Raw genomic sequence first — 53,570 nt, 5'->3', positions numbered from 1 at the left:
AGACGTGGGAGAGTAGGTCACCGCCAAACCTAACGAACAACCCATACCTCTCTGAACAAAACAAACACACAAAACCCCCCGACGATTCAACCGTCGGGGGGTTTGTCGTCCGGAAGAACGGCAGGAAATCCTGACCGACCGGCGCAACTTCCTCCATGTCACGCCGGTCGCAAGGCCCTCCTCACAATCTCCTCTCCGGGCGCGGCGCAAGATCCGCGAGGATCGGGCAGTCGGGCCGGTCGTCGCCCGCGCAGGCGTCGACGAGGTGGGCGAGGGTGCCGCGCATGGTTTCCAGCGCGGCGATCTTTGCCTCCACCTCGGACAGGTGCTCGCGGGCGATCCGTTTCACGTCGCCCGAGGCGCGGTCCTTGTCCTCCCACAGCGCCAGCAGGGTGCGGCAGTCCTCGATGCTGAAGCCGAGCGCGCGGGCGCGGCCGAGGAAGGTCAGCTTGTGCAGGTCCGCCGCGCTGAAGCTGCGATAGCCGTTGTCGCCCCGCGCGGGGCGGATCAGGCCGATGTCCTCGTAGTAGCGGATCGTCTTCGGCGGCAGGCCGGAGCGGTCGGCGGCGTCCTTGATGTTCATGCGGGTTGCCTTTCGTTGATCGTTGCCGCGGACCCCGTGCCGCCGTCGCCCGGCCTGGCCCCCGCCCAGCGGAGGCGCAGGGCGTTGGACAGGACGAAGACGCTCGACAGCGCCATGGCGCCCGCGGCCAGCATCGGCGACAGCAGCGTGCCGGTGACGGGCCAGAGCACGCCGGCGGCCACGGGTATCAGCGCCGTGTTGTAGGCGAAGGCCCAGAACAGGTTCTGGCGGATGTTCCTCAGCGTCGCCCGGCTGATCCCGATGGCGCGCGTGACCCCGGAGAGGTCGCCCGACATCAGCACCACGTCCGCCGTCTCGATCGCGACATCGGTGCCGGTGCCGACCGCGATGCCGATGTCCGCCGCGGCCAGGGCAGGGGCGTCGTTGATGCCGTCGCCGACGAAGACCAGCGTCTCGCCGTCGCGCCGCAGCGCGTCGAGCGCCGCGACCTTGCCGCCGGGCAGCACGTCGGCCACCACGTCGTCGATCCCGAGGTCTGCAGCGATGGCGCGGGCGGTGGCGGCCGTGTCGCCGGTCACCATCGCCACCCTGAGGCCCATGGCGTGCAACGCCGCGACGGTGGCGGCCGAGGTCGCCTTGGGCCGGTCGGCGATGCCCAGAACGGCGACGGCGGCCCCGTCCAGACCGACGAAGACCGGTGTGCGTCCCCGGCGCGACAGCACGGCGGCCCGGTCCTTCAGCGCCGCGGTGTCGATCCCTTCGCCCTCCAGCAGTGCCGCGTTGCCGACCAGCACCTGCGCCCCGGCGACGCGGCCCTTCACGCCGCGGCCCACCAGAACCTCGACGTCCTCCGCCGTCAGCGGTGCGATGCCCCGCGCGCCGGTCGCGCGCAGGAGCGCGGCGGCCAGAGGGTGTTCGGAATCGGCCTCGACGGCAGCGATCCGGGCCAGCACCTGCGCCTCGTCCTGCCCCTCGGCAAGGATCACGTCGGTCAGCTCGGGGCGGCCCTCGGTCAGGGTGCCGGTCTTGTCGAAGGCAATGACGTCGGCGCCCGAGAGGCTTTGCAGCGCGTCGCCCTTGCGGAACAGCACGCCGAGCTCGGCGGCGCGGCCGGTGCCGACCATGACGCTGACCGGCGTGGCGAGCCCCATGGCGCAGGGGCAGGCGACGATCAGGACCGAGACGCCGGCCACCAGGGCGAAGGTCAGCGCCGGGGCGGGCCCGAAGACCAGCCAGGCGAGCACGGTGAGGACCGCCAGCGCCAGGACGCCGGGCACGAACCATCGCACCACCCGGTCGGCCAGCGCCTGGATCGGCAGCTTCGCGCCCTGCGCCTCCTGCACCATCCGCACGATCCCCGACAGCACGGTGTCGGCGCCGACCGCCGTCGCGAGGAGGCGCAGCGCCCCGGTGCCGTTGACCGTGCCGCCGACGACGCGCGCGCCTTCCTCCTTCGCCACCGGGACGGGTTCGCCGGTGATCATGCTCTCGTCCACGAAGGAGCGGCCGGACAGCACCACGCCATCCACCGCCACCCGCTCGCCCGGGCGCAGCATCACGGTATCGCCGCGCCGGATCTCGGCCGTGGGAATCTCGACGGTCGCGCCGTCCCGTTCGACCCGCGCCGTCTTCGGCGCAAGCGAGACCAGCGCGCGGATCGCGGCGCCGGTCTGGCCCTTGGCGCGGGCCTCCAGCCAGCGGCCGAGCAGGATCAGCGTGACGATCACCGCCGCCGCCTCGAAATAGACGGTGCGGGTGCCCTCGGGCAGCAGCGTCGGCAGGAACAGGGCGACGGTGGAATATCCCCAGGCGGCGAGGGTGCCGAGGGCCACCAGCGCGTTCATCTCCGGCGCGCCCTTCAGGAGCGCGGGGATGCCGATGGCATAGAACTGTCGGCCGGGCCAGGCGAGGACCAGCGTCGTCAGCACGAACTGGATCGCCCAGGCGGTCTGCCGGCCGATGCCGGCGTCGATGGCATGGGCGACGCCGGGGATGAAATGGCCGCCCATCTCCATCAGGAAGACCGGCAGGGTCAGCGCCGCGGCGATGGCGGTCTGGCGGGCGAGGTGGCGCGCCTCTTCCGCCTTGCGGTTCTCCATCGGCGGCGCATCGGGGGTTTCGGGCGAGGTGGGATAACCCGCCTCGGTCACGGCGGCGGCGAGGGCTTCGGGGGTGACGGTGCCGGGCAGGTAGATGACGGTGGCCTCCTCGCTGGCGAGGTTCACCGTGGCCGACAGCACGCCGTCCTGCGCGGCAAGCACCCGCTCGACCCGCCCCGAGCAGGAGGCGCAGGACATCTCCCCCACCTTAAGCCGCGCACGGCGCGACTCCGCCGGATAACCCGCCGTCTCGAGCGCGGCGGCGATCTGCGCAGCGGTGGCGCCTTCGACCACCACCCGCGCGCTTTCCTGCGCGAGGTTCACCGATGCCTCCCGCACCCCCGGCACGGCGGCGATGGCGCGTTCGGCCCGTCCGGCGCAGGAGGCGCAGGACATGCCCGTGATTCCGACAGTCAGGGTGCGGCTCATCTCGTCCTCCGGTTCTGCTTCGGACAGGATATGGGGTCTCCAGTCACTGGAAGGTCAAGGCCGGGAAAGATGTTATCTGCGGCCTTGACGTTCCAGCGCTGGAACCGACCATGTGCACGAGGCAAGCCCGAAAGGAGCCGACATGATCCGCCTGACCGTCCCCGACATGACCTGCAACCACTGCAAGGCCTCCATCGAAGCCGCCGTGGAGAAGGTCGACCCCGGCGCCGAAGTGACCGTCGACCTGACATCGAAGGACGTGACGGTGGAGGGCACGGCCTCGGCCGATGACATCCTGTCCGCCATCCGCGCCAAGGGATTCGACGCACGGCCCGCGGCCTGAACGGCGGCGCCTCCCCCTCCGAACAGCAGAGTTGCAAGCGCCGGGATTTCCGGGCCTGATGCCGTCGCGGTGTGAAAGGACGCACCCGCCACCGGAGCGTCGGCCATGGAAAAGAGCCTGTTCGGATTCATCTGGAAGTATTCCAGGCGCAACCAGCTGATCCTGCTCGCGGTCACGCTGCTGACCTTCCCGGTCCTCTACATCTCGCTGGAACTGCCCAAGCGGATCATCAACGACGCGATCGGCGGCACCGGAGAACCGGTGACGCTGCTCGGAGTGAGCTTCAGCCAGACGCAGTACCTGATGCTGCTCTGCTTCGGCTTCCTGCTGGCGGTGCTCGGCAGCGGGCTTCTGAAGATGCGCATCAACACGATGAAGGGCATCCTCGCCGAACGCCTGCTGCGCCGCTTCCGCTATCAGCTCCTGACCCGCATGGCACGCTTCCCGCGGCCCTTCTTCCGCACGGCAAGCCAGGGAGAGCTGACGGCGATGATCACGTCCGAGGCCGAGCCGATGGGCGGGCTGATGGGCGACATGCTGTCCCAGCCCGTGTTCCAGGCGGGGCAGATGGCGACGATCCTCGTCTTCCTCTTCGCGCAGAGCTTCTGGTTCGGCCTCGCCTCGGTCGCGCTGATCCCGCTCCAGGCCTGGCTGATCCCGCGGCTTCAACGCCAGATCAACCAGCTGAACAAGGCCCGGATCCAGGAGACCCGGAAGCTGGCCGCGGACATCGGCGAGACGGCGCAGGGCGTCAGCGACATCCGCACCAACGGCGGCTCGCGCTATCGGCTGGCGCTGTTCTCGGCCCGGCTCGGGACGCTGTTCGGGATCCGGTTCGAGATCTACCAGAAGAAGTTCTTCATGAAGTTCCTGAACAACTTCATCAACCAACTGACCCCCTTCTTCTTCTACCTCGTCGGCGGCTACCTCGCCATCCGCGGCCAGATCACCGTCGGCGCCCTCGTCGCCGCGCTGGCCGCCTACAAGGATCTCTCGGCGCCGTGGAAGGAGCTTCTGGACTACTACAACCAGACCCAGGACATGTCGCTCAGGTGGGAGATCGTGACCGAGCGCTTCGCCCCCCGCACGCTGGTGGACGACGCCCTGTTCGAGGGGATGCCGGAGACGCTGCCGCGGCTCGACGGCGACATCGAGCTGTCGAACGTCACGGTGCGGGACGAGGACGGGCACGTGGTGCTGGACGACATCAGCCTGACGATCCCGAAGGGCGCCCATGTCGCGGTGCAGGCGGCGCACGAGACGGCGGCGCTGGCCTTCGCCGACGTGCTGACGCGCGAGGTGATCCCGCAGCACGGCACGGTCAGGATCGCGGGCCATGCGCTGAACGAGCTGCACCAGGCGGTGGTGGCGAACCGCATCGGCTATGCCCATTCCAAGCCGCACATTTTCAGCGGCACGCTCGGCAACAACCTGCTGCTGCCCTTCATGCACGGCCCCGTCCTCGGGCCCGAGACCCCGCCCGAGGTGCTGCGCTGGCGCGACGAGGCCTGGCGCACCGGCAACAGCACCGATCCGCTGGAGATCGACTGGATCGACCCGGCCCCGGCGGGCTTCGGTTCGGCCGACGAGATCCACGACTGGTGGTTCCAGCTGATCGAGGCCATCGGCATCGACGACGCCATCGTCCGCATGGCCCTGCGCGGCCGGCTGGTGCCCGGAACCCACCCCGGCCTCGAGGCCGAGATCGTGCGCCTGCGCCCGGTGATCGCCGAGCGGCTGAAGGAACGCGGGCTCGACGATATCGTGTTCCGCTATCATCCCGACCGCTACAACCCGGTCTCGCCGCTTGGCAGCAACCTGCTCTATGCCCTGCCGGGCGCGCCCCTGACCCAGCTGAGCCTCGCGGCCGAGCAGAACTTCCTCAAGGTGCTGCGCGACGCGGGCATGACCGCCCCGCTGGCCGAGATGTCGGCCGGCCTGATCGAAGGGCTGGTCTCGACCTTCGGCAAGGACGGCACCGGCCATCCCCTGTTCCGGCGGCTGAACATCGACGAGGACCTGTACCTGCGCCTCGCCGACATCGCCGCGCGCTGGCGGGAGGCCGGGGAGGCGGGGGTGCCGGGCGAGGATTTCGCGCTGATGCTGACGGTGCCCTTCGCCTTCTCGTCCGAACAGTTCGGCCCCGCCTTCACCGACGCCCTGAAGGCGCGGGTGCTGGAGCTGCGACGGTCGAGCGCGGCGCAGATCCTCGACCAGCTCGGCGGGCTCTTCGTGCCGATTGACGAGAGCCGCTATTTCGCGGTGAAGAGCGTGCTCGGAAACGCGATCTTCGGGCGCATCTCGAACTTCGCGGGCGCGCAGGAGAAGCGGGTGGAAGATGTCGTCGTCGAGGTGCTGGGCGAAAACGGCCTGCGCCGCGCCCTCGCGCACACGGTCTACGACGTCACCACGGCGCCGGGGGGCGTGAACCTGACCGCGGACCTGCGCGAGCGCATCGCGTTCAGCCGTGCCGGGATCAAGAAGCCCGACATCCTGATCCTCGCCAACGCGCTGGCCAGCCACGACCGGGTCGAGCGCCGCGCGATGCGCGAGCGGATCGGGGCGATCATGCCGGACACCACGCTGATCTTCATCGAATCCCGGATCGAGACCCCCGAAAGCTACGACCAGTTCATCGAGATCGTCGACGGCCGGATCGGCGGCGGCGAAACCGAGGACGCGGAAGCCGACGAAACGGCGCGCAAGGACCTGAACCGCAAGCTCGGCATCATCGCGCAGACCGACCTGTTCGGCGGGCTCGACACGCGCCAGCAGCGGCTGCTGGCCTTCTCCGCCAGCTGGTACAGGGCCCGGGCGGGGCAGGTGATCTTCCGCACCGGCGACGAACCCGACGCGGCCTACCTCTGCGTCAAGGGTCTGGCCGCGCTCTACTGGCCCGCGGCCTCGGGCGATCCGCTGAAGATCACCGACGTGATCCCGGGGCGGCTGATCGGCGACCTCGGGGTGATCCAGAACCAGGGGCGGCTCCTGGACATGATCGCCACCGAGGACTGCCTGTTCCTGCGGATCGGCGCGACCGAGCTTCTGTCGGTGATCGAGCACGACGCGCAGGTGGCGACGCTGCTGCTGCGCACGGTTGCGACCCACCTGACCACCACGACCGAGGCGATGCGGGCGATGCGGGCCCACGCGACGGCGCGGGGCGTGGACTTCGCCGAGTTCGACGCCGCCCGACGTCCCGCGGAGCGGGCGGAAACCTGACGCCGTCCGACGCGTTGGCCCCCCTGCGGCACCGGCAGGGACGGGGGCCGTCGCGAGAATCCCCGCCCCGGTCGGCCGAGCCGTATGGCCGACCCACCCGGTGCAGGCTAAGGTCCGGGCGGAGGATAATGCACTGATGTTCCTTTTCGAAACCCATATCGCCGTCGTCATCGGCGTGGCGATCACCCTGATGGCGGCCGTCATGGTGCTGCAACAGCGCCGCACGCCGCAGTCGACGGCGGCCTGGCTGATGTTCATCCTGCTGGCGCCCTACCTCGCCATTCCGGTCTTCCTCGCCCTCGGCTTCCGCAAGCGCGGCTCGGGCTTCGTGCCCATCGCCTTCCGCGACGCCGGGGCCGAGGCCGAGGTGCCGGAAGAGGCGACGGGGCGCACGGATCTCGAGAACCTCTTCATCGGCTACGGCATGCCCCCGGCGACCGGCGGAAACGCCCTGCGCCTCTGCGAGGACGGGCAGGACTGCTGGCGCGAGGTGCTGGAGATCGTCGGCAGCGCGACCAAGACGCTGGACGTCACCTTCTACCTCATCGCCGACGATGCCGTGGGCCGCGCCTTCGTCGAGGCGCTGACCGAGAAGGCGCGGGCGGGCGTCCGGGTCCGCCTCATCATCGACCGGCTGGGCGGCTTCCTGCGCCCCGCGCGGCAGCTCTCGGCCCTGCGCGCCGCGGGCGGCGAGGTGCGCGATTTCTCTCCATTGGTGCAGCGGCCGAACCGCGGCCACCTGAACCTGCGCAACCACCGCAAGATGATCCTCGCCGACGGCATGCGGGTGCTGTCGGGCGGGCGCAACATCGGGGCGGAATACCTTGGCCCCGACGCCGAGGGCGGACGGTGGAGCGACCTGTCCTTCGTCCTCGAGGGTCCCGCGGTGCAGGGCTTTGCCGATGTGTTCCGCTCGGACTGGGCCACGACCGGCGGAAAGGAGGCGGAGCCGACGGTGGTCGGAACGGCGCGCGCGGGCGACAGCAAGGTGCAGCTTGTCCCCTCTGGGCCCGACCTGAAGGACGACCCGCTGCACGACGGCCTGGCCTCGGCGATCTACTCGGCGCGGCGGCGGATCTGGATCGTCACACCCTATTTCCTCCCCACCGAGCACCTGGAACACGCCCTGTCCACGGCGGCCCGCGGCGGCGTCGACGTCAGGATCCTGGTGCCCGCCAGGTCGAACCAGCGGATCGCCGACCTGGCCCGGGGCGGATACCTCCGCGGCCTCGGGGCGGTCGGCTGCACGATCCTGCGCTACGAGGGCGGAATGATCCACGCCAAGGCCTGCGTGATCGACGACATGGCCTGCGTCGGCTCGGCGAACTTCGACGTCCGCAGCATGCTGCTGAATTTCGAGATGATGCTGTTCCTCTACGGCGCCGCCGACGTGGCCTGGGTCGCCGACTGGTTCGGGCGGTTCGAATCCCGCTGCCGCACCGGCACCGTGCCCTCGCGGCTCTGGCGGCGCCTGGTCGAGGGAGTGTTCCGGCTCGGGGCGCCGATCCTGTGAGCGCCCCGGCCACCTTCCGTCTCGTCAGCTACAACGTCCGCAAGGCCGTCGGGACCGACCGGCGCCGCGACCCCGAGCGGATCGCGCTCGTCCTCGCCTCGCTCGCCCCGGATGTCGCCATCGTGCAGGAGGCGGACCTCAGGCTGGGTCAGCGCGTCTCGGCATTGCCGCAGGCGCTGGTACACCGCCACACCGGCCTCGTGCCCGTCGACCTGGCGCGCAGCCCGGTCAGCCTCGGCTGGCACGGCATCGCCGTCTTCATCCACCCCGGCACCGAGGTCGAGGGGATCGAGCGGCTGGACCTGCCGGGGCTCGAACCGCGGGGCGCGGTGATCGTCGACCTCGCGCTCCCCGCGGGGAGGGTCCGCGTGGTCGGGGTCCACATGGGGCTTCTGCGCAGTTCGCGCCGCAAGCAGCTGAGCCGGATCCTCGACCATCTCGCGACGCTGCCGCCGCGCCCCACCGTCATCGGCGGCGATTTCAACGAAATATCGACGACGGTCGGCCTCGGGCGCCTCGCGGCGAAGTTCCGGATCGAGTCGCCCGGCCCCTCCTTCCACGCCCGCCGCCCCTTCGCCGCGCTCGACCGCTTCGCCCACGACGCGGGCCTGCGGCTGCTGAACACCGGCGTCCTGCGCGACGACCTCAGCCGCAGGGCGTCGGACCACCTGCCGGTCTGGGCCGAATGCGCGCTGGAGGCGGGGCCGGGCGCCAAAGAACGCCCGGAGGCAGGCCGGGCCGACTGATCCGGTCCCCGGAACCAGAGGCGAAGGCCAGGCGCCGACGGATGGCAGGGCTACCGCGTCGACCGAATGCGCGGGCCGCTTCCGGGGCGTGCGGTTCCCGTCGCCTCAGACGGCGCGCGACGGATCGGCCTCGATATGGGCGGCGATCGCGGCGGGTGTGGTCAGCCACACGTCCTCGTGCCCCGCGGCGACGTGGCGGAGGGCGCGGGTCAGGGCGGCCAGCCGGAAGGGCTGGCCGGAGATGAAGGAGTGGACGACGATCGACATGACGAGCGGCCGCTCCCGCGCCGCAAGCCGCAGCTCGTCGAACTCGTCGCGGATCATCCGCGCGAAGGCGTCCGCGGTGGTCTGGCGCCCGATGAGGGTGGTGGAATCGTTCAGCTCCAGCGCATAGGGCAGCGCCAGCAGCGGGCCGGACCGGGTGTCGAGCCACACGGGCTGATCGTCGAGGCGCAGGTCCAAGAGATAGCGATAGCCCGCTTCCTTCAGCAGATCAGCGGTCAGATCCGTCTGCGCCAGCCACGGCGACGACCAGCCGCCGGGGCGTGCGCCTTCCTCGGCGGCGATCCGCGACGCGACGGCGTCGAGATAGCGCGCCTCGGCCTCCGGGGGCATCTCGGCCAGGGTGTCGGAGTTGCTGATGCCGTGGCCGATCACCTCGCATCCCGCGGCGCGGGCATGGTCGGTCAGGGCCGGGGCACTGTCGTAGACGGCGGTGTTCAGCAGGATCCCCAGAGGCACCCCCAGGTCGGCGCAGCGGTCGATCAGGCGGAAGCCCCCGACCCGGTTCCCGTAGTCGCGCCACGAGGTGTTGACGAAATCAGGCTTCGGCGCGCCGGGGAAGATGTCCTCGGTCTGGCCGGGGCCGAAATTGTACTCCTCGACGCCCATCACGACATAGACGGCCAGCCGTTTCCCGCCGGGCCAGTCGAAGTCCGGCCGCTCGGTGATCGGCGCATAGGCATAGCGGGTCTGGCGCGTCAGCATCCTGTCGCCCTTCCTGTCAGGTGGGTGAAGCCGGGCCCAAGCGGCTTGTCCGGGGGCGCGGCGAAGGTGGAGGCGCGGGAGGTGGGAAGACGGCAGCGCACCAGCATCTCGGCCATCCCGACGGCGCTTGCCACCCCGTCGATCACCGGCACGCCAAGCGCGGCCTGCATCGGCTGCGCCAGATGTCCGATCCCCGCGCAGCCGAGCACGATCGCCTCGGCCCCCTCCGCGACGGCGCGCCGGGCCTCGGCGGTCAGCAGGTCGCGCACCGCGGCCTCGTCCGCATCGCCGTGCAGCACCGGAAGATCGACCGCGCGGATCGGCAGGCAGCGCCCGGCCAGCCCCAGTCCGAGGTTCGCCACGACCCGGTGGGCGTGCAGGCGGGTGCGGGCGGGCAGGGTGACGATCGAGAAGGTCTGCGCCACCAGCGCCGCCGCCATCAGCGCCGCCTCGGTCATGCCCACCGCGGGGACCGCCGCCGCCTCGCGCGCGGCGGCAAGGCCGGTATCGCCGAAACAGGCGATGACGAAGGCGTCGATCTCCTCGTCCCGAAGCCGCGCGATCTCGGCCAGGGCGCCGATGGCGCCGATGGCCTCGTCGAAGCTGCTTTCGATCGAGGGCACGCCGTCCCGCGGCTCGCTCACCGTGACGGTGGTGCCCGGAGCCGCCACGGCCTCGGCGGCGGCGAGGTCGAGCGCCGAGAGGTCGGCGGTGGTGTTGGGATTGATGATGTGGATGCGCATGGGAGTCCTCAGGCCATCTGTTCAAGCCAGACGCGGGCGATCTCGTCGCGCCGGGCGACCCAGGCGCCGCGGGCGGTCATGTGGTCGAGCATCGCCCGCAGCCCGCCGATCCGGGCGGGGCGGCCGACGATGCGGGTGTGCAGGCCGACGGTCATCATCTTCGGCACCTCCTCCTGCGCCAGCCAGTCGAAGGCGTCGCAGCAGTAGCGCGCGAAGTCGCCGCCGTGCACGAAGCGGCCGCCGTTGAAGAACTGCATGTCGTTGCTGTCGAAGGCATAGGGCAGGACCAGGTAGGGCGGGTCGCGGCGCAGGATCGCCGGCAGGTCGTCGTTGTAGGCGTTGCAGTCGTAGAGGAACCCCTCTTCCATCAGCAGCCGCCGCGTGGCGGGCGAGGGGTGGCTCTTCACGTGCCAGCCAAGGGGGCGCGTCCCGAGAAGCTCCTCGAAAGTCTCCACACACCGCCGGATCGTCGCGCGTTCCTCGTCTTCGGTCATGGCGTTGTGATGCTCCCACCGCCAGCCGTGGCACATCGCCTCGTGACCGGCGGCGACGGCGTGCTGCCCGAGCCAAGGCGTGCGCACCAGGGCGCGGCCGCAGAGGTTGAGGGTCAGGGGCACGCCGAAGCTTTCGAACAGCCGGGCGATGCGCCAGTACCCGGCGCGGGGGCCGTACTCGAAGTGCGATTCGATGCAGAAGTCGCGCTGGCCCAGCACCTCGTCGACGACCTCGTAAAGGGATTCGTTGCGCCCGTCGCCGGAAGAGATCGCGTGCTCGGCGCCCTCCTCGACGTTCAGGACGAAGGAGACGGCGACGCGGGCGCCGTCGGGCCAGGTCACGCGCGGCGGGTGGGCGCCGTAGCCGAGGAAATCGCGCTGGTCGTTCACCGTCCGAGCCTCCGTTCCATGTCGACGTCCGTGGCGAAGGCGCGCCGCACCATCTCGCGGTAGGGGCCCTCGAGCTCGGCGGCGCTGTCGCGCAGGGCGCGGGCAGCGTCGCGCAGGCCGGGCTCGATACGGCGCAGCTGCCGCACCAGGTCCGCCTCGTCGATCGTCGTCAGCCGACCGTCCCGCATCACCACCTCGCCCGCGACGACGGTATGCACCACCGACGCCCCGGTCTCGCACAGCACCAGCTGGCGGCGGATGTCGTGCAGCGGCCGGTAGGGCGGCGCGTCGAGGTCGAGCACCGCGAAATCCGCGGCGGCACCCACGGCGATCCGGCCCAGCGGGGCGGGGCGGCGCAGCACCCGGTTGCCGCCGTCCCAGACCGCCGACAGGATCTCCTCGGCCCGCGGCCATGTCGCGGGGTCGGGATCGCCCAGCGCGTGGATGTTCGCCGCGGTCTTCATCGCGACCCACAGGTTGTGGCTGTCGTCGCTGATCGCCTCGTCCGTGCCGAGGCAGATCGGCACCCCGGCCCGCGCCAGCGCCCGGAACGGCATCACGCCGCTGCCAAGCCGCATGTTGCAGACGGGGTTGTGCGCGACGGTGGCGCCCGATGCGGCCAGCAGCGCGATGTCGTCGTCGTCGACCCAGATGGCGTGGATCACCTGCATGTGCGCGTCCAGCACGCCCTCGTCGTGGACGTGGCGCACCAGCGACTTGCCGTATTTCATGTCGCCCAGCACCCGCTGGGTCCGGGTTTCGAGGATGTGGCAAAAGAACGGCAGGTCGTGCCGCCTGGCCAGCGCCGACAGCGCCCGCAGGTAGTCCGGCGTCGCCCGCTGCGGGGCCGAGCAGGAGAGGGCGGCACCGATCCGTCCGCCTCCGGCGCCGTGCCAGCGCGAGATCAGGTGGTCGTAATGCGCCAGCATCCCCTCGGGCGTCTCGCGCGGCAGCGCCCGCATCCGGGCCTTCTGCCCTTCGCTCAGAATCTCGGCCAGGAAGGGATATTTCTCGTATTCCACCACCACCGGCTGGTCGAGGCCCAGGGTCGCGCGCATCCCGCTCTCGTCGTAGGCGCCGGCAATGGCGTCGATGGCACCCGTGGTCGTCAGCGGCACGAAGAAGGCGTCATCCGCCACGGTCGTGATCCCGAGGCGCAGCATCTCGGCCGCGCCGAGAAGGGTGCGCAGGCGCAGGACCCCCGCCTCTTCGCCGCCGTCGTCCTGCTGCGGCACCTCGTAGAGCATGAACACCTCGAGCGGCAGGCCGTCCAGCGTGCCGCGCATCAGGTTCCCCGGCGAGTGGATGTGCGCGTTGATCAGGCCGGGGACGACCAGCCTGCCGGTGACGTCCAGCACCTCGGCGCCGGGCAGGATGTCGGCGGGCAGGTCCGCCGAAATGGCTTTGATCGTCCCGCCCTCGACGGCTATGTCGGCGGCAACCGGGGCGGGGCTTGCGGCATCGGCCAGGATCAGGCCGCCCCTCAGGATCAGATCAGACATGGGAGTTCCTTTCGTGGACCGACCGCTCGACTTCGTGCTCTGGAACGTCCGGCCCGACACCGTGCAGGACAATGTCGACGCCTTCGTGCGGGACACCGGCACGCCGGTCGGGATGCGCGTGGTGGAGGGCGACTATCACCGGCTTCTCGGTGCGGAGTTCGCCACCGGTCGGGGCCCCGACCTTTTCTATGCGCAGCGCGCCGAGGCGGCGCTCTGGGGGGCGGAGGGGCATGTCGCGCCGCTCGATCCCGGCCACCCCGCGCTGGCCCCGGCACTCTCGGCCATGGATCCGAGGCTGGTCGAGGGGGCGCGGGACGGGCGGGGCCGACTGCTGGGGCTGACCTATTACAATGGCGGGCCCTTCGCGCTTTTCCTGCGCGAGGGGCTGGAGCCGCCCGCGACGTGGCCCGCGTTTCTCGACCTCATGCGCCGCTGCAAGCGGGACGGCCTTGCGCGGCATCCCTTCGTGCCCCGCTGGCACGCCACGCAGACCGGTCTGGCCTGGAGCCTGTTGTGCCACCTCGCCACCGAGGGCGTCTTCGCATTGGAGGATGAAGCGGCCGTGCGGGAGGTGCTGGACCTCTGGGCCGCCCTGCTGTCCGAGGACCTGGTGCCGCCCGAAAGCCTCGACGATGCGGGGGACGCTCCGGCGCTGCACCGCTGGGCCAGCGGCGCCCACTGTGCGACCTTCACCATGGATTACCTGGCGGCCGACGCCCTCGAATTGTCCGGCGCGCCCGTGGGGGTTCCCGTGCCGCTTCCGGGACGGACGGGCACGCCGTTGATGCCGGGGCACGCGCTTTTGTGCCTGAGACGCGGCGTGGAAGGGCAAAGGCGCGACGATGCGCTGGCGCTCATGGCCTGGCTCGGGGGGGAGGGCGTGCATCGCCGCTGGCACCGCGACCATTTCTTCCCCGTCGCCTGCGACATGGGGGGAGCGTGGGAGCAGCATGAACGGTTGTTCCCCGCCCCGGTCGCCAAGGCCGCCGTCGCACGGATCGCCGCCGACCGGGCGCGGGCGGTCTGCTCGCCGGTGACGCGGGGCGAGAACGCCCTCGACTGGAGCGCGGCGGCGGACCGGGAGATCAGGGCGGCGCTGCGCGCGGGCGCCCCGGACCTCGGGCAGACCGCGCGGCGGGTGGTGGAGGCCTGGCATGGCTAGGACATGCCTTGCAGGCGCCGCCCGGCCTCGTCCGGGTCCAGCGCAAGGGCCGCGTCGGCGCCCGAGCAGCCGATGACCATGCCCGCCGCGACGATGGCGCGGCGCGCCGCCTCGACCGGGTCGAGCCCCAGCATCCGGCAGGCGCAATAGGCGCCGCCGAAACTGTCGCCCGCCCCGGTCACGTCGACGACCTCGACCGGCGGCACCGGAACCTCGCTGGTGCCGCCGCCATGGGCCAGGATCACCGACTGCGCGCCGCGCTTGATGATCGCCTCGGCGAAACCGGCCGATGCCAGCGCCCGTGCCGCGCCCCGCCAGTCCCCGGCGGCGATGTGGGCGCTTTCCATCTCGCTCGGCATCACCGCGTCGGCGCCCGGAAGCGCGGCGGCCAGGCCCGGCGCGTCGAGGCCGCGGGCGACGAAGGGCGAGGGGTCGACCGAGATGTATCCTGCCTTCCCGCGCAGCGCGGCCAGGCTTTGCGGCGTGCGGTCGCGCACCTGGTTGTTCAGATGTGCGGCCTTCGCGGGCAGCCAGGCGGCCGGGACGTCGGCGGCCTCGGGCGAGAAGGTCAGGAGGTAGTCGAGGTAGGTGTCGGTGTCGCCCGGATCGCCCTCCGAGCCGATATGGGTCAGCCCGGCATTCTTCGGCAGGCAGCGGCGCGATCCGTCGGTCTCGTAGACGATCCACTCGGTGATGTGCGGCAGGTCGACGGCGCGGCAGTGGACGTGCCCGATCCCCGCGCCGCGCAGCATCGCCTCGACATCGAACGGGAAGCCCGTACCGATGCGCAGCGTCACCCCTATGCGGGCGGGATCCAGCCAGAGCCGCGCGCCCGCCGCCGAGTAGATGGCGTTGCCGCCCATCTTCGCCTCCCAGGGGGCGGGCACGGCGGGCACGACATGGTCGATCGTGACCTGTCCGAGGAGGAGCAGATCGGGTCCGCTCACGCCAGGCTCGCCACGTCGTCGCGGATCGCGCTGTTCGAGATCAGCTCGAACCCGTCGGTGCGGCGCAGCGGGATCGCCGTGATTCCCGACAGATGCGCCATGTAGAGCACCAGCAGCTGCGCGGGCAGGTGATAGACCATGGGCGACAGTAGGTCGCCGAGATCCTCTGGCATGGCGAAATGCGCGAAGGCGTCGGACCCGTCGGCCGAGCCCGGCGCGACCAGCAGCGCGCGGCCGCCCGCGCCCTTCATGCCCGAAACGATCTCCGCCGCCCGGTCCGCCGAATTGCCCGGCGGAGCGATGACAAAGGCGACCGAGGCCTCGCGCCAGTTGAAGTAGGTCAGGAAGTATTCGAGATGGGCCCATTCCTCGAGATCCTGATGCACGCCGTTGATCGGCATCTGCTCGTGGAACTTCGCGGCGGAGTAGGCGGCGGTGCCGCGGCTGGGCCCGGCGCCGAGGGCGAAGATCGTGTGGATGCCGGACAGCTTCGCGGCGGTGTCCCGCGCGGTGGCGTCGATGTCGCGCGCGGCCTGCGGCAGGCACTCGACCGAACGGCGCAGGTCGGCGCGCAGCCCGGCGGCCCCGGCGTCGGACAGGTGGCCGCGGGTGCTGCCGAGTTCGATGCCGAAGGTGAACAGCGCCTGAAGGACCGCGACGTATTCGGCGAAGTTCAGGAAGCAGCGGCCATAGCTTTCGGGCATCCCCGAGATGTCGCCGACCGGGCGGTGCACCACGGCGTCGGCGCTTTTCGCAAGGCGCCCCTCCATCGTGCCGGTGATGCCGATGGTGACCAGTCCCGCGCTTTTCGCCAGCGCGACGCATTCGCGCGCCCGCGACGACGAGCCCGAGTTCGAGATGCTGACGATCACGTCGCCCTCGCGGCAGACCGGGATCTGGTAGCGCGCCAGCTCCATCGCCGTCAGCGCCTGCACGGGCAGGCCGGTCCAGCGCTCCAGCGCGGGCGCGGCCGAGAGCGCGGCGAAATAGCTGTCGCCCGAACCGGCGAGGAACAGCCGCTTCGCCTGCGCGACTCCGGGCTTCTGCAGCGCGGCGGCGACGGTGGCGTCGACGGTCTTCACCAGCCCTTCGTAGTCGAGCGCCGTCCGCATCGCGGTTTCTATGTCGTCGGCATGGGGCGGAAACGGAGCTTGGGTCACGCGGTCGGGTCCTTCTTCACTTCGGTTGGGTCGGGGCGCGAGGGGCTGGGCCCCCCGGGATGGACGGCGTGGCAGGCGGCCATGTGGCCGCCGCCGAAATCGGTCATCGCCGGGTCGACGCGCGCGCAGACCTCCATGGCGATGGGGCAGCGGGTATGGAACCGGCAGCCGGGCGGCGGGAAGGCCGGGCTGGGGATGTCGCCCTTCAGGACCGGCACCTCGCGCGTCGCCTCGACCTCGGGATCGGGCGAGGGGGCGGCGGCCAGCAGGGCCTTCGTGTAGGGATGGCGCGCGTTGGCGGTGATGTCGGCGGCGCGCCCGATCTCGACCAGCTGGCCCAGGTACATCACCGCGACCCGGTCGGCGAAGCTGAACACGCGGGCCAGATCGTGGGAGATGAACAGGTAGGTCAGCGAGAAGCGGTCGCGCAGTTCGTCGAACAGCTTCAGGATCTGGAGCTGCATCGACACGTCGAGGGCCGACAGCGGTTCGTCGGCGACGATGAAGTCGGGCTGCAGGATCACCGCGCGGGCGATCGCGACGCGCTGGCGCTGGCCGCCCGAGAACTCGTGCGGATAGCGCGCGGCGAAGTCGGGACTCAGCCCGACCGCATCGAGGATCTCGGACACCTTCCCGCGCACCTCGGCGCGGGAGGTCTTGCCGTGGACGTGCAGCGGCTCGGCCAGCGTGTCGAAGATCCGCGCCTTGGGGTTCAGGGAGGAATAGGGGTCCTGGAAGATCATCTGGAACCGCGAACGCGCGCTGCGCAGCGCCTCGCCCCGCAGGTGGGTGATGTCCTCGCCGTCGAAGCGCAGCGCGCCCCGCGCGATGGGGGCGGTGCGGATCATCGCCCGCCCCAGCGTGGACTTGCCGCAGCCGGATTCCCCGACCAGCGCCACCGTCTCGCCGCGCCGGATCGACAGGTCCATGTTGCGCACAGCCTGCACCACCGGCGCGGGACGGCGCGACAGCAGCGGCTTGCGCAGGGTGAACTCGACCGACAGCTTGCGGGCCTCGACCAGAACGGGCTGATCCATCACGCGCCTCCCGTCAGGGGGTGGAAACATGCCGCCCGCCGGTCCTGGCCGCGATCTTCCAGCGGCGGGATCCTCGAACGGCAGAGATCGGTCGCGCGGGGACAGCGGGGTGCGAAGGCGCAGGCCTCGATCCGCTGCGCGGGATCGGGGGGCGTGCCGGGGATCGGCGTCTGCTGGCGGAACGGCACGTCGAAGCGGGAGGTCGAGTCGAGCAGCCCGCGCGTGTAGGGATGGGCGGGGGCGGAATAGAGGACGGAGCTCGGCGCGTCCTCGACGATGCGCCCGCCGTACATGACCACCACGCGCCGGGCCACCCGGGCAAGCAGGGCGAGGTCGTGGGTGACCCAGATCATCGCCATGCCGACCTCGCGCTGGATGCCCTGCACCAGCCGGATGATGTCGGCCTGCACGGTCACGTCCAGCGCCGTCGTCGGCTCGTCCGCGATCAGAAGCTTCGGGCGCAGGGCAAGGGCCATGGCGATCATCATGCGCTGGCGCATGCCGCCCGAGGCCTCGTGGGGGTGCTGGTTGACCCGCAGCTCGGGCGAGGGAATCCCGACCTGGCGCAGCAGGTCGATGGCAACCGTCCTCGCCTCGGCCCGGTCGAGGCCGCGATGGCGGCGCAGCCCCTCCGTCACCTGGCGGCCCACGGTCAGCACCGGGTTGAGCGAGCTGAGCGGATCCTGGAAGATGTAGGACACGGTCGGCCCGCGCAGCGCCTCGAGCTGGCGCTTCCTCAGCCCGAGCACCGGCTGGCCGTCGAGGTCCAGCCGGTCGGCCCGGATGCCGGCCTGCTTCTCGTCCAGCAGCCGCGCGACGGACATCATCGCGACGGACTTGCCCGAGCCGCTTTCGCCGACCACGCCCACGACCTCGCCGGGTTGGAGCCGCAGCGACACGCCGCGCACCGCGTGGATCGACCGGCCGCCCTGGCGGAAGGTGACGTGCAGATCCTCGATATCCAGTATGGAAGCGCTCAATTGCCGATCCTCGGGTTGAAGCGGTCCTGGAGCCAGTCGCCGCAGAGGTTGCCACCGAGCACGGTCAGCGCGATGGCGAGGCCGGGCATCGCGGTCAGCCACCAGGCCGTCTGCAGGTAGGCCCGCCCGTCGTTCAGCATGACGCCCCAGGACGGGTTCGACCCGTCCACCCCGACCCCGAGGAAGGACAGCGCGGCCTCGGCCAGGATCGCCTGCGCCATGGAGAAGCTGGCGACGACGACGATGGGCGAAAGCGTGTTCGGCAGGACGGTGGTGCGCAGGATGCGGGCCGTGGGCACGCCGACGCTGATCGCGGCGTGGACATAGTCCTGGTTCTTCACCGACATCACCATGCCGCGGACGACGCGGGCGTAGTTGACCCATGCGCCGAGGGCGAGGACGAAGACCACGGGCCAGAAGCCGCCGCCGAAGGTCGCCAGCAGGAAGATCGCGAGCAGGATGAAGGGGAAGGACAGCTGGGCGTTGATGACGACGGACAGGATGTTGTCGATCCAGCCGCCGAAATATCCCGCGACGATGCCGATGGTCGAGCCGATGCTGGCCCCGACGATCACCGCCGCCACGCCCACGGCCAGCGAGATGCGCGAACCCCAGATCACCCGCGAGAGGATGTCGCGCCCCAGGTTGTCGGTGCCCAGCGGATGGGCGAGGGAGCCGCCGTCGATCCACATCGGCGGCTTCATCCGCGCCAGCAGGCTGACCGCGGTGGGATCGTGGGGCGCGATCCACGGCGCAAGCAGGGCGCAGCCTGCCGCCAGAAGCAGGATCGTCGCGCCGATGAGGCCGAGCGTGTCGCGCCGGCCGGGACGAAGGCGGAAGCGCGGGCTCATGACAGCTTCACCCGCGGGTCGATGACGACGTAGAGCAGGTCGACAAGGAAGTTGATCAGCACGAAGGCCGTCGCCGCGAACAGCACGACGCCTTGCAGCAGCGGGAAGTCGCGCTGGTAGACGGCGTTGACGGCCAGCCGGCCGACGCCGGGCCAGGCGAAGATCGTCTCGGTGATGAAGGCGCCGCCGATCAGCTCGGCCAGCTCGAGCCCCGCCATGGTCACGACGGGGATCATGGCGTTGCGGAAGGAGTGGACCCAGAGCACGGTCTTCTGGCGCAGCCCCTTGGCGCGGGCGGTGCGGACGTAATCCGCGTTCAGCACCTCGAGCATGCTGGCGCGCATCAGCCGGGTCAGGCGCGCGGCCGATTGCAGGGCGATGGTGATGGCGGGCAGGATCAGGTAGCTGATCCCGCCGTAGCCCGAGACCGGCAGCAGGCGCAGCTGGACCGCGAAGAGGGCGATCAGCATCAGCCCGATCCAGAAGTTCGGCGCCGACTGGCCGATCATGGCGACGCTGGTCGCCAGGAAATCCCAGACGGTGTTGCGGTTCAGGGCGATGAAGATGCCAAGCGGCACCGCGATGAGCAGCGACAGCACGAACCCCGTCGCCGCCAGTTGCAGCGTGGCGGGCAGGCGTTCGAGGATCAGGTCGCTGACCGCGGTCTGCTGGACGAAGGAGAAGCCGAGGTCGCCCCGCAGCGCGTTGCCGATGAAGCTGAAGTACTGGACCAGCAGGGGCCGGTCGAGCCCGAGATAGGAGCGCAGCTCGTCCTTGGCCTCGCGGGTGGCGTTCTCGGGGGCCATCAGCTCGACCGGATCGCCGGTCAGGTGGCCGATGATGAAGGTCCCGAAGGAGACGACCAGAAGGACGATGACGGCCATGAACAGGCGGCGGAGCAGGAACCGGAGCATTGCGGGAGAAACCTTGTCGGAAATCGGGTCGGCCGAAGCATATCGGCCGACCCGGCGTCGCGTGCAGTGGATTTTACTCGACGATCATCAGGTAGGGTTCGACATAGTTGTCGGCCCGCAGATCGTAGGTGATGTTGTTCGCCTTGCCGAAGACCACCGGCAGGCGCCACAGGTACAGCCAGGGCGCGTCGTTCCAGACGATCTCCTGCGCCTGGAACTCGAGCTTCTTGCGCTCGGCGTCGTCGAGGGTCTGCGAGGCCTTCTTGACCAGCGCATCGTATTCCTCGTTGCAGTAGCCCGACGAGTTGTCGACGTGGCCGCAGGTCAGGATCACGAGCTCGACCGAGGGGTTGATCAGCGCCGCCCAGCCCATGAAGTAGATGCCCTTGGTGCTGGTGTTGGCGAGCATCTCGCGGAACTGGCCCAGTTCCACCGCCTCGACCGTGGGCTGGATCCCCACCTCGGAGAGGTAGGAGGCGACCACCTCGGACACTTCCTTGCCGCCGGCATAGCGGGTGGAATACTGGATCGTCAGCGGGAAGCCGTCGGGATAACCCGCCTCGGCCAGCAGGGCGCGCGCCTTCTCGGGATCGTACTCGAACCGCTTCAGGTCGGGGTTGTTGTTCGGCGGGTTGACGATCGAGGGGATCGGCACCGTCTTGCCGTCGAGAAGCGCGGTGATGATCGTGTCGACGTCGACGGCGTGGTTCAGGGCCTGCCGGACCTTCGGATCCTTCAGCGCGGGCTGTTCGCCGTTGAGGTTGATGCCCATGTGCATCTTGCGCAGGCCTTCGACGTAGACCGCGCTGCTGATGTCGCTGTCGGCCTGACCGGCGATGTCGGGGGTGATGTCGACGGCGATGTCGGCGGTGCCCGCGCGCAGCTCGTTCAGCCGCGACGAGGTCTCGGGCACCACGCGGAAGACGACGGTTTCCGCATCCGGCGCCTCGCCCCAGTAATCCTCGTTCACGGTCAGGGTCAGGCGGTCGTCGCGCTGCCAGGACTCGAGCTTGTAGGGGCCGGAGCCGACGGGTTCGTTCGCCACCTTGTCGGGCGCGCTTTCGGTCATGTACTTCGGCGCGCTGATGAAGGCCTCGGCCAGCCAGTACAGCATGTTGACCGTCGGCGCCTCGGTCACGAGGTCGATCGTGTAGTCGTCGATGACGTTGACCTCTTTCAGGCCGGTCTGGTCGTGCAGCTGCTGGTAGGTCGAGAAGGGCGCGGTGTTCATCCGCTCGAAGTTGACCTTCACCGCCTCGGCGTTGAACGGCTCGCCGTTGGTGAAGGTCACGCCCTCGCGCAGGTGGAAGCGCCAGGTCACGTCGTCCATTCGCTCCCAGGAGGTGGCCAGCCGGGGCTCGGGCGTGCCGTCGGGGGCGCGGCGCACCAGGCTGTCGAAGATCGACCAGATTACCGAGCCGGTGGGATGGTTCGAGTTCAGCATGTGCGGATCGAGGCTGATGACATCGTTGGCCGACGCGATGGTGATCGTCTCGTTGTCCTGCGCCCAAGTCGGGGCGGGCAGCGCGGCGGCCATGGTCAGGGCGACGGCCGAGGACAGCATCAGCTGCCGGGCCAACCGCGATGAAGTCTTTCTGAACATCCTATTTCGTTCCTCTCTGTTGCTGGGTGTCGTTTCTTGTGGGTGTCGTCGGGGTACGCGAGGGCGGGAAGATCGCCGCGGCGTCGAGGCCGCGCCAGTTCCGCTCGCCGTAGCTGTGAAGGAGCTTCGAGAAGATCCGCTCGATCTCGCCCGCGGGATCCTTCGGCAGCGCGGCGACGGGCGAGAACCCGGTCACCGAGGCGGCGCCGCCGACCCAGACGTGGCGGGCGCGCCGTCCGGGCGGCATCAGGAACAGCGCCTCGAGCGGATCGAAGACGGGCTGCACCGCAGGGTCTGACAGGTCCCAGGCCACGATGTCGGCGCGCTTGCCCGCGGCCAGCCGCCCGAGGTCCGGACGCCCGATGGCATCCGCCGCGCCGATGGTCGCGGCGTGGAACAGCGCGGCGGGGCTTGCCCTGTCGCCGTCGTCCACCCGGCCCATGGCCAGCCCCATCTGCAGGTTCATCAGCATGTCCGGCGGCGCGGTGTCGGTGCCGAGCCCGATGGCGATGCCGCGCGCGCGGAAGGCGCCGAAGGACTTCAGCCGCCGGCCGCCGCGGCCGATCACCAGCGGACAATGCACGACGACCGCGCCGCTCTGTGCCAGGAGGTCGATGTCCCCGGCCACGAGATCGGGCCGCGCCTCGGGGCCGCCGAGGTTCACGGCATGGGGCAGCAGAGCGTTCGGCCCGAGTACGCCGAGATCCGCGAGATGGCCGATCGACGAGCGTCCGGAGCGCTTCCAGAGGATTTCGGCTTCGCGCAGGGACTGGCAGCAATGGAGGCGGAACGGCACGCCAAGGTCGCGCGCCGCCGCCGCCGTGGCGTGCAGAAGATCGTCGGAACAGGTGTCGATGGTCGAGGGCACCAGGAGCCCGGTGACGAGCGGGCCGATGTCGCGGCAGTCGCGGATGAAGGCCACGGCCTCGTCGAGGCCGGCGCGCCCGAGGTCGTCCCGGCTGTACTGTCCGAAGCTGCCGTCCGCTTCCACCACGTTCACGGAACTGCGGAAGCTCGGGCCGAGGCAAAGGCGCAGCCCGATCTCCTGGCCGATCTCGGCGATCCGGCAGAACTCGTCCCCGCTCTCGGCCCATTCGCGGAACAGCAGCGAAGTGACAGGCAGGGCGGTGGTGATGCCGGAGGCGAGCAGTTGCGCGAACACGATGCGCACCGAGGTTTCCCGCTCGGCCGCGTCCAGAACGTCGCGGCGCGCGCCTTCGGCATAGGCACGGCTCCAGGCGGTGTCGCGGCCGTCGCGCGGCGCCCCGACGCCGAGGATCGTGGTGTCCACATCGGCCAAGGCGTTCAGGTCCACGAATCCCGGCGCGATCAGGACCCGGCCGCAATCGGTGGTCCGGTCTGCGGGACGGTCGCTTGCCGGGCCGACGTGGAGGATGGTGTCGCCGTCGAAAAGGACCTCGCCGTCAGGGATCAGGCGGTGCGAGTCGTCCGTCCCGTCCAGAACCCAGCGCGCCTTCACTCTCTCGATCATTGCCGTCCATCCTCACCGTTGCGACGAGTGTTCGAGAAGGAATGCCATTCGGCAAGAAAAATTACGGAAAGCCCGTTCAAGAAAGTTTTCGAAAGAATCTCGAGGGCGGCCATTTCCGGCCGCACCCAAGGCCGAACAGGCATTATAGCAAAGGCAGGAAAGGCTTTCGTCCGGGGGGTGGGGCAACTCTCGGCGGTCGCGCCCGTCCTTCCTCCGGGAGGATAATTTTTCAGAACCGCCCAAAGTTAAGTCAGGCCTGTTCGTTTGAGCGCCATCCCAAGGCTTCCGGTCCCGGCCGGCCGACCGTCAGGGCGCCCGCGCTGGCGCCGGCGGCCAACTGTTCTTCCACGCCGAGGCCGAGCGCGATTGCGGCGGCGATCGCCCCGATGCAGGCATCGCCGGCGCCGGTCGGATCCACGGCAGGTTCCGGAGGCGATTCGTGGAGGGTCGTCCTGCCATCCTGCAAGGCCATGAGCCCTCTCGTTCCGCGCTTCAGGATGATCCGCGGCGCGACCCGCGACAGCTTGCTGAGGATCGCGGCGTCCTCGGTTTCGCCGGTCAGCAGCTGCGCCTCGTCGAGGCTGGGCGCGAAGACGTCCACGCCGCGGAGCAGGTCGAGGACGGGGGCGCCGCGGGCCGCGAAGACCTCGCTCGTGTCCGCGACGAGCAGGCCGCCGCACGCCGCGCGCATCTCCGCCACGCGCTCGGGCGGCAGGGGGCAGAGCAGGGTGACCGCCCCGCCCTCCGGAGGCAGCGGCGGGGCAAGGGCGAGGGGGCGCGCCCACCATTCGTCCGAGCGGCTTGCGCTGTCCTGCCGCGCCTCGCCCTGTCCATAGCGCAGCCGGGTGCGGCGCGAGGGACCCTGCCGCCGGTCCACCCGCCCGGTGTCGATGCCGAGCGCGGCGAGCCGGTGCAGCCAGCTGTCGGGAAAATCCTCCCCGACGGCGATGCAGAGGCGCGGTGTCACCCCGAGGCGGACGGCGGACAGCGCGGCATAGATCGCCGCGCCGCCCACGCATTCGAAGGACCGGCCCCCGGTCTCGATCCGGTCGATCGAGGCGTAGCCGACGATGTCCATCACCGGGCGCACGGCCTCACTCTCCCGTGCCGACCAGCGACCGCCGGGTCAGGAGCCGAGAGACGGTGAACTTCCGGGTGTCGTCCTTGAGGTGGAGCCGCCGGTCGGGATCCGTCCCGTTCGCGCGGCCCAGCCGGTAGGCCAGCAGCTGCAACGCTATGGCCTGCGTGATCGGCAGCGCCGCCGCCGGTCCCGGCACCGCGATGCGATGGGTCGCGTCCGGCACCGGGGTGTCGCCGGATTCGACCGAAACCGTCGCGATGCCAAGCCGGTTCAGGGCTTCGGCCGAGGCCGTGGCGAAGCGCGCGGCACGGGCGTCATGGGGCAGGAGGACCACCACCTCGCCGCGCTTCAGGGCCCAGTACTGCCGGTGGGCGAACTCCTCCAGCTCGTCGCTCCAGGCGTTCACTGTCGTGACTTCCACCATCTTGGCCGCGCCGTAATCCGCGGTCGCCACCGCGGTGCCGGTCCCGAGGATGCGGATGCCGTCGAGGCCGCCGGACGTCGCTTGTGCGATCTCGCGGGCCTGCGCGTCGGCGCGTGCGATCATGGCGGGAAGGTCGGGCAGGGCGGAGGCCAGCGCGCCGGGCAGGGGCGCGGCGTCGCAGGCGAGGGACAGCGCCAGAACCGTCGCGGTATAGCTCGACGTGCCGCAGAGGAACTTGCCGACGTCCTCGATCCCCAGCTCGAACCGCGGCAGGCCCAGGGCGCCGACCCGGCCGCCGTCGCGGTTGGTCAGCAGGGCCGCGATCGGGCCGTGCGCCAGGGCCGCCTCGGCCGATTGCAGGCTGCGATCGACGCCGCCCGACATGGTGATGCCCAGCACGCGGTCCTCGGCCGAAAGGCCCGGGGCGACGCCCAGCAGGAAGTCCATGCTGCCCCAGGCCTGCGCGGGCCGGCCACCGGCCGACTGACCGGCAAGGGCGGCCCTCGCCGCGAACCAGCCGTCGCCGCTGCCGTAGGCGTGGAGCCTGCCGTTCGCCCCCGGCGCAAGGTGGCTCTGCGCGAACCCCTCCACCTCGCCGCGCCGCTCCAGCAGCGCGGCGAGCAGCTGCGGCTGGCGAAGGATGTCGTCGTGCATCGGCGTTGCGGAACCTTCGCCTGCCGGTGCGGCGGCCTGGGCGTCCTGGGTCAAGGCGTCTCTCCTGTCTCTGCTGATCCCTGCGGCGCGGCGCGCCGGTTCGGGGCCGATACTGGCAATGTCACCCGGGAACAGGCAAGCAAAGTCTGGGCAAGGAAGGACTTTCGAAAACTTTCGTTTTGCCGTCGGCTTATGCCACGACGACTTCAAGTCCCGCCGCGCGAAGCTCCTTTATCACCGAGGGCGACGCGCCCTGGTCGGTGATCAGCAGGTCCACCGCGTCGAGGTCGGCAATCTTCGCGGTGGCGACATGCTTCAGCTTCGAATGATCGGCGAGCACGATCACCCGGCTCGCCGCGGCCATCATCTTCTGCTTGATCTCGGCCTCGTGCCAGTTGCTGTTGGTGAACCCCTTCTCGGTGTCCACGCCGGCGCAGCTGATGAAGGCGACGTCGGCGTTGATCCGGTCCAGCAGCAGCGTGCCGAAGGGGGAGACGAGCGAGTTCAGCTTGGGCCGGACGGTACCCCCGGTGACGATGACGGTCACGTTCGGGCGCGACGACAGCTCGACGGCGACGTTGAGCGAGTTGGTGACGACGGCAAGATCGGTCAGCTTGTCCGGGATGAAGCCGACAAGGGCCGCGATGGTCGAGCCGGTGTCCATCAGGATCGTCTCGCCGTCGCGGATCATGTCGGCGGCGATGGCGGCGATGGCGTCCTTCTCGGCGCCGCGCAGGGAGGCGTTGAGGTCGACAGGCCGCTCGTAGCGGCTGGGCTGCATCGCGATGGCGCCGCCGCGCACCCGCCGCAGCACCTGCGCCTTCTCGAGAAACAGCAGGTCCGCGCGCACCGTGACCGAGGACACGCCAAGCCGGTCCGTCAGGTCCATCACGTCCAGCCGCCCCTCGGCGCCCAGCAGTTCGACGATCTGCCGGTGTCTTTGCATTGCTTTCAAAGTCGGCATAGAGAAAACCTTTTGGTATTGACAAGACGGGCCCGGAGGTCAGGCTAGCCGATAGTCGCAGGGAGTCCATCCTCCATTCGCGATGCGCTCCGTTCAGCCGAAAATCGAGGACCGATGCCCTTGCCAAACTCTCCCGCCCGCTTGCCCGACGTCATCGCCGCGCTGCAGTTTCCGCCCTTCCGCGGCCCGGACGTCATGCCGATGTCATGGTACGAGGATTACCTGCTGGCCAATGCCGAAGCCTTCGTCGCGGGCGGCATCAGGGCGATCAAGATCCAGGACGAGACGCGCCAGACCGGCGCGGCCGGCCAGCGCACCATCGCGCGGATGTCCGTGCTGGGCCGCATGTTCAAGCAGGCGCACCCGGACGTCGCGCTGGGGATCATCGTGCAGGCCCATGATGCCGTCGCGCCGCTCACCATCGCCGATGCCTGCGGGGCGGACTTCGTGCGGCTGAAGGTCTTCGTCGGCACCTCGGTCAATGCCGAAGGGACGCGAAATGCGCTATCCGTCGAGGCCGCGGCCTGCCGCGAAGAGTTGGCGCGACCCGACATCGCCATCATGGCCGACGTGCACGACCGGACCTCGGTTCCGCTCAGCCGGGTGGACGACGCCACCGCCGCCGGATGGGCGCAGAACATGGGCGCGGATGCCATCGTGCTGACCGGATCCTCCTTCGACGACAGCCGCGCGAAGGTCGCCGCGGTGCGGGCGGCGGGCGTGAAGCGGCCGCTGTTCATCGGCGGGGGCATCGACGCCGACAACATCGCCACCGCCTTGGCCGAGGCCGACGGTGTGGTTGTCAGCACATCGCTCCTGCGCAAGGGAATCGACGACGACGACATCCTTCGCTGGGATGTCGCGGCGGTGCGCCGGATGGTCGAGACGCTAGGCCGATAAGGCGTACGTCTTGCCGTCTGGGCGTCGACAGCCGGTGTCATCCACCTTCCGGACACGCGTTCCGCAGAGTCTTCTGCCGCGCGTGCTCCGGTCGCTCTTGACCCAAATGCGCTGTTCGCCTAACCCCGTATGGCGCGCGGGCGTTGTGTAATGGTAAGACCCTTGCCTTCCAAGCAAGAGATACGGGTTCGATTCCCGTCGCCCGCTCCATCCTCTCCGGCCTCGACACATCACACCCGTCCCGGGCCTGCGCCCTGCGGCGCTCGGCGCTTGCCCGGCGCGATGCCGCCCGATAGCCTTGCGCCAAGGCGCCGCGCCAGGCGGGCCAGGACAACGGGACCAGGGAGACACGGAATGAAGATCAGGGCGATGACGCTGGCCGCGGGGCTGGCGGCGGCGATGGCGGGCGGAGCGACGGCCGAGCCGGTGAAGGTCGGCATGATCACCACGCTGTCCGGCGGCGGCGCGGGCCTCGGCATCGACGTGCGCGACGGTTTCATGCTGGCGGTGAAGCAGGCGGGCAATCCCGACCTCGAGGTGGTGGTCGAGGACGACCAGCAGAAACCCGACATCGCGGTGCAGCTCGCCGACAAGATGATCCAGTCCGAGAAGGTGGACGTGCTGACCGGCATCATCTGGTCGAACCTCGCCATGGCCGTGGTGCCGGGCGCGGTGGCGCAGGGCAAGTTCTATCTCTCGCCCAACGCCGGCCCCTCGCAGCTGGCGGGGCAGGGCTGCGACAGGAACTATTTCAACGTCGCCTGGCAGAACGACAACCTGCACGAGGCCGCGGGTGCCTATGCCAACGACGCCGGGCTGAAGAACAGCTTCATCCTGGCGCCGAACTATCCGGCCGGGAAGGACGCGCTGACCGGGTACAAGCGGATGTACAAGGGCGAGCTCGCCGGAGAGATCTATACCGAGCTCGGCCAGACCGACTATGCCGCCGAGATCGCGCAGATCCGGGCGAGCGGTGCGGATTCCGTCTTCTTCTTCCTGCCCGGCGGCATGGGGATCTCGTTCCTGAAGCAGTATGCCGACAGCGGCGTGGGCCTGCCGGTGGTCGGCCCCGCCTTCAGCTTCGACCAGGGCATCCTGCAGGCCGTGGGCGCGGCGGCGCTTGGCGTGAAGAACACCTCGCAGTGGTCGAAGGACCTCGACAACGCTGCGAACAAGGCCTTCGTCGAGAGCTTCCAGGCCGAGTACGGGCGCCTGCCCTCGCTCTATGCCTCGCAGGGGTTCGACACGGCGAACCTGCTGCTCTCGGCCATGTCCAAGGCTTCGGTCTCGGATGCCGACGCCTTCCGCGCGGCGCTGGAGGAGGCCGACTTCGCCTCGACCCGCGGTTCGTTCAGGTTCAACACGAACCACCACCCGATCCAGGACATCTACGTGCGCGAGGTGATCCAGGAGGGCGACGTCTTCACCAACAGGATCATCGCCACGGCGCTGAAGGACCACGGCGACGCCTATGCCGCCGAGTGCAAGATGTGAGGCTCAGAGGCGACAGAGCTTGGTGATCCTGTCCATCGGCGTGCCGTCCTTCAGCGGCACGCCCGTCACGACGTCATGATCCTGGAACCCCATCTTGCCATAGTAGACCAGTCCGCCCGCATTGTCGGCGCGGATCCGGGCGGTGATGGCCGTGAGCCGCGCCTTTGTGGCGGCGTCCCGTGTCGCGGCGAACAGCGCCCGGCCGACGCCGGGCAGTTTCGGGGCAGGGCGGGCGAAGGTGGCGATGTCGCCCCAGTCGGCCGGGAATCCCTCGACGCGGGACAGCCATTGGAACCCCGCGACCCGCCCCTCGGGGTCGAGGGCCACGTGGCAGCAGACGAGGTCGAGATCCCGGAAGATCTTGCGCTCCATCGCCGCGACGGTGAACTCGGTGGCGATGGCCGTGGTGGTGCCTTCGCGGATCAGCGGGTTGATGACGTCTGCCATGGCCGCGGCGTCGGCGGGGGTGGCAGGGCGGACGGGGATGGTCATGGGGCGGCCTCCGGAAGTTCTGCGGACGGACCTAACCGCCCGGGCATCGGATTTGAAGCGCAGCGGCGCGGATGTTCCTTGGGACGACGACGCCGGACAACCCCCGCCCGCCGTCTTGGTCCGAGCCTTGCAGATCATCGCGGATCCCCCCGGCACTCCTTGAGGTCGTCCAACCCATGACCCTGCTGCTGCTGGCCGAGCAGGTCCTGAACGGTCTCCAGTTCGGGGTGATGCTGTTCCTCATGTCCGCCGGGCTCACGCTGGTGTTCGGGGTGATGGGCCTGATCAACCTCGCCCACGGATCGCTCTACATGATCGGGGCCTTCGCCGCCGCCGCCGTCGCCGCCGCCACGGGATCGTTCCTGCTGGCCCTCGCCGCGGCGCTGGCCGCCGCCGCGGCGGCCGGTGCACTGGTCGAGGTCATCGTGATCCGCCGCCTCTACGACCGCGACCACCTCGACCAGGTGCTGGCGACCTTCGCGCTGATCCTGATCTTCTCCGAAGGCACCCGCTGGCTGTTCGGCTCCTTCCCGCTCTATCTCGACACGCCCGGCTGGCTTTCGGGGCCGGTCGCCCTTCCCGGCGGCATCCAGTACCCGGCCTACCGGCTTGCCCTGATCGTCGTCGGCCTTGCCATCGCCGGCGGCCTCGGCCTGCTCATCGCGAAGACGCGCCTCGGCATCCGGATCCGCGCGGGCGAGGCCGACCGCGAGATGACGGCCGCCCTCGGTATCGACATCCGCCGCCTCTATACCGTGGTCTTCGCGCTCGGCGCGGGGCTTGCGGGGCTGGCGGGGGCGATGGTGGGCGCGATCCAGTCGGTGCAGGTCGGCATGGGCGAGCCGGTGCTGATCCTCGCCTTCGTCGTGATCGTGATCGGCGGCATCGGCTCGATCCGGGGGGCGCTGATCGGGGCGCTGCTGGTCGGCCTCACCGACACGCTGGGCGGGCTGTTCCTGCCGCGGCTCTTCGCGCTGGTGATGGAGCCCTCGGCCGCCGCCTCGGCCGGGTCGGCGCTGGCCTCGATGCTGATCTACATCCTGATGGCGGCGGTGCTGATCTTCCGCCCCACCGGCCTTTACGGCGCCGAAGCATGAGCAGGGAGGGCTGGTTCAACCTCGCCCTTGCCGGGCTGCTGGTGGCATTCCCGCTTGCCGCGCAGGCGATGGACGAACCGTTCCTCGTCACGCTGGCGACCCGCGCGGTGATCCTGGCGCTGGCCGGGGTGGGGCTGAACCTGGCGCTCGGCCTTGGCGGCCTCGTCAGCCTTGGCCACGCCGCGTTCTTCGGGATCGGCGGCTATGCCATGGGGATCCTCGCCAGCCACGCCCAGGGCTACACGCCGCTGGCCGAGTGGCCGCTGCTGATCGAGGGCACGAAATCCATGCCGGTGATCTGGCTGGTGGCCGTCGCCACCTCGGGCCTCGCCGCGCTGGCGATCGGCGCGCTGAGCCTGCGGACCTCGGGCGTCTACTTCATCATGATCACCCTCGCATTCGGGCAGATGTTCTTTTACTTCGCCATCTCCTGGCCCGCCTACGGCGGCGAGGACGGGCTGTCGATCTATGTCCGGAACGGCTTTCCCGGCGTGAACACCCTGGTGCCGCTGCCATTCTACGGCCTCTGCCTCGCGGTGCTCGCGCTCGCCCTGATGCTGTGCTGGCAGATCGCCCGCTCGCCCTTCGGTCTGGCGCTGAACGCCGCGCGGCAGTCGGCGAAGCGGGCCGAGACCGTCGGCCTGTCGCCCTATCGCCTGCGCCTCGCCGCCTTCACCCTCTCCGGTGCGATCACCGGGCTGGCCGGCGCGCTCCACGCCGACCTGAACCGCTTCGTCAGCCCGGCGATGCTCAGCTGGCAGACCAGCGGCGAGATCATCGTCTTCGTGATCCTCGGCGGCACCGCGCGCCTGTTCGGTCCCGTGGCGGGCGCGGGGGTCTTCGTCGCGCTCGAACACCTGCTGGGCGAGCTTTCGGACTTCTGGCACATCTGGCTTGGGCTGCTGCTGCTGGCGGTCGTGCTGTTCGCGCGGGGCGGCGTCGTCGGCCTTGTCTGCGGGGAGAGGCGCCATGGCTGAGGCGATCCTTTCGGCCCGGGGCCTGACCAAGCGGTTCGGCGCGCTTGAGGCCAGCCGCGACGTGTCGCTCGACCTGCGGGCGGGCGAGATCCACGCGCTGATCGGGCCGAACGGGGCGGGGAAGTCCACCCTGATCGCGCAGCTTGCGGGCAGCCTCCGGCCCGACGCGGGGGAAGTCCGGCTGGCCGGGCGCGACGTCAGCGCCCTTGGCGTCGCGGCGCGGGCCCGCCTGGGGCTGGGGCGGACCTTCCAGGTCTCGGCGCTGGCGATGGAGGACACGGTGCTGCAGAACGCGATCCTCGGCGCGCTCGGGGCGCGGGGCAGGGCGCCCTCTCCCTTCGGCCGGGCCCTGGCGCGGGGGCGGCTGCGCGATACGGCCGAGGCGGCGCTGGCGCGCGTCGGGCTGGGCGAATGCGCCGGGCAGCGCGCGGGCAGCCTGTCCCACGGGCAGCGGCGGCTGCTCGAGATCGCCGTCGCCCTGACCCTCGCGCCCCGGGTCTTCGTGATGGACGAGCCGATGGCCGGTCTGGACGGTGAGGCGGCGTTGTCGCTGCGCGCCCTGCTCGACGGGCTGCGCCACGAGGCGCCGATCCTGCTGGTCGAGCACGACATGGACGCGGTCTTCGCGCTGGCCGACCGGATCAGCGTGCTGGTCGAGGGCGCGATCATCGCCACCGGCACCGTGGCCGAGATCCGCGCCGACCCCGCCGTCCGCCGCGCCTACCTGGGGGAGGAGGGATGAGCCTGCTGCGCCTCGCCGACGTCACCGCCTCCTACGGCAGCGCGCAGGCGCTGTTCGGCGTCACGCTCGACGTGGCCGAGGGCGAGGCGGTGGCGCTGATGGGGCGCAACGGGATGGGCAAGACGACGACGATCCGCACCGCCTTCGGCCTGGTGCGGGCGTCCGGCGGCAGGCTGGACTTCGCGGGCCAGGACCTGCGGCGGCTGCCGGTCCATCGCATCGCCCGCCTGGGCCTGGGCCTGGTGCCCGAGGGGCGGCGCTGCTTCGGCCCGCTGACCGTGACCGAGAACCTCGTCGCCGCGGCCCGGCCCGGCCCCTGGGACTTCGCCCGCGCCACGGCGCTGTTCCCGCGGCTGGCCGAGCGGGCCGGGCAACGGGCCGCGTCGCTGTCGGGGGGCGAGCAGCAGATGCTGGCGATCGCCCGCGCGCTGATGACCAACCCGCGGCTGCTGGTCCTCGACGAGGCGACCGAGGGGTTGGCCCCGCTGGTCCGGGCCGAGATCTGGGCGGCCATCGGCGCGCTGAAGCGCTCGGGCCTGTCGATCCTCGTGGTCGACAAGTCGCTTGCCGACCTCAGGCGGGTCGCCGACCGCGGCGTGGTGCTGGAGCGCGGGCGCACCGTCTGGCAGGGCGCGATGGCGGACCTGACCCCCGACCTGGCGGCGCGCCACCTCGGGGTCTGACGCGCTCAGTCCTTCGGCGGCAGGCCGGACATCTCGCGCAGGCGGGTGTCGACGTCGCCGCGGGTCCTTCCCGACAGGATCTCGTCGTAATAGACGACCATGGTCGGCTTCGGCGCGGCGCCGCGGGTCGAATCCCAGCGTTCGGTGTAGCTGGCAAAGATCCCGTGGCGGAAGTTCGGCACCGCTTTAAGGCCCGGATCCGCGGTGGCGACGATCTGGCCGCGATAGGCGCATTTCTGTTCGCCATTGACCCAGACGTTCAGATAGCCGTCGGGCCCGGCGCCGAAGTTCGTGTTCAGCACGATGTCCATCCAGCGGCCCTTCGTCTGCTCCAGCGAGAACAGCCTGCAGATGTGCCCGTCGTTCTGGCGGTCGCCCCAGCCCTTCGCGTTCGCCATGTCGTCGAGCTGGATCACCAGGTCGGAGGCGGTGTCGTTGGTCTGGCGGCAGACCGTCGGATCGCAGCCGCGCCAGTTGCCCGCGCCACGGCCCATCTGGATCAGCCGGATCGCCGCGCGCGCGTCGCCGCTGACCTTCCACTGGCCGAAGACGTTCCGCAGCGCGCTATCCTCGCTGAAGCTCGGGACGTTCTGGTTCAGGAAGCTCCAGCCGTACCAGATGTCCTGACCGATGCGGGCGTCGTCGGAGACGTTGCGCAGTTCGGCCCGGTAGCGGGGGTTGCCGCAGTCGCTGCCGCCGCAATCGCCGTTCCTGAGCTCGAACCGCTCGCTCCGCTCGCCCCGGCGCACGGGCTCGGGGGCGGTGGCGCGGCGGAAGGCGTGGGGGGCGGGACTGAACAGCAGTTCGGTGCCGCGGGGAATGGGGCCGTTGTCGGGACCTTTCCAGAGCCCGTCGCCCACGCACCCCGCGAGCAGGGTCAGACTGCAGAGTATGGCGACGACGCGGTGTCTGGTGCTTGTCATGGCGGCCCGTATGATTGTTTCGTCCTTAGTCGCGGAGGCCGCCCGGTCTTGTCAACGACCGATCCGCCGGACGCGCGACGAGAAACAGTTTTCGTAAAATGATCTGATAAACGCCGCAATTGAGGCAATCTTCCGCCTTGCCCGCCCTCTATCACGCTGACCACGGAGTTAACCTTAACGGCTTGTTCACGGAACCGACTGTCGCTGATTGGCCACCGAGCAGGGCGAAAACCGCATCTTTGTTGATAAATTGTTTACGCAACAGATGCAGCGCCTTAGCACGGAGACTTAAAGCAGCGCCAAAAGCTGTGACGAGCAGACATAGATGAGGCAGATATGGCGAAAATCAGTGTTTTCGGCATCGGGTACGTTGGTGTCGTTTCGGCGGCGTGCCTGGCGCGTGACGGTCACGAGGTCATTGCGGTCGACGTCGACCCGGGCAAGATCAAGGCGATCAACTCGGGATTGTCCCCGATCGTCGAGAACGGTCTCGACGAACTGATCGCACAGGTCGTCGCCGACGGAAAGCTGACCGCGACCGATGACGTGCAGCACGCCATCGACAATACCGACGCGTCCTTCATCGCGGTCGGCACGCCCTCGGCTCCCGACGGGTCGGTCGGCCTGAAATACGTCACCGCGGTGTGCGAGAACATCGGCCGCGCGCTGGCGAAGAAGGATGGGCACCACTCTGTCGTCATCCGCTCGACAATCGTTCCCGGCTCCTGCGAGAACACCTGCATCCCGACGCTGGAGAAGGCGTCGGGCAAGGTCGCGGGCAAGGATTTCGGCGTCGGCTACTATCCCGAGTTCCTCCGCGAGAGCACCGCGATCGAGGATTACTACGATCCCGGCCTGATCGTCTTCGGCGCCATGGACGACTATACCACCAGGATCCTGACCGAGCTGAACGAGGGCCTGGGCTGCAAGATCCACGTCGTCGACCTGCGCACCGCGGAAATGGTGAAATACACCTCGAACACCTGGCGCGCCGTAAAAGTGACCTTCGCCAACGAGATCGGCAACATCGCCAAGGCCTCCGGCCTCGACGGGCAGACGGTGATGGAGATCCTCTGCTCGGACAAGAAGGTGAACATCTCGTCCTACTTCATGCGCCCGGGCTTCGCCTTCGGCGGCTCGTGCCTGCCGAAGGACGTGCGCGCGCTGCGCCATCTCGCGGCGGAACTGGACACCCCGGCGCACCTGCTGAACGCGGTGCTGGAAGCGAACGAGGCGCAGATCAAGCGTGCCGAGAACATGATCGCCGCCTCGGGCGCGCAGAAGGTCGGCTTTGTCGGCATCTCGTTCAAGCCGGGTACCGACGACCTGCGGGAAAGCCCGCTGGCGGAACTGGCCGCGCGCCTGATCGCCAAGGGGATCGAGGTGAAGATCCACGACCCCTACGTGTTCGAGGCCTATGCCAACGACAACTCGACCGCGGGTCGGGGCAACGACGTCATCCCCGACCTGAAGGAGCGGATGGTCGAAAGCCTGGATGCGCTGATCGACGAGAGCGGCGCGGTGCTGGTCGGCAACTTCTACGGCGAGACCGTGGATCGCCTGTCGCAGGCCGCCCAGTCGCGCCCCGTCCTGGACCTGACGCGGATGAACCGCAAGCTGGTCTCGGGCGGGAACTACGAAGGCATCTGCTGGTAGAAAGGCGGGACACGCTGTGCTGCAGGTACTGACACACACAGCCTACTTTGCGGTCGTCGTTCTCCTGGCCACCACGGTTCCTCCGGGGTTCCTGGGCTCCCTCGATGGGGCAACGAACTCGATCTTCATTGTCGGCTTCCTGGGAATGTGGAGATATTCCTGGGCCACGCTCAACTTCGCGCGTGCCCTCTACTTCCGCCGTGTCGTGTACCCCGCGAGGAAACGGCGCCTTCGGCGGGCCTTTGCCGCCGAGGGCCGCAAGAGCCACGCCTATTTCCTCGTCACCTCCTACATGGTGGAACCCGAGGTCACGCTGCCGGTCTACCGTTCGGTGTTCACGGCGGCGGCAAGGAACCCCGACGGCGCGACCATCGTGTCGTCGGTGGTGGACGGGGCCGACGCGCGGCTGATCCAGCACATCTACGACACGATGCCGGTGGACATGAGCCAGGTGAAGCTGGTGATCGACCGGATCAAGGCGAACGGCAAGCGCGACGCGCTGGCCCGCACGCTCGAGATCATCGGCCGCTGCAACCCCACCCACCGCGACATCCTGGTGTTCGTCGACGGCGACACGATGGTGCCGCTCGACATCGCCACCCAGTCGGCGCCGATGTTCATGGACCCGAAGGTCGGCGCGCTGACCACCGACGAAGGGGTGATGCTGGACAAGAAGAACCTGTTCCGCGACTGGTTCGTGCTGCGCTTCAACCAGCGCCAGGTGATGATGTGCTCCATGGGCCTCGGCAACCGGGTGCTGACGCTGACCGGGCGGATGTCGGTGTTCCGCGCCAACCTCGCCTGCGATCCCGGCTTCATCGAGCAGGTGCGCGACGACTATCTCGAACACTGGCGCCTCGGCACGGTGAAGTTCCTGACCGGCGACGACAAGTCCACCTGGTACTGGCTGCTGAAGAACGGCTACGAGATGTCGTACCTGCCCGACGTGCGTTCCTGGTCCTACGAGACCCAGCCGCGTCCCGGGTTCCTCGACAGCAGCCAGGTGCTGATGACCCGCTGGTTCGGCAACATGATGCGGACCAACGGCCGGGCCCTGAAGATCCCGCCGAGGGAGATCGGCTTCTTCACCTGGTGGTCGATCCTCGACCAGCGGCTGTCGATGTGGACGACCCTCGTCGGGCCGATCACCGTGATCCTCGCCGCCCTGCTGCATTCGTGGGAGGTGATCCCGCTCTATGCCGCCTGGGTGCTGTCCACCCGCTATATCTTCTGCGTCATCATCTCGCTGTTCCGGGGAACCTGGTTCCCGGTGACGCACCCGCCCATCCTGTATTTCGGCCAGATCGCCGGAGCGGCGACGAAGACCTTCGTCCTGTTCCGCCTCGACAAGCAGAAATGGACCCGACAGACCTCGGCCGAGAAGGCCCAGGTCGCCCTTGCCGACCGGCTCCGGGCACGGGAATCCGCCGTTCACCACGTGCTTGCCGTCATCTGGCTGACACTTGCCGTCATGTTTCTCACCAAGGTCTGAGGGGCCGCGGACTTAGGAGTTTTGAATGAACAAGCAGATTGACATCGCAGCCCAGGAAGACGCCGAGATCGCCTCGGACTTCGTGTTCGAGACCGAGCATCCGGTGCTTCCTGTGCCCTTCACCGCCCAGGTCGGGGACCAGGTGTTCCAGGGCACGGGCCTTTCGCTGACCGCGGCCCACGTCATTGCGCCCGGGCCCATCGACCCCGGCTTCGAGGGCAGCCGCCACATCATCAAGCTCGAGTTCAACTTCGAGGGCTTCAGCATCGACCTGTTCCCCGAGGCGCGCCTCACGGGGCTCCACACGAACGACCTGAAGCTCCAGTTCATCGACCCGACAGGGCCGCACCTGCCGCAGCTGCGCTATATCCTGAACAGCTTCATCGCGGGCGACTTCGTGTCGCTCGGCGCGATGATGGCCTATACCGGCCCGGTCAAGCCGAAGCCGTCCAAGGTCAAGGCCGGCGGCAGGAACGACCGCGCGGACATGATCCGGCGAATCGGGGCGATCGTGCTGTCGGTGGTGCTGATCGCCGTCGCCCTGAACGCGCTGCGCCTGCGCTATACCCAGAGCTACGAGGCGCGTCCCGTCTTCATCACCCGCGAGGGCAAGGAGATGCAGGCGACGAGCCCCGGCCAGATCTCGATGCTGAACCCCCGGGCACGGGCCGGGCAGGTGGTCTATGCCATCAGCTCGAACAGCGGCGACACGCTGAATTTCGTGCTGCCCTGCGATTGTGACGTAACCCTGGCGGACGGGATCTATGAGGGCGCAACTGTTCTTCCCAGCGACCCAATTCTGACCTTTTTCGACTCTAGCGTCCAGGTCAGAGTTCAATCCCAGATGAGCATCGAAGGGTTGACCAAGGCCATGAACGGCGAGCAGGTCTGGCTGGATCTGGGCGACGGTCGTTCGGTCCCGGTGGATGTCGTGCTGACCTCCGCCACCGACGACGCCGCCCAGAACGGTGACCTCTACCTGCCCGTCGTGCTGCGTGCGGAAGACGGCGCCCTCACCCCCGGAGACATCGGGAAACCGGCCCGCGTCCGCCTGTCGAAGTCGATCTTCGGGGGCTCGCTGTTTGCCAGAAAGGCAGAGTCGTGACCAACATTCATCCCCTCATCATTTGCGGCGGCAACGGTACCCGTCTGTGGCCCATGTCGCGGACCCAGTCGCCCAAGCAGTTCCAGCGGATCGGCGGCGAGGATTCCCTGACGTTCTTCCAGACCGCGGTGCAGCGGCACTCGGGAGAAGGGTTCGAGACGCCGGTGATCGTCGCCTCCGTGGGCCAGAGGAACACGGTCGCGGCGCAGCTCGCCCAGCTCGGCACCGACGCCGAACTGATCTACGAACCCATGGGGCGCAACACCGGCCCCGCCGTGCTGGCCGCCGCGCTGACGCTCTATGCCCGCGATCCGAAGGCGCTGATGCTGGTGATCCCCGCCGATCACGTGATCGAGGGCGACATCAACACCACCATCCTCGCCATGCGCGGCGCGGCCTCGGACGGCTACATCGTCACCTACGGGATCAAGCCGCGCTATGCCGAGACCGGCTTCGGCTACATCACCGACGGCGGCCCGATCGCCGACTATCCCGGCCTCCGCAAGGTCGAGCGCTTCGTCGAGAAGCCGCCGGTCCGGAAGGCCCGCCTGCTGGTGGAAAGCGACATCGCCTACTGGGCCTCGGGCATCTCGATGTTCTCGGCCGCGACGATCATCGAGGAATACCAGCGGTTCGATCCCGGCAGCTTCGTCGCCGTGCAGCAGGCGCTGGAAACCGGCGCGGACGACGGCCGCGGCCTGCTTCTGAACCCCGACTGCTTCCGCCACGCCGAAAGCCTGCCGACCGAACAGGTGGTGTTCGAGAAGACCCGCCGCATCGCGCTCGCGCCGCTGGACGTCAGCTGGAACGATGTCGGCAGCTGGTCGGCGATGTACTCGATCTCGAAGCCCGACACCAAGGGCAACGTGCTCCAGGGCGACGTGATCGCGGTCGAGACGTCGAACTCCATGGTCCGTTCGGACACGAGGCTGGTTTCGGTCGTGGGCATGTCCGACGTCATCATCATCGACACCCCCGACGCGCTGCTCGTCACGAAGGTCGGCCATTGCCAGAACGTCAAGAAGGTGGCCGAGCACCTGAAGGCCGCCAAGCGCGCCGAGGCGGAGAAGCACCGCGGCAGCCACAACAGCTGGGGCGATCACGCGCAGCTGATCGATAAGAATGGCGTAAATCTTTCCACGCTGACCCTGCGCCCCGGCGCAGTGCTGGAGATCGCGCCGACCGCGTCGCGCGAGGCGATCGTCGTCCGCGGCAGCCTGCACGTCGAAAACGCGACCGCGCAAAGCACGCTGGTGGCCGGAGAGCGCGGTCTGCTCGACCCGAAGTCGGCCAGCCGCCTGTCGAACCGCACCGACGAGCCGGTGGAGGTGGCGTTGCTGAGCCTCGCCGCCGAGGTCAGCCTGGCCGAGGCGATCACCGCGGTGCCGGTCGGCGCCGCCCGCCCCAGCACGCGGCCCCACGTCCGCGCGACGACGCTGAAGGACAGCGAAACCCCGGGTCTGCGCCATGCGTGACGGACTGTGGCACCGGCTGCGCCGCGGCGGGGCGGGGCTTGCGCTGGGGCTTCTGGCCGCGGCGGGGGCCTCCGCCGCGCCGGACCTGCCGGATGCGGGGCTGCGCTCGGCGCTGGAGGGGCTGGAGGAGAGCCTCGTCGCCCCGGCGAACGCCGTGGTGGCGAACCTCGACCTGCTGCGCGCGGCGGGCCTCGACGGCTTTGCCCCCGCGGTGCAACCCGGACCGCTGGCGATGCCAATGGCGGGCGATCACACTTCCGATCCGCTCGAGGCGCAGGGTCTCGACGTGCGGCTGGCGCTGACCATGCTGACCCAGACGGCCGGGGCGACCGACAACCAGGGCGTGCTGAACGCGCAGCGCGATCCCGAGCTCCGGGCGCTGGTGATCCGCCGGGGGACCGCGCGGCTGTCGGATATCGAGCTTCTGACCCGCCAATACCGCCTGCAACCCGCCGAGGCCGACAACGGCGGCTTCGTGCTGCGGGTGCCGGTCGTCGTGTGGGACGGCGCCGCGCTCCAGATCGGGCCGGGCGAGACGCTGCGCCTCAGCCGTCCCGACGGCGCCTTCCTGATCAACTTCGGCCACCTCGCCATCGCCGGCGGCAGCGTGGAGTCGGTGGGCGGGGCGAACACCGTCACCGGCCGTTTCGCGCCCTTCGTCACCACCGCCGCCAGCGGCACCGTGCAGGTCGACCACGCGCGGTTCACCGGCCTCGGCTTCGGCAAGACGCTGAAGTTCGGCGGCTTCTCGGTGATGCGCAACAACATGATGGTGGTGCGCCGCGCATCCTTCGTCCGCGACAGCCTGTTCGACGGGCTGGTGTCGGTCGCGTTGTCGGGGCTCGATGGCGTCGCCGTGGAGAACAACAAGTTCCGCGCCGCCCGCGGCCCCGCGCTGGTCGTCAGCGGCGCCCGCGAACCGCGGATCCTGTCCAACATCTTCTACGGCAAGACCGAGTTCAACGCGATCCAGGTGCTGTCCCGGTCCCGCGATGCGGTGGTCTCGGGCAATGTCGTCCTTGGCGGCGAGAAAACCGGGATCGCGGTACGGCGCCACAGCCACAACGCGCTGGTCGCGGGCAACATCGTCTGGCGGCGCGAAGGCGGCGGGATCACCGTGGCCGGGTCGGACTGCGGCCGGATCCTCGGCAACCTCGTGCTCGACAACCGCCACAAGGGGATCGAGGTGCGCGACAGCCGCGGCACCGTCGTCGCCGACAACCGCGTCGTCGCCAACCAGAGCGCGGGAATCTGGGTCTCGGCCCAGCAGGACGACAGCGAGACCTGGCTGAAGGGCAACGTCCTGAGCGCCAACCGCGCGGGCCTGTCCACCGCCACGGGGGCCAGCCTGGTGCTGGCGAAGAACGATTTCACGCAGCAGTACCCGCGCTTTCTCGGCGGCGACCTGTCGCGCCAGAGCGCCTTCATCGCCGGGGATCTTGCGGGCGAGAAGGCCGTCACCCTCACCGCGCTCGGCGCGACGCCCGCTCCGGCGGGCTCGGCCGACCGTCCCGAGGACTGCCGGAAATGACGCGCGGCGGATCCCTTCGCCGCGCGCGGCACCTCGCTCTCGGCCTGGCCCTGGCCGCCGCCCTGGCGGCGCCGCTTGCGGCCGGGTCGATCCCGATGGTGATCTCGGACGACGCCGAGTCGCGCGCCATCTCGGTCGTGGTGCGCGCGGGCGTGACCGCCACCCGCGAGCTGCCGACCGACGCCCTGCGCGGCGCGCGGCAGCGGATGAACGCGGGCGAGCGGCTGAGCGACGAGGACCTGCGCGCCCTGGCCGAACGTTGGGACGGGATGGCGGCGAAGCGCTATGCCGACCGGCTGGCGAAGCAGGGGCGGGCGAAGCACGCCTCGGACCTCGCATATTTCTACGGCATCGCCGCGGCGACCGGCCGCGCCTATGCCTTGCCGGACATGATCGAGGCGATGGGTCATCTGGATGCCGCGACCGAACCGGCGGCGCGGATGAAGCACCTGATCTCGGTGCTCTATCCCTATGCCTGGGCCGGGAACTCGGCCGCGCTCGACGCGGTGGTGGAGTTCAACGGCGAGGGCAAGCTGTTCGGCGCGCTGTCGGAGGCGACGCGCCAGCGGATCCTCGACCAGGCGAAATCGGGCAACGGGCGGATCGAGCTGAGGCTCGCGCTGGACATCCTGAGCGACGATGCCGCCGCTCCGACCGACCTGGCACGCGCGCGGGAGTACCTGGAGCGGGCGCAAGGGTCGAAGCTGCTGGCGGTGAAGACGACGGCGCAGAACCTGCTGGCCTATCTCGACGACAAGACGGCCGGACGAGCCGCCGTGAAGAACTGAGGACGCGACGCACCGTGAACGGGGGCAGAGGCATGAAAAGACTGAGCGGATTCCTTCTGGCCGCGGCAATCTCGCTGGCCGGGGCCATGGGGGCCGAGGCGCAATCGGCCTTCGGGTGCAGCGGCCTTGCGACCCGGCAGGGGATGCAGGCGGTCGAGGGGCGGGAGGGCGTGTTCTTCCGCGTCGATCCCGACCTGAAGATGTTCCACCCCTTCTCGGACGGCAGCATCGAACTCGTGGCCGAACTCTCCGACGCCCTGGCCGAGCGCGGAACGCAGCTGATCTACCTGCCCGTGCCGACGAAGAGCCTTGCCATGCCCGGCTACCTGCCGCCCGAGGCCTGGGATTTCGGTTTCGACCCGGATCTCGCCACGACGCTCTACGCCGACATCGTGAAGCGGCTGGAGGCGAAGGGCGTGGCCACGGCCGACGTGCGCAGGGCGATGGTGTCGGCCAGGGGCGGGCCGCTGCCCTATCACAGGGCCGATTACCGCTGGACCGCCGAGGGCGGACGCCTGGCCGCCGATGCCGTGGCCGAGCGCCTGGGCGCCGCCCCCGCGGCGGCGAGCCTGCGGAAGAGCAACTTCGCCAGCACCCCGGGCGGCGTGACCGAGATCGACTCGAAGATGCGGGCGCAGTTGCAGCGCGACTGCGTGCTGAGCCTGCCGAAGGTCGAGACCGCCGCCTACACGACCAGCCGCGCCCAGGGCTTCGCGGTGCAGCCGCAGGGGACGATCTTCGGCCCCGGCGCCACGCTTGGCGTCGCCCGCATCGCCGTGGTCGGCACCGCCTATACCGGCGAACCCTCGGTGAACTTCGCGGGCTTCCTGTCGGAATACACCGGGCTCGAGGTGATGCAGTACGCCGTGCCCGAGGGCGGGGCCTTCGCCGCGATCTCGTCCTACCTCACCTCCGACGCCTTCCGCTCGGCCCGTCCCTCGGTGCTGGTGTGGGAAGTGCCGGTCGAGGCGAACCTCGCCGCCTTCGGCGACCAGCCCCTCCGCGAACTGATCGCGGCGGCGGGCGACACCTGCCGCGTGCCGCTGAACCTGTTCTCGACCGGGCAGGCGAACCAGATCCGGGTGGACCTGAACGCGCTCGACCCGATGCTGGACTATACCCTCGCGCTCGACACCGGCGGCAGCGACAGTGCCGAGGCGCGTTTCACCTTCCGCTCGCGCAACGGCATGATGCGCAGCCGCAGCGTGGTGCGCGACCCCGACCAGATCCGGACCGGCCGCTTCTACATGCCGATGAGCGGGCTCTGGGACAGCGGCGCGCAATCCGTCGACATCGAACTGGCCGCCGGTTTCGGCGCCGCGCCGCAGGTCACCGCCTGCTTCTATTCCGGGAAAGGCTGAACCGATGCCGTACCGCACGCCCTCCGCCCGCCGCCTCCTGGCCGCGACCCTCGCTCTTGGCTGTCTCGCCGCCGTGCCGCTTCAGGCGCGCACCCTCGACATGGCCTTCCTGCCGCCCACGCTGGAGCCGCAGGACGTCTGCAGCGCCGCCGCCGCCGCCGAGGACCGCGAGGAGGACACCGGCGTCGACCTGGGGCAGGAGCAGCTGACCGACACGGTACGCATCCTCTACCTCGGCCGCGACATCCGTCGCCTTCAGGCAGAGGACGCGGACCGCTGGTTCGACTTCATCTCGGCGCTGATCACCCGCCGGGCCGAGATCGACGAGGAATACCAGGGCGGCGACGAGATGCTGGACCGGATCGCGCTGCACGTCGATGCCGGACGGCTGGACGAGCTGCGCCAGAAGGGGCTGATCGCCCAGCTGCGCGCCATGGACGACGCGCTGACCAACAACCAGCGGATGGTGCTGGCGCAGTACTACATGAGCGGCACCGGCGTGCAGGCCGATCCCGACTATGCCCGCACGCTGATCGTCAACGCGGCCTACGGCGGCAACGCCAACGCGCTTCTCGCCCTCGCCCGGCTGGAACTTCAGGGCACGCCGATCACCGAGTGGGAGGCGCCGCTGGAGCTGACCGTGACCATGGCCTTCGGCGGACTGCTGGGGCAGCTGAACCACGGCGTCTGCGCCAGGGCCGAGCGGATCGCGCGGGAGTACCAGTCGGGCGAGGTCGTCTCGCCCAATCCCGCCATCGCCTACCAGTGGCGCCGCTTCGCCGCCGACATGGGCGGCGCCGAGGCTGCCTGGAAGGTGGTCGAGTACCAGATGGGCGCCGACGCGGCCGAGAAGGACAACGAGGTGCTGCGCCGCTATCTGAAGCTTGCCGTGCAGCGCGGGATCGCCGTCAGCGACCGGCAGGTGGCGCAGCTGAAGGCCTCGGGCGGGCTGGACGACGCCGAGCTGAACCGGATCCTCGGCTTCAACCTGAGCGAGGACAAGGGCCGCACGCGCCCCTCGCTGGTGCCGATGCTGGAACTTGCGGTCAACGTCGACGGCGACACCACGGACGAAAGCAGCGTCTACCTCGACTACCTGCGAGAGCTGACCACCTTCGACAACGCGCCCGGCTTCGTCTTCACCGTGCTCGCCAAGGAGATCCTGGTGCGCAAGGGCCGCTGGCGGGGCGAGGACGAGGCGATGCCGCTGCTGGAAGAGGCCGCCCACCGGGGCGATCCCGAGGGGATGCAGATCCTTGCCGGGCGGCTGATCCGGTATCGCAACGATCCGGCGCAGCTGAACCGTGCCGCCGACCTCCTGGCCGAAACCGTGTCGCGTCACGGCATGGCCAGCTCCATGCAGATGCTCGACGGTCTGTTCCGCTGCCAGGCCCCCGACGCGCCGCGCCTTCGCGAGGCCGCGACCTGGGCGCGCAACTTCCGTGCGACCGAGTACGACAACGTCACCGTCAGCGCCACCGACCTGGTCGCCCTCGACCCGTTCAAGGAGCCCGAGGTGCTGGGCCAGATCCAGTCCCAGGCGCTCAACAACCGGGTGGCGGCGCTGGCGCAGTTCGCGCAGCGCCAGCAGGTCGATCCCGCCGCGCTGCCCTCGTCCCGCGAGCTCTGGGCGGCCCGGCTCGACAATTCGGACCAGGCGCTGGAGGCCTTCGTCGAGCTCGAGTTCGAGCTGGCGACGAACCCGCAGGAACGCGCGCTTGCGGTCGAGCTGTTCCGCCGGGTCTACCTGAACAACGGGGTGACGACGGCGCTGGACCTTGCCATCGCCTTGACCGAAGACAACGCCCGCGATCCCGCCGTCGCGGACGAGATCGTGACCCTGCTGAAGCGCGCGGGCGCACGCGGCGAGGGGGCGGCGATCCGCCTCCAGGCCCGGCTCCAGTCGCGGACCCGCGACCCCCGCGCGATCTACGAGGATTATGCGCAGGTGATCGAGGACCGTGGCGATTTCCTGGCGCTGATGTTCGCCATGCCCTACGTCACGAACCAGAAGGCGGCGGATTACGTCGACCGCGCGGTGTCGCTGATGACCTGCGGCACCAAGGACGTGGACGAGCTGGGCGAGGCGGCGGCGCTCCGCAGCGCGCCCGACCAGTCCTACCACTGGCGCCGGGTCGCGCTGGCGGTCGAGGGGGGCAACGTGCTGTCCAAGCTGCGCCTGTCCGACAGCCAGATGGCGGCCTTCGACAGGGGCGCGGCGCCGCAGGCGGCCGATGTCTATGCCCGCGACCTCGACGAGGGCGATGCCGACGCGCACCGCCAGCTCTACCGCCTGACCTCGGACCCGGACCTTCAGACCTACGATCCGGCGAAGGCGGCGAACCACCTTGTCGCGCTGATGCAGACCCGCAGCGACGCGGCCCTGCGCTTCGTGCTGGCGGCCTATCGCCGGGCCCCCGCCGCGGTGCGCGAGATCGCCGACGCGCGGATCGACATGAACGGGCTCTACCAGCAGGCCGCCGCGGCCGGCGACGTGGCCGCGAAGGTCGACTTCGCGCTGATGCTGCGCGACACCGCCCGCAGCTCCGGCGACCTCGTCACCTCGGCGCAGCTTCTGGGCGAGGCGGCGGAGGCGGGCAATGCCGAGGCGATGGCCGAGTACGGCCACGTCCTGGCCTACGGCATCGGCGTGCCGCGCGACGTGGGTCAGGCGCTCGGCTGGCTCGACCGCGCCGCGGGCCTTGGCGCGACGCGGGCCGAGGGGCTGGCCAACCTCCTGCGACTGGGGGCGATCCAGTGAGCCGACGGCCCCCCCTGCGCCACGCCGCGCGCGCGGCCTGCCTTCTGCTGCTTTCCGGAGGCGCCGCCATGGCCGAGGACTTCACCTGCGCCGAGGCGCCCGAGCCGGTGTTCTCGCTCGCCTACGGCAGCCGCTATGCCGAGGGCAGCAACTCCTCGACCCTCGACGCGGAAGCCGATGCCGAGGTGGACGAGGCGCTGGACCCGATCGACGACTTCCTGCGCGACCTCACCGCGGATGCGAACCGCGTGTTCCTGCCGGACTCGGACCGGCAGGCGGTGGCCGACTGCGTGGTGAAGCGGATCGCGGTCTGGGCGCGCGAGGACGCCATGGGCGACCTGCGTTCGACCACCTCGAACCTCACCATCGGCTCACGCCTCGCCGCCTTCGGGCTGGCCGCGCTCCAGGTCGCGCCCTTCACGACGCTCTACCGCGATCTCGACGACATCCGCGGCTGGCTGAGAACCCGCCAGCGCGCGCAGATGGCGTTCTGGGAGGAGGAGGCCGGCGACGGCGCGGCGCAGGGCAACCTGCGCGCCTGGTCGGCACTGGCCGCCGCCGCCATCGGCGAACTGGCGGACGACAGGATCATCCAGGGCTGGTCCGCCTGGTCCGCCGTCTATGTCATGTGCAAGGCCGCGCCCGACGGCAGCCTGCCGCAGGAGATGGGCCGCGGCCGTTTCGCGCTCCACTACCAGCTGCACAGCATCGCGCCGCTCGTTGTGACCGTGGCGCGGCTGAAGCGGCAGGGGTTCGACCTGACCGGCGAATGCGACGGGGCGCTGAAGCGCATCGTCGGCTTCGCGGTGTCAGACCTCGACACCGGCGAGAAGACCCGCGCCATCACCGGCGAGGTGCAGACCTTCTTCGACGGCACGGACGAGATCGAGGGCTTCAACCTCGCCTGGATCGAGGCTTACCTGACGCTCTACGACGATCCCGCCCTCGACAGGCTGGCCGAGCCTTGGCGGCCGCTGAGCCACTCCAAGCTGGGCGGCGACCAGACGGCGATCTGGGGGCCCCTGCGCTAGACCTTCTGGGTCAGGAGCACGCCGAGGCCCATCAGCGCGATCCCGGCCCCGCGGGCCAGCGTCAGGCTTTGCTGGCGGGCGCCGAACAGGCCGAACTGGTCGATCACCGCGGCCGAGATCAGCTGGCCGATCAGCACGAAGAAGATCGCGTTGCCGACACCGAACTTGGGCGCGATGAAGGTGACGGAGACGACGTAGAAGGCCACGAACAGCCCGCCGGCGAACAGGTGCAAGGGCTGCCCCGGCAGCCGCGCCAGCCCGCCGAGCCCGGTGACGAGGCCGACCAGCAGGCAGGCGAGGAACGCCACCGAGAACAGCACGATGGCCGCCGCGACGGGCGAGGCGATGCGCCCGCCAAGCTGGGCGTTCAGCGTGGCAAGCAGCGGGATACCGATGCCCGAGGCGAGCATGATCAGGGCATGGCGAAGGTGGTCGGTCATGGCGTTTCCGTGGGTTGCTGGTCGGACTCGGTGCGGTAGGGCGCGCTCAACTGCAGATCCCGCGGGTTTCGGCACCGTCCCAAGGCAGGCGGATCGCCTCGCGCGGGGTGCTTTCGCGGGGCTCGATGCCCGGGAAGTAGGGCTTCAGCAGGTCGTAGAGCCGCTCGGTGCGGGCGCCCTCGGGATCCAGCGCGCGGCAGCAGACGAATTCCTCCACGATACCCCCCTGCTGCTCGTAGCCGTAGTCGAGGAAATCGGCTCTCGCCGTCAGATCGAACAGGTAGGGGTCGGCATCGCTGTGCTCGACCGCCGCCTTGAACGGGCTGTAGCCTGTCACCTTGCGGTTCTGCCACTGCCAGACATGGGTCAGCTCGTGGGCCAGCAGCATCGCCGCGGCCAGCGACATCTCCTCGGGATAGCGCGGCAGGTAGTCGTCGCGATAGAGTCGCTGGGCGACGAACATGTGCTGGAACAGAACGAAGGCGGCGGTGGAGGTGCGGATGGTCCCGGTTTCGGGGCGGCGGATCTTCTCGCGGCAGGCGAGCGCGGGGCGGGCGGGACGCAGGTGGATGACGTTGCCGATCAGCGCGCCCTTCGTGACGCTCACCCGCCCGCTGGCAAGCGTGCCGCCCTGCACGGTGGCGGCGAACTGCCGCTCGGCCGGGGTCAGGGGACGGCCGCAGGCGGCGAGCAGGAGAAGGACGAGAAGCAGGCGCATGGCGCGACGTTAGCCGGGCCGATGTGGCTTGGGTAGGGGCGGCGTCGAGGGCGGAGCGGGGGCCGTGCGGGACGTGGGACACGGGGGAACGGGGGGCGCGGCGGCGGAAGCGGCCGGTCCGTCCGGCTTTTCACGGTCCGGGCTGCGTCGGCGCAAGAATCCTGTGGATTTCTTCCGCGACTCTGGCAGCATTTCTCCATGCATTTCATGACCCGCCGGATGGCCCCGCTTTTCGCCCTGCTGATTTCCCTGGCCCTTGCCGCGCCCCTGGCCGCGGCCCCGCTGGAGGTGCGGGTCGACATCTCCCAGCAGCGCATGGTGGTGAAGCGGGACGGTAAGGTGGTCGGCGACTGGCCCGTTTCGACCGCGCGCAAGGGCAAGGTCACGCCGACCGGCACCTTCCGGCCCCAGGCGCTGAAGAAAACGCATTACTCCTCGCTCTACGACAACGCGCCGATGCCGTATTCCATCTTCTTCCGCGGCAACTATGCGATCCACGGCACCAACCAGGTCAAGCGGCTGGGCCGCCCCGCCTCGGCCGGCTGCGTGCGGCTGTCGACGGGCAACGCGAAGAAGCTCTTCGCGATGGTGCAGCAGGTGGGGATGAAGGGGACCAGGATCACCGTGGTCCGGTAGGATGGGTGATATCACCCATCCTGCGCCCCGGGGCAGGGTGGCATGATCTGGATCAATGTCTCCCCTGCGCGACGGGGGCAGGATGGTCGAAACCCGATCCCGGAGGCCCCATGTCCTGCACCCGCCCGCTCGCCCTCCTCGCCGCCCTGAGCCTCGCCGCCTGTGCGCCGCCGCCCGAGGAGACGGGGCGCGGCTTCTTCAACGCGGTCTGCGCCGCCTGCCACGGCGCCGACGCGCGGGGCGGCGGTCCCGCGCGGGCGGGCATGGGCCAGCGGGCGCCCGACCTGACCCTGCTGGCGGCGCGGAACGCCGGCACCTTCCCGCGGCTGAAGGTCATGGGCATCATCGACGGCTATCACCGCCGCACCGACCCGCACACCCACATGCCCGTGTTCGGCGACCTGCTGGCCCAAGGCGACTATGTCGGCGTCGACACCGGGGACGGGCGGATGACGCCGACCCCCGCGCAACTGGTGGCGCTGGTCGACTACCTCGAGTCGGTGCAGCGGTAGGAAGGCGCCGAGGCGCGGCAGCGGCACCGGTCGCAGGGCCGCGAAGGGGCCCGGGCGGACCTGATCCCGCGGAGGAGTCGGACCGGATCGGGGGGAGGATGTGTTGAGTCCCCGTGGGCGCAGGGAATCCCCGTGCCCGCAGGACGAACTCTGGAGCTGAGAAAGAGAAAGGGAGACCCGATGACCTATGACCACATCATGGTGCCCGTCGATCTCGAACATGCGGACCGGCTGGGCAAGGCGATCGACACGGCGAAGGACCTCGCCCGGCAGTCCGGCGCGAAGCTGACCTTCGTCGCCGTGACCTCCGAACTGCCGGGACGGGTGGCGCATTCCCCCGAGGAGTTCGACCGCAAGCTCGCCGGGTTCGCCGAGCGCCAGGCCGAGGGGCTGGACGCGGCGGTCGGCTCGAAAAGCTACGTCGCCCACGACCCGGCGGTGGAGATCGACGACATCCTCCACGACGCCACCCGCGACCTCGGCGCCGACCTCGTGGTGATGGCCTCCCACGTCCCGAACGTCGCCGACGCGATCTGGCCGTCCCACGGGGGGAAGATGGCGTCGAAGGCGGACGTGTCGGTGTTCATCGTGCGGTAGGGGTCGCGGGGCGGTCGACAGCAGGTCGGCTGGATCTTTGGGCGGAGGCCCACCCTACCGCGCTGGGCGGGCATCGGTGCGGAACGTTGAACCCCGAGCCGCCCGGCGGCCACGCCGGGCAGCGCCCGACCGCCCCCCCCGAGCGGGCGCTTCTCGCCCACCCGGCGGCCGGGCACTGCCCTCTGTGCGTGGGTTGCGGTCTTGGGTAGAAGGGCGTTCACCCTACCGACGCGAGACGCAATGATCGGTAATCGGGCGATGGTGGGGTGAAACCCAACCCTACGCTTGGTTATCATCTATCAAAAAATTTCCGAATTACTTCCCAAAGGACATGTCGAAGAAAAAACCATACAGCCATACAGATGCTTAGATAAAACAAAGCCAAGAGCCGCTCAGTTCTAGGGCTATCGATCTGCAGGAGCAGCCAAGAAACCAATGCGCAACCGAGGCTAACAAGCACTCCAAAAATTGCTGCCTTCATTTTATCTTGCATAGTCGCCCAATCCTTTTAACCAGCACTCCGAGTTTGACTATTTTCACATTCGTCACGGGCTTCAGCTAGCGCATTTATCGCTCGATACTCTCCGGTGTGGATGCGCGACGCGGTTAATGGTAAGTATCGAGGGCCGCTAAGGCAAGGTGCAATCTTTGGCCGCCCGGCGTTGGTGGGGCGGAACCCCACGCTACGCTTGCTGAGCAGATTCCGCTCGGTCGATACATAGCGCCTCACCAAGAAATATTTGTCGCGCACATTGCGCGACGGAACTATAGTTGCAACTGTAGCAATGTATAGGCTCTAAGAAAGTGTTCAACTTGGTCGACCTTCATATGGCCATATTTGTGGCATTCTGCGTGCTCTATATTTCGTCCTTCGTGCTTTTAATCATATTAAGAGAGGATTTCAGAAAAGATGTGATAGACGTAATCACGCTTAGAGATTCTTTTGGCTCAAAATTCCAGAGGCGACATCCAATTTTCATTTCATCATCAATTCTTCTTTTTGTAGCAAGCGCACTTCTCCTATCCTTTGTTGGGGAGTAAACTTTGGAAGATTTACTGCGGCCACCTGGTCTTGGAAGTCGAGCGGTAGGCTACATAGTTAATATTGACCTCGGACTTTTTTCGCACGGGGTGGATTCACATCCGAAGTGCAGATTTTGTATCAAAACAGAATGTTTCGAAGAGGAACTCTGAGTATGATTGTGTCAATAAAATCATCCCTGAAATCCTGATCGAAAGTCAACAGAAGCAAGGATAATGAAAGATAAATTATTACGAATGCGCAGAATGTGACCGTATGAATGTCAAACGCTTCCAGCATTTCTCAATTGCGCTCGCAATGTTTTTCCAAGGCAGCACTCCCAGCATAAGTGCAAAACGCGCGCCCAAATTGCCTTCTCTTGGTTCTTGCTGCATTACACATCCAACTCCTCCACAAACCGCGCATTCTCGCTGATATACTGGAACCGCAGCTCCGGCTTCTTGCCCATCAGCCGCTCCACCAGGTCCCCCGTCTCGCCGGGCATGTCCTCGTCCACCGTCACCCGGATCAGCTTCCGCGTATCGGGGTCCATGGTCGTCTCCTTCAGGTCCTTGGCGTCCATCTCGCCCAGCCCCTTGAACCGCGAGACGTCGATCTTGCCCTTGCCGCCCAGGCCCTTCTGCAGCCACATCTCCTTCTCCATCTCGTCCAGGCAATAGACCCGCTTCGCCCCCTGGGTCAGCCGGAACAGCGGCGGACAGGCCAGATAAAGATGCCCCCGGTCGATCAGCGGCCGCATCTGGGTGAAGAAGAACGTCATCAGCAGCGATGCGATATGCGCCCCGTCGACATCCGCGTCGGTCATGATGATGACCTTCTCGTAGCGCAGGTCCTCGACGTTGAACTTCGTCCCCATCCCGACGCCCAGCGCCTCGCAGAGGTCCGAAATCTCGGCGTTCGACCCCAGCTTGGACGACGCCGACCCCAGCACGTTCAGGATCTTGCCCTTCAGCGGCAGCAGCGCCTGGGTCTCCCGCCGCCGCGCGCCCTTGGCCGAGCCGCCGGCGGAATCGCCCTCGACGATGAACAGCTCGGTCCCCGCGCGGTCCTTCGAGGTGCAGTCCGTCAGCTTGCCGGGCAGGCGCAGCTTCTTCGTCGCCGACTTCCGCTGCGTCTCCTTCTCCTGCCGCCGCCGCATCCGCTCCTCGGCGCGCAGCACCAGGAAATCGAGGATCGCCCCCGCCGCCTTGGTGTCCGCCGCCAGCCAGTTGTCGAAGTGGTCGCGCACCGCGCCTTCCACCAGGCGGCCCGCCTCGGTGGTCGCCAGCCGGTCCTTCGTCTGGCCCACGAACTCCGGCTCGCGGATGAAGCACGAGACCAGGGCGCAGCCGCCCGACAGCAGGTCCTCCCGCGTGATGTCCTTGGCCTTGCGGTTGGAGATCAGCTCGCCATAGGCGCGGATGCCCTTCAGCACCGCGGCCCAGAAGCCCGACTCGTGGGTGCCGCCCTCGGGCGTCGGCACGGTGTTGCAGTAGGACTGGGTGAAGCCGTCGCGCACGGGGGTCCAGTTGATCGCCCATTCGACCGAGCCGGGCTGTCCGAACTTCTCCTCGAAGCTGACCTTGCCCGCGAAGGGGCGGTCGGAATAGGTGACGGCGCCGTTCAGCGTCTCGTTCAGGTAATCGGCAAGGCCGCCGGGGAAGTGGAACGTCGCCTCGACCGGCGTCTCGCCGTCGTCGATGGCGGATTTCCAGCGGATCTCGACCCCCGAGAACAGGTAGGCCTTGGAGCGGATCGACTTGAACAGCCGCGCGGGCTTGAAGCGGTGGGCGTGGAAGATCTGCTCGTCCGCGTGGAAGGTCACGGTGGTGCCGCGGCGGTTCGGCGCGGCGCCGATCTTCTCGACCGGGCCGAGGGGGATGCCGCGGGAGAAGCGCTGCTCGTAGAGCTCGCGGTTGCGGGCGACCTGTACGATCATGGAATCCGACAGCGCGTTCACCACCGAGGCGCCCACGCCGTGCAGGCCCCCCGAGGTCTGGTAGGCCTTGCCCGAGAACTTGCCGCCCGCGTGCAGCGTGCAGAGGATCACCTCCAGCGCCGACTTGTCGGGGAACTTCGGGTGCGGGTCCACCGGGATGCCGCGGCCGTTGTCGCGGACGGTGATGGAGTAGTCCGCGTGCAGCTCCACCTCGATCCGGTTCGCGTGGCCCGCCACCGCCTCGTCCATCGAGTTGTCCAGCACCTCGGCCACGAGGTGGTGCAGGGCGCGTTCGTCCGTGCCGCCGATGTACATCCCGGGGCGCTTGCGGACCGGCTCGAGCCCTTCGAGCACCTCGATGGAGGAGGCGTCGTAGACGGGTTCACCGGCTCCGGAAAGAAGATCTTCGGCCATGCTGCTCACCTGCTGTTCTGATTGGGCGGCAGAATGGCAGGTTTGGCGGGGTGAGGAAAGGCGCGAGGTGCCGCGGTCGCGCAGGGTCAGGGCTTCGGTGGCGGCGGAGAGGCCGGGACCGGGGGGCCAGCCCCCCGGACCCCCCGGGATATTTGGAAAGCAAAGATGGGAGGTGCCGCGCCGTGCGCCCTGGTCCCGGCGCGGTCGCGGGAACCGGTCGGATCATGGGGTGAGGCGGCGGTGGCGTGGATGCCGCGGGCGTCGGGGCTCCTCGCACTCTGTGCGCCCGGGCCCACAAACTTCCCACGCTGCGCCATGAAATTGCCCGGCGCCCGCGGCACCCTCTGTTGCGCCGCCGACGGGTGCGGCAGGCTGGAGCGATCCCATGCGGCAAGATCTTCTGTTGCGTGCCCGTCTCGGGCGGACCCTGGCGCTGCACGGGCTGCGCCGCAAGCGGGGCCGCATGGCGCTGCTCGACGACGGGCCGCGCCCCGCGCGCCTGAC

At 69.3% G+C, this 53,570-nt stretch carries 45 protein-coding genes and 1 tRNA gene; 24 read left to right on the top strand and 22 right to left on the bottom strand.

Going from position 1 to position 53,570, the window contains the following annotated elements:
- Window positions 1-181 precede the first annotated feature (181 nt).
- Together cueR and A7B20_RS16405 are read right to left on the bottom strand one after the other, a co-directional pair.
- Window positions 182-583: a Cu(I)-responsive transcriptional regulator gene (gene cueR, locus A7B20_RS16410; protein ID WP_102109666.1), complete on the bottom strand. Its 402-nt coding sequence runs from the start codon at window positions 581-583 to the stop codon at window positions 182-184.
- Window positions 580-3,072 carry a heavy metal translocating P-type ATPase gene (locus A7B20_RS16405; protein WP_102109665.1) on the bottom strand — a complete coding sequence of 831 codons (2,493 nt, stop codon included), beginning with the start codon at window positions 3,070-3,072 and terminating at the stop codon, window positions 580-582. Before A7B20_RS16405 ends, cueR begins: the two co-directional genes overlap by 4 nt.
- A 142-nt stretch (window positions 3,073-3,214) precedes the next feature.
- Here A7B20_RS16405 and A7B20_RS16400 point away from each other — a divergent pair, with 142 nt between their 5' ends.
- The 4 genes from A7B20_RS16400 (at window position 3,215) to A7B20_RS16385 (ending at window position 8,896) form a co-directional block, all read left to right on the top strand.
- The gene (locus A7B20_RS16400; RefSeq protein WP_102109664.1) at window positions 3,215-3,415 is read left to right on the top strand and encodes a heavy-metal-associated domain-containing protein; all 201 of its coding nucleotides are present in this window, start codon (window positions 3,215-3,217) and stop codon (window positions 3,413-3,415) included.
- Between the two features lie 105 nt (window positions 3,416-3,520).
- Window positions 3,521-6,637 carry an ABC transporter transmembrane domain-containing protein gene (locus A7B20_RS16395; protein WP_102109663.1) on the top strand — a complete coding sequence of 1,039 codons (3,117 nt, stop codon included), beginning with the start codon at window positions 3,521-3,523 and terminating at the stop codon, window positions 6,635-6,637.
- 136 nt (window positions 6,638-6,773) lie between these two features.
- Entirely contained in the window at window positions 6,774-8,150 is a 1,377-nt protein-coding gene (locus tag A7B20_RS16390) for a phospholipase D-like domain-containing protein (RefSeq protein WP_102109662.1), read from the top strand.
- Complete coding sequence (locus A7B20_RS16385) at window positions 8,147-8,896, top strand: endonuclease/exonuclease/phosphatase family protein (protein ID WP_102109661.1); 750 nt, start codon at window positions 8,147-8,149, stop codon at window positions 8,894-8,896. The genes A7B20_RS16390 and A7B20_RS16385 overlap by 4 nt, the downstream gene beginning before the upstream one ends.
- Before the next feature lie 105 nt (window positions 8,897-9,001).
- On the opposite strand, the gene A7B20_RS16380 is transcribed toward A7B20_RS16385, so the two are convergent.
- Genes A7B20_RS16380 through A7B20_RS16365 form a run of 4 tightly spaced genes read right to left on the bottom strand, consistent with a single transcriptional unit; the run spans window position 9,002 to window position 13,012 of the window.
- Window positions 9,002-9,883 carry a polysaccharide deacetylase family protein gene (locus A7B20_RS16380; RefSeq protein ID WP_102109660.1) on the bottom strand — a complete coding sequence of 294 codons (882 nt, stop codon included), beginning with the start codon at window positions 9,881-9,883 and terminating at the stop codon, window positions 9,002-9,004.
- Entirely contained in the window at window positions 9,877-10,626 is a 750-nt protein-coding gene (locus A7B20_RS16375; protein WP_102109659.1) for an aspartate/glutamate racemase family protein, read from the bottom strand. Before A7B20_RS16375 ends, A7B20_RS16380 begins: the two co-directional genes overlap by 7 nt.
- A gap of 8 nt (window positions 10,627-10,634) precedes the next feature.
- A complete protein-coding gene (locus A7B20_RS16370) occupies window positions 10,635-11,510 on the bottom strand; it encodes a polysaccharide deacetylase family protein (protein WP_102109658.1) in 876 nt (291 codons plus the stop codon).
- On the bottom strand, window positions 11,507-13,012 hold the full coding sequence (locus tag A7B20_RS16365; RefSeq protein ID WP_102109657.1) for an amidohydrolase family protein: 1,506 nt from the start codon (window positions 13,010-13,012) through the stop codon (window positions 11,507-11,509). Before A7B20_RS16365 ends, A7B20_RS16370 begins: the two co-directional genes overlap by 4 nt.
- 13 nt (window positions 13,013-13,025) lie before the next feature.
- On the opposite strand from A7B20_RS16365, the gene A7B20_RS16360 reads away from it, so the two are divergent.
- Complete coding sequence (locus tag A7B20_RS16360; RefSeq protein WP_172961043.1) at window positions 13,026-14,174, top strand: type 2 periplasmic-binding domain-containing protein; 1,149 nt, start codon at window positions 13,026-13,028, stop codon at window positions 14,172-14,174.
- On the opposite strand, the gene A7B20_RS16355 is transcribed toward A7B20_RS16360, so the two are convergent.
- From A7B20_RS16355 to A7B20_RS16305, 11 genes are all read right to left on the bottom strand, one after another.
- Entirely contained in the window at window positions 14,171-15,121 is a 951-nt protein-coding gene (locus tag A7B20_RS16355) for a carbohydrate kinase family protein (protein ID WP_102109655.1), read from the bottom strand. The genes A7B20_RS16360 and A7B20_RS16355 overlap by 4 nt on opposite strands.
- On the bottom strand, window positions 15,118-16,281 hold the full coding sequence (locus tag A7B20_RS16350) for an SIS domain-containing protein (RefSeq protein WP_157937710.1): 1,164 nt from the start codon (window positions 16,279-16,281) through the stop codon (window positions 15,118-15,120). Before A7B20_RS16350 ends, A7B20_RS16355 begins: the two co-directional genes overlap by 4 nt.
- Entirely contained in the window at window positions 16,278-17,318 is a 1,041-nt protein-coding gene (locus A7B20_RS16345; protein ID WP_216641214.1) for an ABC transporter ATP-binding protein, read from the bottom strand. The genes A7B20_RS16350 and A7B20_RS16345 overlap by 4 nt, the downstream gene beginning before the upstream one ends.
- A complete protein-coding gene (locus A7B20_RS16340) occupies window positions 17,318-18,298 on the bottom strand; it encodes an ABC transporter ATP-binding protein (RefSeq protein ID WP_102109669.1) in 981 nt (326 codons plus the stop codon). The genes A7B20_RS16345 and A7B20_RS16340 overlap by 1 nt, the downstream gene beginning before the upstream one ends.
- Window positions 18,295-19,149: an ABC transporter permease gene (locus A7B20_RS16335; protein ID WP_102109652.1), complete on the bottom strand. Its 855-nt coding sequence runs from the start codon at window positions 19,147-19,149 to the stop codon at window positions 18,295-18,297. Before A7B20_RS16335 ends, A7B20_RS16340 begins: the two co-directional genes overlap by 4 nt.
- Window positions 19,146-20,063: an ABC transporter permease gene (locus tag A7B20_RS16330; RefSeq protein WP_102109651.1), complete on the bottom strand. Its 918-nt coding sequence runs from the start codon at window positions 20,061-20,063 to the stop codon at window positions 19,146-19,148. Before A7B20_RS16330 ends, A7B20_RS16335 begins: the two co-directional genes overlap by 4 nt.
- A gap of 73 nt (window positions 20,064-20,136) precedes the next feature.
- Window positions 20,137-21,666: an ABC transporter substrate-binding protein gene (locus A7B20_RS16325; protein WP_102109650.1), complete on the bottom strand. Its 1,530-nt coding sequence runs from the start codon at window positions 21,664-21,666 to the stop codon at window positions 20,137-20,139.
- Between the two features lies 1 nt (window position 21,667).
- Entirely contained in the window at window positions 21,668-23,158 is a 1,491-nt protein-coding gene (locus A7B20_RS16320) for a chlorohydrolase family protein (protein ID WP_102109649.1), read from the bottom strand.
- Window positions 23,159-23,408: 250 nt separating this feature from the next.
- Window positions 23,409-24,248, bottom strand: a complete 840-nt coding sequence (locus A7B20_RS16315; RefSeq protein ID WP_157937709.1) for a carbohydrate kinase family protein — start codon at window positions 24,246-24,248, stop codon at window positions 23,409-23,411.
- Window positions 24,249-24,252: 4 nt separating this feature from the next.
- Window positions 24,253-25,371, bottom strand: coding sequence for an SIS domain-containing protein (locus A7B20_RS16310; RefSeq protein WP_102109647.1), 1,119 nt, complete (start codon window positions 25,369-25,371; stop codon window positions 24,253-24,255).
- 136 nt (window positions 25,372-25,507) lie between these two features.
- A complete protein-coding gene (locus tag A7B20_RS16305; RefSeq protein WP_216641213.1) occupies window positions 25,508-26,263 on the bottom strand; it encodes a DeoR/GlpR family DNA-binding transcription regulator in 756 nt (251 codons plus the stop codon).
- 138 nt (window positions 26,264-26,401) lie between these two features.
- On the opposite strand from A7B20_RS16305, the gene A7B20_RS16300 reads away from it, so the two are divergent.
- From A7B20_RS16300 to A7B20_RS16290, 3 genes are all read left to right on the top strand, one after another.
- Entirely contained in the window at window positions 26,402-27,181 is a 780-nt protein-coding gene (locus A7B20_RS16300) for a BtpA/SgcQ family protein (RefSeq protein ID WP_172961042.1), read from the top strand.
- A 136-nt stretch (window positions 27,182-27,317) separates the two neighbouring features.
- Window positions 27,318-27,391 (top strand) — tRNA-Gly (locus A7B20_RS16295).
- Window positions 27,392-27,535: 144 nt separating this feature from the next.
- Window positions 27,536-28,675: an ABC transporter substrate-binding protein gene (locus A7B20_RS16290; RefSeq protein ID WP_102109644.1), complete on the top strand. Its 1,140-nt coding sequence runs from the start codon at window positions 27,536-27,538 to the stop codon at window positions 28,673-28,675.
- Between the two features lie 3 nt (window positions 28,676-28,678).
- Here the strand turns inward: A7B20_RS16290 and A7B20_RS16285 are convergent, their stop codons facing one another.
- Window positions 28,679-29,167: a GNAT family N-acetyltransferase gene (locus A7B20_RS16285; RefSeq protein ID WP_102109643.1), complete on the bottom strand. Its 489-nt coding sequence runs from the start codon at window positions 29,165-29,167 to the stop codon at window positions 28,679-28,681.
- 176 nt (window positions 29,168-29,343) lie between these two features.
- Here A7B20_RS16285 and A7B20_RS16280 point away from each other — a divergent pair, with 176 nt between their 5' ends.
- The 4 genes from A7B20_RS16280 to A7B20_RS16265 are packed head-to-tail and all read left to right on the top strand — an operon-like array spanning window position 29,344 to window position 32,666.
- The gene (locus tag A7B20_RS16280) at window positions 29,344-30,264 is read left to right on the top strand and encodes a branched-chain amino acid ABC transporter permease (protein WP_102109642.1); all 921 of its coding nucleotides are present in this window, start codon (window positions 29,344-29,346) and stop codon (window positions 30,262-30,264) included.
- Window positions 30,261-31,241: a branched-chain amino acid ABC transporter permease gene (locus A7B20_RS16275; protein WP_102109641.1), complete on the top strand. Its 981-nt coding sequence runs from the start codon at window positions 30,261-30,263 to the stop codon at window positions 31,239-31,241. The genes A7B20_RS16280 and A7B20_RS16275 overlap by 4 nt, the downstream gene beginning before the upstream one ends.
- Complete coding sequence (locus tag A7B20_RS16270; RefSeq protein ID WP_102109640.1) at window positions 31,234-31,983, top strand: ABC transporter ATP-binding protein; 750 nt, start codon at window positions 31,234-31,236, stop codon at window positions 31,981-31,983. Before A7B20_RS16275 ends, A7B20_RS16270 begins: the two co-directional genes overlap by 8 nt.
- Window positions 31,980-32,666, top strand: a complete 687-nt coding sequence (locus A7B20_RS16265) for an ABC transporter ATP-binding protein (protein ID WP_102109639.1) — start codon at window positions 31,980-31,982, stop codon at window positions 32,664-32,666. The genes A7B20_RS16270 and A7B20_RS16265 overlap by 4 nt, the downstream gene beginning before the upstream one ends.
- Before the next feature lie 5 nt (window positions 32,667-32,671).
- Here the strand turns inward: A7B20_RS16265 and A7B20_RS16260 are convergent, their stop codons facing one another.
- On the bottom strand, window positions 32,672-33,589 hold the full coding sequence (locus tag A7B20_RS16260) for a heparin lyase I family protein (protein WP_102109638.1): 918 nt from the start codon (window positions 33,587-33,589) through the stop codon (window positions 32,672-32,674).
- Window positions 33,590-33,925: 336 nt separating this feature from the next.
- Here A7B20_RS16260 and A7B20_RS16255 point away from each other — a divergent pair, with 336 nt between their 5' ends.
- The 9 genes from A7B20_RS16255 to A7B20_RS16215 all read left to right on the top strand — a co-directional run bounded on the left by A7B20_RS16255 (window position 33,926) and on the right by A7B20_RS16215 (window position 46,789).
- Window positions 33,926-35,245, top strand: coding sequence for a nucleotide sugar dehydrogenase (locus tag A7B20_RS16255; RefSeq protein ID WP_102109637.1), 1,320 nt, complete (start codon window positions 33,926-33,928; stop codon window positions 35,243-35,245).
- Window positions 35,246-35,390: 145 nt separating this feature from the next.
- Complete coding sequence (locus A7B20_RS16250; RefSeq protein ID WP_245867026.1) at window positions 35,391-36,737, top strand: glycosyltransferase; 1,347 nt, start codon at window positions 35,391-35,393, stop codon at window positions 36,735-36,737.
- Between the two features lie 25 nt (window positions 36,738-36,762).
- Window positions 36,763-37,842, top strand: coding sequence for a hypothetical protein (locus A7B20_RS16245; RefSeq protein ID WP_102109636.1), 1,080 nt, complete (start codon window positions 36,763-36,765; stop codon window positions 37,840-37,842).
- The gene (locus A7B20_RS16240) at window positions 37,839-39,317 is read left to right on the top strand and encodes a mannose-1-phosphate guanylyltransferase (RefSeq protein ID WP_172961041.1); all 1,479 of its coding nucleotides are present in this window, start codon (window positions 37,839-37,841) and stop codon (window positions 39,315-39,317) included. The genes A7B20_RS16245 and A7B20_RS16240 overlap by 4 nt, the downstream gene beginning before the upstream one ends.
- Window positions 39,310-40,848, top strand: a complete 1,539-nt coding sequence (locus A7B20_RS16235; protein WP_102109634.1) for a right-handed parallel beta-helix repeat-containing protein — start codon at window positions 39,310-39,312, stop codon at window positions 40,846-40,848. Before A7B20_RS16240 ends, A7B20_RS16235 begins: the two co-directional genes overlap by 8 nt.
- Window positions 40,845-41,636 (top strand): hypothetical protein, encoded by a 792-nt coding sequence (locus A7B20_RS16230; protein ID WP_102109633.1) that lies wholly within the window; start codon window positions 40,845-40,847, stop codon window positions 41,634-41,636. Before A7B20_RS16235 ends, A7B20_RS16230 begins: the two co-directional genes overlap by 4 nt.
- Before the next feature lie 32 nt (window positions 41,637-41,668).
- Window positions 41,669-42,997: an alginate O-acetyltransferase AlgX-related protein gene (locus A7B20_RS16225; protein ID WP_102109632.1), complete on the top strand. Its 1,329-nt coding sequence runs from the start codon at window positions 41,669-41,671 to the stop codon at window positions 42,995-42,997.
- 4 nt (window positions 42,998-43,001) lie between these two features.
- Entirely contained in the window at window positions 43,002-45,758 is a 2,757-nt protein-coding gene (locus A7B20_RS16220; RefSeq protein ID WP_102109631.1) for a hypothetical protein, read from the top strand.
- Entirely contained in the window at window positions 45,755-46,789 is a 1,035-nt protein-coding gene (locus A7B20_RS16215) for an alginate lyase family protein (protein ID WP_157937708.1), read from the top strand. The genes A7B20_RS16220 and A7B20_RS16215 overlap by 4 nt, the downstream gene beginning before the upstream one ends.
- Here the strand turns inward: A7B20_RS16215 and A7B20_RS16210 are convergent.
- Complete coding sequence (locus A7B20_RS16210; RefSeq protein WP_102109629.1) at window positions 46,786-47,229, bottom strand: DMT family transporter; 444 nt, start codon at window positions 47,227-47,229, stop codon at window positions 46,786-46,788. The genes A7B20_RS16215 and A7B20_RS16210 overlap by 4 nt on opposite strands.
- 46 nt (window positions 47,230-47,275) lie before the next feature.
- On the bottom strand, window positions 47,276-47,947 hold the full coding sequence (locus A7B20_RS16205; RefSeq protein ID WP_102109628.1) for a hypothetical protein: 672 nt from the start codon (window positions 47,945-47,947) through the stop codon (window positions 47,276-47,278).
- Window positions 47,948-48,145: 198 nt separating this feature from the next.
- On the opposite strand from A7B20_RS16205, the gene A7B20_RS16200 reads away from it, so the two are divergent.
- The 3 genes from A7B20_RS16200 to A7B20_RS16190 all read left to right on the top strand — a co-directional run bounded on the left by A7B20_RS16200 (window position 48,146) and on the right by A7B20_RS16190 (window position 49,692).
- The gene (locus tag A7B20_RS16200; RefSeq protein WP_245867024.1) at window positions 48,146-48,583 is read left to right on the top strand and encodes a L,D-transpeptidase; all 438 of its coding nucleotides are present in this window, start codon (window positions 48,146-48,148) and stop codon (window positions 48,581-48,583) included.
- Window positions 48,584-48,693: 110 nt separating this feature from the next.
- On the top strand, window positions 48,694-49,095 hold the full coding sequence (locus A7B20_RS16195) for a c-type cytochrome (protein WP_102109627.1): 402 nt from the start codon (window positions 48,694-48,696) through the stop codon (window positions 49,093-49,095).
- Window positions 49,096-49,275: 180 nt separating this feature from the next.
- Window positions 49,276-49,692: a universal stress protein gene (locus A7B20_RS16190; protein ID WP_102109626.1), complete on the top strand. Its 417-nt coding sequence runs from the start codon at window positions 49,276-49,278 to the stop codon at window positions 49,690-49,692.
- A 1,415-nt stretch (window positions 49,693-51,107) separates the two neighbouring features.
- Here A7B20_RS16190 and parE read toward each other — a convergent pair.
- Window positions 51,108-53,066 carry a DNA topoisomerase IV subunit B gene (parE, locus tag A7B20_RS16185; protein WP_102109625.1) on the bottom strand — a complete coding sequence of 653 codons (1,959 nt, stop codon included), beginning with the start codon at window positions 53,064-53,066 and terminating at the stop codon, window positions 51,108-51,110.
- Window positions 53,067-53,570 lie beyond the last annotated feature (504 nt).

It is taken from the genome of Oceaniglobus roseus (assembly GCF_002869745.1).
Lineage (GTDB): Bacteria > Pseudomonadota > Alphaproteobacteria > Rhodobacterales > Rhodobacteraceae > Oceaniglobus > Oceaniglobus roseus.
The sequence above is the reverse complement of the archived record's forward strand: the minus strand, read 5'-3'. Positions and strand labels throughout refer to the sequence as shown.

What these genes read in the sequence shown, in the direction of transcription:
- parE (WP_102109625.1), bottom strand. Translation starts at nt 53,066, where the DNA reads ATGGCCGAAGATCTTCTTTCCGGAGCCGGTGAACCCGTCTACGACGCC.
- A7B20_RS16280 (WP_102109642.1), top strand. Translation starts at nt 29,344, where the DNA reads ATGACCCTGCTGCTGCTGGCCGAGCAGGTCCTGAACGGTCTCCAGTTC.
- A7B20_RS16395 (WP_102109663.1), top strand. Translation starts at nt 3,521, where the DNA reads ATGGAAAAGAGCCTGTTCGGATTCATCTGGAAGTATTCCAGGCGCAAC.
- A7B20_RS16265 (WP_102109639.1), top strand. Translation starts at nt 31,980, where the DNA reads ATGAGCCTGCTGCGCCTCGCCGACGTCACCGCCTCCTACGGCAGCGCG.
- A7B20_RS16220 (WP_102109631.1), top strand. Translation starts at nt 43,002, where the DNA reads ATGCCGTACCGCACGCCCTCCGCCCGCCGCCTCCTGGCCGCGACCCTC.
- A7B20_RS16260 (WP_102109638.1), bottom strand. Translation starts at nt 33,589, where the DNA reads ATGACAAGCACCAGACACCGCGTCGTCGCCATACTCTGCAGTCTGACC.
- A7B20_RS16235 (WP_102109634.1), top strand. Translation starts at nt 39,310, where the DNA reads ATGCGTGACGGACTGTGGCACCGGCTGCGCCGCGGCGGGGCGGGGCTT.
- A7B20_RS16210 (WP_102109629.1), bottom strand. Translation starts at nt 47,229, where the DNA reads ATGACCGACCACCTTCGCCATGCCCTGATCATGCTCGCCTCGGGCATC.
- A7B20_RS16345 (WP_216641214.1), bottom strand. Translation starts at nt 17,318, where the DNA reads ATGGATCAGCCCGTTCTGGTCGAGGCCCGCAAGCTGTCGGTCGAGTTC.
- A7B20_RS16405 (WP_102109665.1), bottom strand. Translation starts at nt 3,072, where the DNA reads ATGAGCCGCACCCTGACTGTCGGAATCACGGGCATGTCCTGCGCCTCC.
- A7B20_RS16320 (WP_102109649.1), bottom strand. Translation starts at nt 23,158, where the DNA reads ATGATCGAGAGAGTGAAGGCGCGCTGGGTTCTGGACGGGACGGACGAC.
- A7B20_RS16390 (WP_102109662.1), top strand. Translation starts at nt 6,774, where the DNA reads ATGTTCCTTTTCGAAACCCATATCGCCGTCGTCATCGGCGTGGCGATC.
- A7B20_RS16400 (WP_102109664.1), top strand. Translation starts at nt 3,215, where the DNA reads ATGATCCGCCTGACCGTCCCCGACATGACCTGCAACCACTGCAAGGCC.
- A7B20_RS16290 (WP_102109644.1), top strand. Translation starts at nt 27,536, where the DNA reads ATGAAGATCAGGGCGATGACGCTGGCCGCGGGGCTGGCGGCGGCGATG.
- A7B20_RS16285 (WP_102109643.1), bottom strand. Translation starts at nt 29,167, where the DNA reads ATGACCATCCCCGTCCGCCCTGCCACCCCCGCCGACGCCGCGGCCATG.
- A7B20_RS16375 (WP_102109659.1), bottom strand. Translation starts at nt 10,626, where the DNA reads ATGCGCATCCACATCATCAATCCCAACACCACCGCCGACCTCTCGGCG.
- A7B20_RS16195 (WP_102109627.1), top strand. Translation starts at nt 48,694, where the DNA reads ATGTCCTGCACCCGCCCGCTCGCCCTCCTCGCCGCCCTGAGCCTCGCC.
- A7B20_RS16230 (WP_102109633.1), top strand. Translation starts at nt 40,845, where the DNA reads ATGACGCGCGGCGGATCCCTTCGCCGCGCGCGGCACCTCGCTCTCGGC.
- A7B20_RS16365 (WP_102109657.1), bottom strand. Translation starts at nt 13,012, where the DNA reads ATGTCTGATCTGATCCTGAGGGGCGGCCTGATCCTGGCCGATGCCGCA.
- A7B20_RS16205 (WP_102109628.1), bottom strand. Translation starts at nt 47,947, where the DNA reads ATGCGCCTGCTTCTCGTCCTTCTCCTGCTCGCCGCCTGCGGCCGTCCC.
- A7B20_RS16245 (WP_102109636.1), top strand. Translation starts at nt 36,763, where the DNA reads ATGAACAAGCAGATTGACATCGCAGCCCAGGAAGACGCCGAGATCGCC.
- A7B20_RS16325 (WP_102109650.1), bottom strand. Translation starts at nt 21,666, where the DNA reads ATGTTCAGAAAGACTTCATCGCGGTTGGCCCGGCAGCTGATGCTGTCC.
- A7B20_RS16330 (WP_102109651.1), bottom strand. Translation starts at nt 20,063, where the DNA reads ATGCTCCGGTTCCTGCTCCGCCGCCTGTTCATGGCCGTCATCGTCCTT.
- cueR (WP_102109666.1), bottom strand. Translation starts at nt 583, where the DNA reads ATGAACATCAAGGACGCCGCCGACCGCTCCGGCCTGCCGCCGAAGACG.
- A7B20_RS16275 (WP_102109641.1), top strand. Translation starts at nt 30,261, where the DNA reads ATGAGCAGGGAGGGCTGGTTCAACCTCGCCCTTGCCGGGCTGCTGGTG.
- A7B20_RS16250 (WP_245867026.1), top strand. Translation starts at nt 35,391, where the DNA reads ATGTGGAGATATTCCTGGGCCACGCTCAACTTCGCGCGTGCCCTCTAC.
- A7B20_RS16270 (WP_102109640.1), top strand. Translation starts at nt 31,234, where the DNA reads ATGGCTGAGGCGATCCTTTCGGCCCGGGGCCTGACCAAGCGGTTCGGC.
- A7B20_RS16200 (WP_245867024.1), top strand. Translation starts at nt 48,146, where the DNA reads ATGCATTTCATGACCCGCCGGATGGCCCCGCTTTTCGCCCTGCTGATT.
- A7B20_RS16380 (WP_102109660.1), bottom strand. Translation starts at nt 9,883, where the DNA reads ATGCTGACGCGCCAGACCCGCTATGCCTATGCGCCGATCACCGAGCGG.
- A7B20_RS16335 (WP_102109652.1), bottom strand. Translation starts at nt 19,149, where the DNA reads ATGAGCCCGCGCTTCCGCCTTCGTCCCGGCCGGCGCGACACGCTCGGC.
- A7B20_RS16255 (WP_102109637.1), top strand. Translation starts at nt 33,926, where the DNA reads ATGGCGAAAATCAGTGTTTTCGGCATCGGGTACGTTGGTGTCGTTTCG.
- A7B20_RS16190 (WP_102109626.1), top strand. Translation starts at nt 49,276, where the DNA reads ATGACCTATGACCACATCATGGTGCCCGTCGATCTCGAACATGCGGAC.
- A7B20_RS16225 (WP_102109632.1), top strand. Translation starts at nt 41,669, where the DNA reads ATGAAAAGACTGAGCGGATTCCTTCTGGCCGCGGCAATCTCGCTGGCC.
- A7B20_RS16305 (WP_216641213.1), bottom strand. Translation starts at nt 26,263, where the DNA reads ATGCAAAGACACCGGCAGATCGTCGAACTGCTGGGCGCCGAGGGGCGG.